Origin of the sequence: Pseudomonas sp. BN102, assembly GCF_029871245.1 — a bacterium.
Lineage (GTDB): Bacteria > Pseudomonadota > Gammaproteobacteria > Pseudomonadales > Pseudomonadaceae > Metapseudomonas.
Genome location: NZ_SSON01000010.1, coordinates 1 through 41,097 on the forward strand (window position 1 = coordinate 1; position 41,097 = coordinate 41,097).

The window sequence follows — 41,097 nt, forward strand, 5'->3', positions numbered from 1 at the left end:
CGCCGCGACCTCGGCCTTTGCCGCTGCATCCTCGCCGGAATAGAACAGCACGCGGCGTCCGCCCTCGGCTTGCGGGTCGCCAGCCAGCAGCGCCGGTGCCAGGTGGTTGAAGGCCTTAACCAGGCGAGCTCCCGGTAGCAGCTGCGCTACCACTTCGCTGGAACTCTGGGCGCCCAGGTCGAACGGCCGGAAGGTCGGCGCTTCGATAGGGTTGTTGGCATCCACCACGATGCGCCCGTTCCAGGGGCCGAGCCCGTCCAGCGCGGCGGGGATCTTCGACCAGTTCACCGCGAGGAAGACGATATCCGCCCGGGCGGCCTCCTCGCGGCTGACCGGCCTGACCTTCGGCCCCAGTTCATTGGCCAGCGCCTGCAGGCTCTCGGGCCCACGGCTATTGGCGATGACGACTTCGAGGCCCGCGTTGCTCAGGGCGCGGGCGATGGCGCTGCCGATGGCTCCGGCGCCGATGATGCCTATCTGCATGTCCCGTTCCTCCCTCAGGCGGTGAAGCCGCCATCGACCAGCAGTTCGGCACCGCTGACGAAGGCCGCCTCGGGGCTGGCCAGCCAGGCCACGGCGGCGGCAATGTCGCGAGCCTCGCCATAGCGGCCGACAGCGATGTTGGGGCGGACGAAGTCAGCCACCGGGCCGTCCGCCGGGTTCATGTCGCTGTCGGTCGGGCCGGGATGCACGGTGTTGACCGTGATGCCACGCGGGCCGAGGTCGCGCACCAGGCCACGGCTGAAGCCGGCTAGGGCGCCCTTGGTCAGGGTGTAGGCCGAGGCGGTGGCGAAGGCGGCGTACTGCACCATGGAGCTGCCGATGTGGATGATGCGACCGCCGCGGCCCATGTGCTTGAGCGCCTCCTGGGTGGCGACGAACACGCCGGTGACATTCACCGCGAGGATGCGCTGGAAGTCCTCGAAAGCGATCTCCTCCGGGGCGCCGAGCACGCTGATACCGGCATTGTTGACCAGGATATCCAGCCTGCCGAAGGTGCTGGCGACCTGTTGCACGGCGCTGCGTACCGCTTGCGGGTCGCCGGCATCGGCGGCGATGGCGATGGCCTTGCCGCCGGTCGCGACTATCTCGCCGACCAGCACGTCGGCCTTGTCCGGCGAGGCGTGGTAGGTGATGGCGACGCTGGCCCCGTCGGCAGCCAGGCGCTTGGCGATGGCGGCGCCGATGCTGCGCGAGCCGCCGGTGACCAGGGCGACCTGGCCGTTGAGGGGGAGAGTGGCGTTGTTCATGATGCAAACCTCGTGTGGGTGGTGGGTGTGCTCATGAAACGCCTTGGGCTTTCCCTGCAGTAGTGGGTAATGGCTAGAATCACCTTCAACTGATGATTGAAGGTGTCGCTATGGAAACCCTGGCCAATCTGGAATCCTTCGTGCGCAGTGCCGAGTGCGGCAGCTTCTCCGCCGCGGCACGGCGTCTGGGCCTGACCCCAGCGGCGATCAGCCGCAACGTCGCCCAGTTGGAGGCCAATCTCGGCGTGCGCCTGTTCCAGCGCAGCACCCGGCGGCTGACCCTGACCGAAGCCGGCGAGCGCTTTCTCGGCAACGTCGGCGGCGGGCTGGAAAGCATTCAGGCGGCCATCGCCGATCTCACCAGCAGTGCCGGCGCACCGGCTGGCGTGCTGCGCCTGTCGGCGGCCCCGGCCTTCGGCCGCGATTTCCTGTTGCCACTGATGCCCGGGTTTCTCGCCCGCTACCCGGCGGTAACACCGGAGTGGCACTTCGACAATCGCCAGGTGGAGCTGATTGCCGATGGCTTCGATGCCGCCATCGGCGGCGGTATCGAGCTGTCGCCTGGGGTGGTGGCGCGGGAACTGGCGCCGGCGCATCTGGTACTGGTGGCGGCGCCTGGTTATCTGGCTGGACGACCCGTGCCGAAGCGGCCGGAACAGTTGGCCGAGTTCGATCAGTTGGCCATGCGTTCGACCCAGAGCGGCAAGGTGCGCAGTTGGATGTTGCAGGGGCCGAAGGGCGAGCGTATGCCGCTGGAGCTGCGTCCGCGCATGCTGGTCAACGATCCCCAGGCGCTCTGTAGCAGCGCATTACTCGGTCTGGGTGTGGCGCTGCTGGCCGTGCCGGACGTGCTGGAGCATCTCGAGAGCGGCGCTCTGGTGCGACTGTTGCCGGACTGGCATGTGGATGCCGGCCCCATCTCGCTGTACTTCGCCAGCCAGAAGCTGCTGCCGGCGAAGACCCGCGCCTTCGTCAATCACCTGGTCGAGCACGCCCGCGAGCAGCAATGGCCGCGACGCTTCGATGCCAGGGGTAGAGGCTTGATTTAGCGAACGTCCGATTTCGGCCGATTCTGTTGAAAAACTCCCTTCGAGATTTCTGCCCACAAAAGTGCATTGCTTACGCTGAAATCTTAGCGATTTGCGGGGCAGAGAACTGCCTTGGATTTCACGTAGCAACGCTTCAGTCGGTCGTTTTTTCGGCTTTTTGCTAGCGAGCCGAGGCGGCTCTGCCGTTTTCAACAGAATCGGCCAATAGCAGTCGCTCGCCGAGGCCCGCTTCCGCCCTTTCCAGTTGCTCGAAGATGTCTACAAAGTCCGGGATAAGGGGTTCTCTAGTTGAAGGGACAACTTGAGCGTGTGCCTTATCTCACAAACGGGTTGGCGCAGATATTCCAGATTGCGCAGCAATAGCCAGCACGCCTGCTAGATGCCCCGTCGCGTCGGCCTGCGATGCCGGAGACGGTTGGCCGGACCTCACGAATCAAGCTGTAGGAATAGGTTGGCCTGATGAGTCAGCAGAATATCCAGTAGAGTTGCCGTCGCCGGCGACTTGTAACCCTCGGAGCGATAGCTCACCCCGATTACCCGCGTCATGGTGGTTTCCGCCAGAGGAATTTCCCGCAGACTGGCCTCCGCCTTTCCACCTAACAGGTGTTCACGGGCAATGAAACTGAGTAAGTCAGTACGGGCAATCAAACGTGGCATCAAGGAAATCGACGTGCTTTCCACCTGCACCATGGGCGTCGGCAGTTGCCGGCTGATGAAGGCATTGTCGATCCACTTGCGCGCACTGGCTGAGAGAGGTGGCAGCACCCAGCGGTAACGGCACAGATCGCGCTGGCTGATAGGCCCGCTGAAAAGCGGATGATCGCGGCGTGCCACAACCACGGCTTGGTCCTCCAGCAGAGCATGGGTTTCCAGTCCCTCTACCTTGTCGACGAAGGGGCTAATGACCAGGTCTAAATTTGCCTGTAACAGTCCCTCGCGAAGCACATCGTCCATCCCAACCGTAAGTGTCAATGTCACATTGGGAACGAGGCTCAGCAGTGTCGCTGTGAGCTGTGGCAGCAGGTATTCGGCCATAGAGACTGCACAGCCCAGTCGAATATTTCCTACCAAACCATTGGCGAAGTCGCGTACCTCACGGCGCGTCTCATCAACGCTGTGCCGTAGCTGACGGCTTCGCTCCAGGAGCAAATGCCCCGCTGGGGTCAGCTTGATGCGTCGGCCATCACGCTGGAACAAGCTGGCTCCAAGGGATTCCTCCAGGCGTTGAATGCTCTTGGTTAAAGCAGGTTGGCTACGACACAGGCGCTCCGCAGCGCGGCCTAGGTGGCCAAGCTCAGCAATGGTCTCGAAATAGGCAAGATCCCGCAGATCCATAATCGATAACTCTGAATTATCGGTTTATCACAATTAGAAAATAGACTTGATGAATCAGCACCAGAATACTGCCGATGCGCGTTGGACACACCCTGCCCCACAGCGCGCACGGAGAATCGCCTTGCCTACCCGTCCCTCTCTCGACTCCATTGCCCTCATGCGGCAGTGGCTGCTTCTGCTCGTTCTTGCGGTAATCGCTGGTCAAGTGCTGCGACTGATCGGAATGCCAGCTGCTGACTTCCTCGGCTCCATGCTGGTAGCCATTGGACTTGGCGTGCGGGGCGCGCGCATCCGCGTACCAGCGCTCGCATTCAAACTCGGTCAGGGTTGCATCGGCTTGCTGGTGGCTCATTCGCTTAGCGCCGAAACGCTTGCCAGCATTGCTCATGATTGGCCCGTCATGCTGCTGGCCACGGCGATAACGGTGGTTATGAGCTTGCTCGTCGCGCTTTTCCTCGTGCGCTACGGTGACCTACCGGGTAGCACCGCTGCCTGGGGCCTGTCTCCCGGGGCGGCGTCCGCTATGGTGGCTCTGGCCGAAGATCACGGAGCAGACTCCCGAGTGGTCGCCACGATGCAGTACGTGCGAGTGGTCTGCGTAGTGCTGATAGGTGCAGTTGTCAGCCACGCCCTAGGTAGTGAAGTTACTTCCCCCCAAATCCCGGCTGGCACAGCCCCCCTCGGCTTCACTGTGCCTGCCAATGGCATCCTCACCATCCTTGTTCTGATCGGCAGTGTGTTGATCGGTGCTCGCTTCCCGGCAGGTGCTCTGCTCGTGCCGCTACTGGCTGGGTCGGCGATGCAATTGGGCGGTGTATTCATCATCGACCTACCACAATGGCTGTTGTGCCTGGCCTACGGAGCCCTTGGTTGCTACGTGGGATTACGATTCGATCGAGAGACCTTCGACTTCGTCGTCCGTCGGCTGCCGTCCATGCTCCTCAGCGCACTTGCCCTGATTGCTCTTTGCGCCCTGTCCGCACTTTTCATTGCGAAACTGCTGGGCAAGGACTTCCTCTCCGTTTATCTCGCCACCAGCCCGGGAGGGCTGGATTCCATGGCAATCATTGCTCTGGATACCCAGGCGGATGTCGGCCTGGTACTGGCCATGCAGACCATGCGCCTGTTCGGCGTCATTCTGGTCGGCCCATACTTAGCGCGACAGATCATCCGCCTGTCTCGATGAACGCACCGTCAATTGCTTAGATTGATGGCGCCAGTGAGCAGGGCCAGAAGAGTCATCACCAAGGAAGTCAGCATTGCCCACTTCCAGGTGAACCTCTGGAAGTCGCCGATATCACGATCCAGCATCCCCACCAGCAACAGTGTCGAAGCTACCAGGGGGCTCATCAGGTGCATCGGCTGGCCGAGGATCGATGCGCGGGCGATTTCTACCGGATCGATGCCGTAGGCAGCTGCCGCCTGGGCGAGGATCGGCACCATCCCGAAGTAGTAAGCGTCGTTGGACAGCACGAACGTCAATGGCATGCTGGTAATTGCCACCACCAGCGGAAAGAAACGCCCCCAGGATGTCGGAATCATCTCCACCAGCGTATTAGCCAGGGAGTCCACCATCTTGGTGCCGGAGAAGATCCCAGCGAACACACCAGCGGCAAACACTAGTAGTACCACAGTCAGGGCATTGCCCGAATGGGCCAGGATGCGCTCCTTCTGCTCCTCCAGGCGCGGGTAGTTGATCATCAACGCCACCATGAAACCGAGCATGAACAGGACCGCCGCGTTCATCACGCCGATCACCAGCGCAGCCATCAACGCAATTACCAGGAGCAAGTTGAGCAACAGCAAGCGTGGCCGCTTGTGCGGACTGTCGGCCAGGATGGCCTTGATGTAGCAGTCATTTCCGCCGGTTTTAAGGTGAGTGTTGCCGATGCGTTTGAGCTCCTTGCGCCCGAGGATCCAGGCCGTGAACACCACCCACAGTGCGCCGCCGACCATGGTCGGCACCATGGGTATGAAGTACCCACTGGCGTCCAGCCGGAGCACCGCAATGGCGCGAGTCGCCGGACCACCCCAAGGGGTCATGCCGCTCATGACGCTGAGTGAAAGCATGGCGAGGCACGCGAGAATCAGCGGGTTCATGCCGATGCGCTTGTACAGCGGCCACATGGCGGCCACGGTGATCATGTAAGTGGTGGTGCCATCACCGTCCAGCGCCACCAGCAGTGACAGCACAGCCGTGCCCATGGCGATCTTCACCGGGTTACCGTTGACCGTCTGCAGAATGCGGCGGATCAGCGGGTCGAAAAGCCCGGAATCAATCATGATGCCGAAGAACAGAATGGCAAAGAGCAGCAATGCCGCCGATGGAGCCACGGTCTTGATGCCGTCCAGCATCAACTTGCCGAGGTCGGGGGCGAAGCCGCCCAATACGCCGAAGACGATGGGAACCACGGTCAGAGCCACTACCGGGGACAGGCGTTTAGTCATGATCAGGTAGGTGAACACGACCACCATGGACAAACCGAGCAGAGAAAGCATGGCGTTGGACTCTTGTAATTATGGGGTTCCCCCTCGCGAAACCGTCCGAGCTGAATGGCGGCAGGTGCAAGGGTGCTCATTCGCCAGGGCGCACGGACGCCCCGGTGGCCATACGTTGGATGGATGGCCGGTTCCGGTACTTCCTAGGTGATGGACCAGACCTCCATTGAGCTAAAACAGAGGTCTGGTGGATATGGACGAACTAGTCGCTGCCGAGATTGATTTTCTCTGGCTGGCGCTTTTCGATTGCGAACTTCAGCAGCGCAGCGCTGCGGAAAATCCCGTGAGCAAACTTGCCGTAAGGCAGCGTAAGGAAAAACGCCATTACAGTGCCTAAGTGGACGGCCAAGAGGATCGCCATTGCCGGGCTATCGCGACCAATCAACAGGGCCAGTCCGGTAAGACTCACAAGTAGGAGCAGCACGATGAAGCCACGATCCATCGGTTGCTGGGTAGCGTCTCCCTGGAGCGGATCACGGCGACAATTGAGCATCAGCAGGCCAACCGGCCCGACCACAAGGCCCACCCCTCCCAGCGTGCCGAGCATCACTGGCAGGCTCAACATCGGATAAGGGGCCATTTCGCCCAGCAGGTAGTGATAGCCCGTAGCGATGCCGGTAGAGGCGAAGCAGAACATGAAGCCGTAGAACGTTAGATGGTGGAAACGCCGGCGCCAGAGCGTATATCGATCGCTCTCGTTGTTGCAGCCCTGCCCATGCCCACCATCCAGGTATTTGAGGGTCAGCACGGCGGCTGAAGCTTCACGGACCGCACCTGGTTGAGTTTCCACTGGGTCGGATGCCGGCGACACATTACGCCAGAAGCGACGTACGGCAACCAACAGGGCCAAGACTGCTCCACCGAATACGCTACCGAACATCCACGCTAAGGTGTTATGGGGGAACACCGCATAGAACTCGCCTTTGAGACTGCCTGGAAACAACGTCCCCTTCATCATCAAAGTCAGTAGCAGAAACAGCGAGAGCCCAGCCGCCAGTGCAACGGCAAGGAATGTACCGTTATGCCGGTACAGGCGACCAAACAGGCTGGGCCACGCGTAATCACCGTATGTCTGCACGCGCACCTTGGCCATAGCCTGAGGCACATTGACGGCAAACTCGTGGGGTGCTGCGTACTGACAAGCGTGGAGACAGGCGCCACAGTTGTGGCAGAGGTTCGCCAGGTAGTGAATATCGGCCTTGGAGAAGTCCAACCGGCGCGTCATGGCCGGAAACACGGCGCAGAAGCCCTCGCAATAACGACAGGCGTTGCAGATTCGCATCTGTCGGTCCACTTCGCTCTCGTCAATGTTGAGCAGCGGAATTAGCTGGTGGCTTGCCTCTGCGGGATCGACTAATCGTGGTTCAGGCAATTGCGCAGTCATGTTCGTGTTCTCTGGAAGTAGTTCGATAGCCAGCAGCAATGGCTGCACTTGTACCCGCGATACGGCCGAATGCGGTTCCGATGGACATACCAACGCCCGCGGTATAGCCCTTGCCGAGGACGTTGCCGGCCATCATTTCTCCCGCTACGAAGAGATTCGGGCTTGGTTCGCCACCAAAGCGCACGGCGGCTGTCTCATCAGTGCGAAGGCCCAGGTAGGTGAAGGTCACCCCTGGCCGCAGCGGGTAGCCGTAAAACGGCGGAGTATCGAGAGGGCGCGCCCAATGGGTTTTGGCAGGTTCGATACCTTCGGTGTGGCAGTCATCCAGGCGGGTGTGGTCGAAGGTCCCGACCCGACAGGCCCGGTTGTAGGACTCTACGGTGGCGACGAAGGTAGCCTCGGGCAGTCCTAACTTGCGCGCCAGCTTACCCAGCGTATTGGCCGTGGTGCCGGGAAACACTGGCGGCATGAAGCGTCCCAACGCCTTCTGATCGATGATGGAAAAGCCCACCTGCCCCTCTTGCTGAGCGACCAGGCGCCCCCAAATGGCGTACCGCTTGGGCCAGAAGTCCTCGCCTTCGTCGTAGAAGCGCTCACCATTGCGGTTGACCACCACACCCAACGATACGCAATCAATGCGAGTGCAAATGCCACCGTCGTAGAGCGGCGCGCGGGCATCAATGGCTACCATGTGGGCTTGAGTTGGATCGCCAATGGTGTCGGCCCCCTGCTCCATCAGCTCACGCAGTAATACCCCGTTGTTGAATCGGGTACCCCGCACCAGGAAATTATCCGCTGGCCATTCACCACGCTCATTCTGGCCCCAGGCTTCGCGTAGCCATTCACGATTGGACTCGAAGCCACCGGCAGCGAGAACACAGGTCTTGGCCTCAATGCGCTCAGCAGGGAGACGTCGACCGTCTACCTCACGCTCGCCGATATGCGCGGCGATGAAGCGGCCATCATTAACTTCGACGCGAGCCACGGGCGAGTCGTAGCGAATCTGGACGCCCAGCTTTTCGGCGCTACGGTAGTAGGCGTTCACCAAGGCCTTGCCTCCTCCCATGAAGAAGGCGTTCGTGCGGGCCGTGTGCAGGGCACCGGACAGCGACGGCTGGAAGTGCACTCCATGACGACGCATCCAGCCTCGGCAGTTGGACGACGCACGAATCACCAAGCGCGCTAGCTTTTCATCGGTCAGGCCACCAGTGACCTTGAGCAGGTCCTGCCAGAACTCCTCTTCGGGATAGGCATCCACCAGCACGTCCTGCGGCGCGTCGTGCATGCAGCGCAGGTTGCGGGTGTGTTGCGAGTTACCGCCGCGCCAGGCGCGCGGTGCCGCCTCCAGCAGCAGTACGCTGGCGCCAGCTTCTCGAGCCATCAGCGCAGCACACAGAGCCGCGTTGCCGCCCCCTATAACGAGGACATCGATCATCATCCCTCCTCTGAGCGAGGAGACGGAAGTTAAGCTGCTCCCCGCGATGGAGAGGACTGTAGAGAGAGGGCGTTTGGTCCGAAACGCGCTACGACTAAGCAGGTATTTAGTTTTTCTAAAGACCGTCGATCACAGCAGCCGTGCGCCCGGCCACTGACCGCGCGTGACGAGGTCGCAAGCGACGTCCAGTAACACGATGCGGGTGGCCAAAGCCGCTGGCGACAGCTCATCGTCCGACAAGCTGGCCAACAGGTTGCGCCGCTCTGCTTCCGCGTCAGCAATCGGGAAGACCCTGAGCCCCGCCTGCAGCGAGCGCGCCACCGTTGCACCGGGCTGGATGGTCGCGGCGTGACCTGCGATCACCGCATCCATCAACAGTGTCAGACCATCAATCTCCATGACTACCCGCGGCTCATGGCCGATACGTTCGAATGCAGCGTTAAGCGTAGTGCGCAGGCCGTGCTGTTGGCTGGGCAATACCAACGGCAACTCATCGAGCTCAGCCAATGACAGTTCCTCCCCCCAATCGGGTCGAACCAGCGAGGGCGGCACGATGACGAACAGGCGCTCTTGCAGCAGTGGGCGAATACTGAGGCGAGGCCCCACTTCTGACTGAAACAAGACCGCCAGGTCCAGATGGCGCGCGTTCAACTGGCTGACCAAGTACCCGGATAACATCTCGACCAGATGCAGGCGCACCTGCGGATAGCGTTCACGCATGGCGGCAATCAGAGGCAACGCGAGGACCGAAGCCGTAGTCGGTGCCAGGCCGACACTGGTATAGCCGCTCATACGGCCACTCTGGGCGGCTAATACGGCGTTGTCTGCCTGACGCAAGGTAAGGCGTGCATGGTGTTCGAAGGCGAGGCCAGCCGCGGTTGGAGAGACACCTGTGGTGGTGCGGTTCAGCAGGCGAGTAGAGAGTTCGCTCTCCAACTTGCTGAGCTGCTGGCTCAGGGCCGAGGTGCCAATACCCAGCTCCAGGGCTGCACGGCCCAAACTGCCATGCTCCAGGACACTGAGGTAGTAACGCAGCTGACGCAGTTCCATACAGGACCTCGGCGATGAGTAGAGGCCAGGATGGTAGCCGGATTGCTAACGCTACCGCAGCCTGGATCCGACTCCATACCTGGCGAGCACCGAGATCCTGGAAATCAGCCGTTTAACTAATCAACCACTGCTGATGCACGCGTGCGCAGCAATAGACCTGTGCCCATCACCAGGGAAGCGCCACAGGCTGCAGCCAGGTGGTTGGACCAGGCCTCGATCGGAATCCAGCTCGCCACCGCGATGTCGGTTACAGCCATGCCCCCGGCAATCCAGCCCAGCAAGCCGCCCCCCAGCAGTACAACCTGCGGGTAACGATCCATCAGTCTGAGCACCAGCTGGCTACCCCAAACGATGATCGGGATGCTGATCAGCACGCCCAGGCTGACGAGGACCAGGTTGCCGCCGGCAGCCCCGGCCACCGCGAGCACGTTGTCCAGACTCATGACAGCGTCGGCGATGATGATCGTTTTGATTGCGGCGAAGAAGCTCGCGCCTGCCCTAACTTCGTGGCCCTGTTCGTCTTCGGGCAGCAGCAATTTCACGCCGATCCATAGCAACAGCGCCGCACCTACCAGTTTCAGATACGGCAAGGCCAGTAGCTGCATGGCAAAGAACAACAATGCGATGCGCAGTAGGATTGCCCCAGCTACTCCACCGACGATGGCTCGGCGTCGTTGTTCCTCCGGAAGATGCCGACACGCCAGTGCAATGACCACTGCGTTATCGCCGCCCAACAGGATGTCGATGGCGATAATCTGCATAAGTGCCATCCAGAAAACAGGGTCACTCAGCCACTCCATAAATCCATATCTCCGCTATCGATAAAAGAATCCGGGGGCAAAGCCCCCGGCTCCGGAACCTCCGCCGGCGCGACGGGTAGTCGAGACGGGTGGTCGGAAAAGCGTGGTTTGAGGATTAAGGGCCCGCGCGCCTTGTGGGCACACGGGCGCGGCGCCCGCTCTTCTAAGCGCCACTTCGGGCTGGTAAGCCCGCATTCGGGACCTACCAGAGCGCGATGTCGTAGGTGAAATACAGGCGATTGTTGTCGCGGCCCCTGCTGTAGCTGGAGCGATAGGCGATGTTGCGCAGCTTCACACCAAGCCCTTTGAGAGCCCCCTGCTGCATCACGTAGGCAAGGTCAATGTCCCGCTCCCACTCGTGGGCGTTCACCTCGTTGCCGCGCAGTTCGGTCGTGCCATCCCGGCCTTTGAAATAGCGAACGCCAGTTGTCAGTCCTGGCACTCCAATGGCTGCAAAGTCGTAGGCATAACCGAGCATCCAGGTGCGCTCGTCCTCCTCAATGAACTTGCCGACACCGGCATTGCTGAAGCTGTAGACCGTGGCGCCGTTGACGAATGGCAGCCCGCCTTCGCCATTCAGTTGCTGGTAGCCTGCGCTTAAGGCATGGCCCTTCAGGGTGTAGGTCAGCAGGCCGCTGTACATGTCGTTGTCCAGCTCGCCATTGCGTGCCTCTCCCGCATCCTGGCTGTGGAAGTAGCGCAGGTCGGTGGTGAGGCTGCCTGGCCCCAAGGGCAGGCTGTGGACCAGGCCGATGAAGTGCTGCTGGTAGAACTCTTCCAGCTCGCCATAGTAGTAACTCAGGGTCAGGGCCTTGCTGGGCTTGTAGTCGGCACCGGCGAACCAGAAGCCCTCACCGTCATCACCTGCGTATCCGTCGGCAGTGATCGAATGGTTGTCACTGGAGTCGCGCATGCGGAACTCGTCGAAGTAACCACCTGTGAGGCTTAGGTCGGCTATATCGGCGCTGGTGACCTGGGTGCCTTCGAAGGTTTGCGGCAACAAGCGCGCATCGTTGCGCACCAGAACCGGCAGCTTGGGCTGATGAGTGCCGTGCTTGAGCGTGGTACCGGCGAAGCGTGCCTTGGCGGTCAGGCCCAGGCTGGAAAATTCGTCCGCGGCCCGACCGTCATCGTGCAGGGGCAAAAGCCCGGTACCGGCGCGGCCGGCGCCGGAATCCAGCTTCACACCCAGCAGTCCCAGGGCGTCCAAACCGAAACCGAGGCGGCCTGGGGTGAACCCGGATTGCATATCCAGCAGGAAACCCTGGGCCCATTCTTCCTTCTTCGACTGTGCGTTGGCAGCGGACTTGGCGGTCATGCCCGTCTCGTCCTTGAAGTCATCGTTGAAGTAGATGTTGCGCAATTGCAAGTTGGCTTTGCTGTCTTCGATGAAGCCGGCGGCCCCTGCGGCAGGTGCCAGGCAGGCGACTAGGCACGCCAGGGTGGAAGGCAGGGGCTTGGCGTTGGTTTTCATGGTGTCTTCACCTTTTTGTTCTGGACGCACTCGGCCAGCGGGCGCGCAGGAACACACCACGGGGCCAGATCTCAGGGGGTTTGCCCGACTTCGCCGGGCGCGGAAACTCAGGCGAGCAGCGTGATGGCACCCGTCAGCAGGGCCAGCACGGTAATGACGAGCGAGGTGAGGATCGCCCACTTGTAGGTGAAGCGCTGGAAGTCGCCGATGTCACAATCGACCATGCCCACCAGCAGGAGTGTCGAGGCCACCAGCGGACTCATCAGGTGCACCGGCTGGCCGAGGATGGAAGCGCGTGCGATTTCCACCGGATCGATGCCATAGGCCGCAGCGGCCTGGGCGAGGATGGGCACCATGCCGAAGTAGTACGCGTCGTTGGAGAGCACGAAGGTCAGCGGCATGCTGGTGATGGCCACCACCAGCGGGAAGAAGCTGCCCCAGGAGGATGGGATCATCTCCACCAGGGAGTTGGCCAGGGAGTCCACCATCTTGGTGCCGGAGAATATGCCGGCGAATACCCCGGCGGCGAACACCAGCAGCACCACGGTCATGGCGTTACCCGAGTGGGCGAGGATGCGCTCCTTCTGCAGCTCCAGCTGCGGGTAGTTGATCATCAGCGCCACCACGAAGCCGAGCATGAACAGCACCGCCGCATTCATCAGCCCCGTCACCAACGCCACCATCACCGCGATCACCAGCAGCAGGTTGAGCCAGATGAGCTTCGGCCGCTTGTTCGGGTTATCGGCAAGAATCAGCTTGATGTAGCAATCGTCGCCACCGGTCTTCAGGTGGGTGTTGCCAATCCGCTTCAGCTCTTTGCGCCCGAGGATGTAGGCGGTGAACACCACCCAGAGGGCGCCGCCCGCCATGGTCGGCAGCATGGGAATGAAATACTCGCTGGCGTCCAGCCCGAGCACGGCGATTGCGCGAGTGGCCGGACCGCCCCAGGGGCTCATGCCACTCATGATGCTCAGTGACAGCATGGATACGCACGCGAGGATCAGCGGGTTCATACCGATGCGCTTGTATAGCGGCAGCATGGCGGCCACGGTGATCATGTAGGTGGTGGTGCCGTCACCATCCAGCGCCACCAGCAGCGACAGCACAGCGGTGCCCATGGCGATCTTCACCGGATTGCCGTTGACCGTCTGCAAGATGCGGCGAATCAGCGGATCGAACAGCCCGGAGTCGATCATGATTCCGAAAAACAGGATGGCGAAAAGCAATAGCGCTGCCGAGGGCGCCACCGTCTTCAGGCCGTCGAGCATCATCTTGCCGAGCTCGGGCGCGAAGCCGCCGGCCAATGCGAAGACGATGGGCACTACGGTCAAGGCCACGACCGGGGACAGGCGTTTGGTCATGATCAGGTAAGTGAACACGACCACCATGGACAAACCGAGCAGAGAAAGCATGGCGTTGGACTCTTGTAATTATGGGTTCCAGCTCCATTGGGCGTACGAGCCGCCGCACATGAAGCAGCTAATCGCCAGGGCGTGCAAGCGCCCCAGGCATCCTCACGATGAACGTGGATGACCGGTTGCAGCGCAGTTGTGATGTAAGCAGCGAGTGATGGAAGTCTTCATTTTTTGTTACCCGTCTTGTGATTGTTGTCTGGGCGCATCGAGACACGGGACAGCATTTGGAATCAGTGGATTGCATCCGGCATGCGGTAATAGAGACGACCATCCATGATCTTGCGGGCAGTACGGATCAGCGAGACTCGGGCGATATCCATCGGGTTGCCTTCACGCAACTCGACTCGCAGGTCCAGATGACCTGAGGGGTGCTCGATACGTATGGACGCGAGGGGTTTGCCAGCTTCTACGCGACTGGTTTCCAGGGCGAGGCGATGGGCCACGCTACCGGGAACATTCACTGCGGCGCCAAGAGCGATCGCGCCGGTTACGGCAAGCGCCTTGTGGCAGCGCTGTGGTACGAAGTAGCGCGCGCACAGCGTTCCGTCTTCGCCAACTGCCGGCGACAGCAGAATGGGTTTTGGCAGCACCGACTGGCTGACATCTCCCATGCCCATGCGGCGGCCCGCTTCACAGCGAATGCGCTCCAGACGCTCAAGCATTGCGCTGTTGGCATCCAGTGCAGCCGGATCGGCGTGACCATCCACACCCAGGTCGCTTGCACGAATCATCACCGTCGGGGTCGCGGCATCCAGGCAGGTGACGTCGACACCCTCAATCTGCTCGATAGCATGACCTGTAGGAAGCAGGGCCCCGGTCTTGGCACCAGCGACGTCCAGGAAGCTGAGACGAATACCCGCTGCAGAACCTGGAACGCCACTGATACTGGTATCGCCTTCGTATTCCACGCGACCACGCGGAGTAGGTACGAAACACTCAATGATGCGCTGAGTGTTGATGTTGAACACTCGCACTCGCGTCTCGCCGTAGGTGGGAGCCACAAGGCCAGTCTCGATCGCGAATGGGCCAACGGCCGAGAGCATGTTGCCGCAGTTGGGCGTGAAATCTACCCGGCGCTCGGTCACGTCCACTTGGGCGAACAGGTAGTCCACATCTGCGTCCGGGCGACTGGAGCGTCCAACGATGGCCACTTTGCTTGTAAGGGAGTTACCGCCGCCAATGCCGTCCACCTGAAGCGGATGGCCGGAGCCCATTAAATCGAGTAAGACCTGGGCACGCGCTTCCTGCGAATCAGGCAGATCGGTCATGTGGATGAAGGGGCCGCGTGAGGTGCCGCCACGCATAATCATGCAAGGGATGCTGTTCATCATCTTGGTTTAATCCGTGACCGTTCCAACGATGGCTACAGCTTGTCAGCGCCCTTTTGATGCTTCAAATGCAAAGATCAACAGCAACTGATAGGATATGCGCATTAATGCACAAAGCAGAACCATAGAGGTCCTTTCATGCATAGAATAGAATTCCTCGACCTCGCAGCTTTTGTGCGAGTGGCTGAATCACAGTCCTTTCAGGAAGCCGCCCAGGCACTCCATCTATCCCAGCCGGCGCTGTCTCGCCGCCTTCAGAAACTGGAAGAAACCCTTGGAGCCAAGCTGCTGGAGCGCACCACCCGGCGCACTTGGCTAACCGAAATAGGCAAGGAATACCTGCCCCGGGCTCGACGGATGCTGGAAGACTACGAGTCCTCGATACAGGGCATACGCGAGCTCAAGACACACCAAAAAGGTACCGTGACGATCGCGTGCATCCCGACCGCGGCGTTCTACTTCCTGCCCAGCGTGATACGGGTGTTCAACGAGGCCTACCCGGGCATACGCATCCGAATACTTGATGTCAGCGCCAACGAAGGTCTGGAGCGCGTGGTGAGCGGAGACGCTGACTTCGGCATCAACATGATCAGCGCCCAACATCCTGACGTTAGCTTCACACCGCTGCTTCGTGACCCATTCGTACTCGCAATGCGGAGCGACCATCCTTTGGCAGCGCTGTCTGAAGTGAACTGGCAAGATCTCCAGAACGTACGCCTGATCACTGTGAGTCGAGACAGCGGCAACCGCATGTTGCTGGACAGTGCCCTTTCAGGCCATGGAATCCGCCTCAACGGCTTTTACGAAGTGCAGCATCTATCCACCTCGCTGGGCCTGGTCGAATGCGGCCTTGGTGTAGCGATTTTGCCGCGGATGGCTATGCCTGATGCCGAACATGAAAACCTCTGTTCCAGGGAGTTACCTCCCCCTCATATCGAACGCACCATCGGGCTGGTGCGTCGAGACGGCGAGCCCCTATCGAGCACAGCAGAACTCTTCATTGAGATGCTGCTCAAGCGATGGCGTGAATAGGCCTTTAACGCGCCTACCTTGTATTTGTGGAAGGTAATTGTCCATACGGCCACTGCCTGGTCTGTCCACCAGTTCCGGGACAGACCAGCCGGCAAAACCTCAGATGAGGGGCCGGAAGTGCAAAGATCCGTTATAGCGGCTTGAGTCGTTCAATTACTCGGAGCGAGGGTTACATCTGGCATATTGCGGCCCTTATACAAGGCGCTACGCCAGAAATGCATGGACACTTCAGACCATCCCTAACTCAAATGCCCAGACAAGCTTCATCTAGACTTACTGAGCGGGACTGGAAGCTAAAGGCGAGTGGAGTGCTGGAAGGCAGATGTCCATGCCCTTGGTGACAACGGTCCGGCATCAAGGGTTGTGTCTTGTTCCATCAAGGCGGAATACGCGGTTCTCGGAGGGTCAACGATGCTCGACTACCTATGCCACCGGCTACCCAAGCCCTGGTGGCTAGGGGCGTTGCTGAGCGCGGCATCTTTCTCCACCCCGGCCGAAACTATTGTGACCTTGTTGGTCGACGAAAACTACCCGCCCTATGCCTACCGGGCAGCCGATGGAACGGCCACCGGTATATACCCGGACATCCTTCGTGCGGCTGAGACACAGCTGCGTGGTTACCGCTTGAGTCTGCAACCCACGCGATGGCGACGTGCGTTGGCCGAGGTCGAGGCTGGACGAGCACTGGCGGTGGTGCCACCCTTTTTCCGACCACAGGAGCGGCCGTTCATTGGCCGCTATTCGACACCACTTCTGGAAGAACAGGTGGCGGTGTTCTGCCGCCACTCGGTATTTGCTAAGCGCCCACGCCAGCTCTGGCCTGAGGATTTCCAGGGACTGCGCTTCGGCGTCAACTTAGGCTCGCTCTCAGCGGGCACAGCGTTCTGGCAGGCGAAGTCGAACAAGCTGATCAAAGTCGAGGAGGCTCCTGGAACACGCTCCAACTTACTCAAGATGCTGCGCGGACGGATCGACTGTTTCGCCTTTGACCGCATATCCACGCTCAGTGTGTTGGCCGAGCTTAAGCGCAGCGGAGATTACGACGAGGCCAGGGACGGGCGTATCGTAGAAGGACCGATTCTGAACAAGGACACCGCACACGTCGGCTACACCAACCGCGACCAAGGCCGCTTCCCTTTCAAGGAAGATTTCGCTACACAACTGGACACGGCACTCGACGCGATGCGGCGCGCTGGGGAGGTTGACCGAATCATCCAACGCTATACGGATTGAAGGATTCGTGCGAGCCGATGTCGGTCGATTACTGCTGGCTCAGCAGTTTGCGCAGCGGTACGCCATCCTTCAGCACTGGCGACTTGATGACGATATAGCTGAAGTACTTGGATATTCCGATGTTCTTGTCTAGCAAGCCCTCCATAACCTCCTGATAGTGCTGAATGCTGCGGGTCATGAAACGTGCCAGATAGTCGTAGCCTCCGCTAATCAAATGGCACTCCAATACCTCATCGACCAATCGAATGTTGGACTCGAATTTCGCAAAGTCTTCGCGCTTGTGGTCGCTCAAGGTTATCTCGGTGAACACCGTTACTGACTCGGTAATCTTGGCCAGATTGAGGTGGGCACTGTAGCCGGAGATATAACCTGCCGCCTCTAGCCGCTTGACCCGCTGCAAGCATGGGCTGGCTGAGAGTCCTACGGCATCGGCCAGGCTGACGTTGGTTATGCGGCCGTCTTTTTGCAACTCAACCAGGATGTTGATGTCGATCCGGTCCAGCTTGACTATACCTTCCATCGCCTACCTCTCGAGTAACCGATTCGATCTTTCTAACAAATTCAGCGACGCAATGACAGTTGATGTTGCGCCACCAAGTCGGCCATGCTGCTAGCGCAAAAGTCCGCATTCGCCGGTTGGGCATACTCAGTCTCGTCGCGACGGATAAGACAAAGGTCTACCGACGCTGGCGTGTTAGCTGACGGGGCGGAAACCAGCAGGATATCTTTGGGTTCCAAGTCATTGGCTGATAGCCAGGCGGGATCCAACAGCGGATTGACGGACCGAGACAAGAGATCTTCGGGAGGGATCCCCAGGCGCTCGCAGAGCGCATCGCGGTCGGCATTATCGCGATCGCCGTACACTAGCAGTCGATAGAACTTGCGCAGGTACAACATCGCGCCGGGCGCGTCCTCGAACAGCGACCAGTCGCCAGTCGAGCGAGCAAACGTCATGCCCTCCTCCCAGCTGCTTTCGAGCCCCAGGCGTTGCGCCAACTGACGGTGCGCGAAGCACAGCAGACCGCCGAAGCCGAGTTCGCCGAAGCGTGGATAAAGCGACTGGGCAACCTGCCTGAACTCGGCCAGTACCTCCTCCTTACTCAGTGAACCTGGGTGATTCTCGAGCAATGGCTGCAAGGCCACCCAGATACCGGAATCTCGATCGACCAGAACCTCGTCGCAGTCGACCAGCAATGCACGATAGTCAGTCAGTTCCATGGCCTTTCTAGGCTCCCTCGCTGCGTTTCATGAATATGAATCCCTGACAGCCTCGGCCGATGCCGCATGCCTGCATCGACCGAGGGCTGGGCTTAGTTCAGAACACGCTCCAGCGCTGCCTCGAGGATATCCAGCGCCTCATCGATTTGGGCCTCTTCGGTGACAAGCGGCGCGAGGAAACGCAGTACGTTACGGTGTACGCCGCACTTGATCACCAGCAGGCCGCCGTTACGGGCCTCATCGATGATTTTCTGATTGAGCTCGGGGTCGGGGCTGCGGGACGCGTCGTTCTTGACCATCTCGATTGCCAGCATGAAGCCGGTTCCGCGCACGTCGCCAATCTGCGGATAACGCGCCTGGAAGCGCAGCAGTCCCTGACGCAGGCGCTCGCCTAGCTGGTCGCCACGGGCCAGCAGTCGCTCGCGCTCGTAGGTCTCGATCACCGCCAAGGCCGCCGCGCAAGCCAGAGCATTGCCGCCGTAGGTGCCACCGAGGCCACCGGGGGTCGGCGCGTCCATGATCTCCGCCCTGCCGACCACACCCGAGATCGGCATACCGGCGGCCAGACTCTTGGCCACGGTGACCAAGTCAGGTTGGATGCCGGCATGCTGGAAACCGAACCATGTGCCGGTGCGGCCGAAGCCGGCCTGAACTTCGTCGAGGATCAGGACGATGCCGTGCTGCTCGGTCAGCGCCCGCAGCGCCTGGAGGAATTCCGGCGGCGCGGTGAGGAAACCGCCGTCGCCCTGTACCGGCTCGATGATGATGGCCGCGACGCGCTCCGGCGAGACTTGCGTGGCGAACAGATCGTTGAGGGCGTTCAGCGCCATCTCGCTGGTGAAGCCGCGATAGGCATTCGGGTAGGGGGTGTGGAAAACCTCAGGCGCCATGCCGAAGTTCTGCTTGTAGGGCAGGCTCATGCCGGTGAGGGTGGTTCCGAGCAGGGTGCGACCATGGAAGCCGCCACGGAAGGAGATCACCGCGGGGCGCTTGGTATGGGCGCGGGCGATCTTCACCGCGTTCTCCACGGCCTCCGCACCGGAGGTGAACAGCGCCGCCTTGTGCGCAATGCCGCTGGACCCGCCGACCAGCTCACACAGACGTTGTACCAGGTCGAGATAGGGCTGATAGGCCACCACCTGGAAGCAGGCATGGGTAATCTTCTCCAACTGCGTCTGTACCGCTGCGACCACTTGCGGATGGTTGTGACCGATATTCATCACACCGATGCCGCCGACGAAGTCGAGGTAGCGCTTGCCGTCGACATCCCACAACTCCGCACCCTGGGCTCGATCGATGACCAGCGGATGGGCGGTGACCAGGCCACGCGGCACGAACCGATCACGCTGTTGGAGCAGATAAGGGGTTTCTTCGCATTTGCTGTTCATGGCATCTCCCATAGTGAGCCGAGCAACCGGGAGGCGGCTGCGATGCTGATGAGGTTAAGCCTTCGCGGCAAAGTTCTAAGCCGAACTTGGCCGCCGAGAAATTCGGATCAACTGTTTTCCTCCCGGCAAACGGCAGAATCGGCCACGGCATGGAATCTGCCGGATTCGACCCGAGACAACTCGGCATGCTGCGTTCAGCGAGGCCATTTCGACATTTACTGCTCTGACGCTGCGGCACACTGGATGCCTTCGCATACAGGAGGAAATGCCCATGGCACTGCTCTACAAAGCCGACCCGGTGCGCGGCGAAAGATGGCAAGCGCTGTTCGCTGAACAGGCGCCGGATATTGAATGGCGTGCCTGGCCGGATATCGGCGACCCGCACGACGTCCGTTACCTCGCGGCCTGGCAGGCACCGGAAAATCTCGACTCATTGCTACCGAACCTGCAGGTGCTTTTCGCCCTATCGGCTGGTGTCGATCAGCTCGACCTGGGCCGCCTGCCACAGTCCTTGCCGGTGGTTCGTCTGCTCGATCCAGGCATCACCAAGGGCATGTGCGAATACGCCAGTTTCGCCGTGCTCGGGCTACACCGGGACATGCTGCGCTACCGTCAGCAGCAGGCCGAGAAATGCTGGCAGGCGCACCGGTTGGTGCCGGCACACCAGCGCCGGGTCGGGGTGCTGGGCCTTGGTCTGCAGGCGCGGCAGATACTCACCACCCTGCAGCCCTATGGATTCGCCCTGTCCGGTTGGGCTCGCAGCCTGCACCACATCCCCGGCGTCGACTGCTTCGCTGGCCCCGATCAACTGCCGGCCTTCCTCGGCCAGTGCGACATCCTGCTCTGCGCCCTGCCGCTGACCGAGCAGACCCAGGGGATTCTCGACCGCGAACTGTTCCAACAGCTGCCCAAAGGCGCCGCGCTGGTCAACATGGGGCGCGGTGGCCATCTGGTAGAGGAGGATCTGCTCGAAGCCCTGGATAACGGTCAACTCAGCGCCGCGGTGCTCGACGTACTGCAGCAGGAGCCTGCCGGGCCGGATCATCCGTTCTGGCAGCACCCGCAGATTCTGCTGACCCCGCATATCGCTGCGATGACCCAACCGGAAAGCGCCTTTTCTGTGCTGCTGGAGAATATCCGTCGCCATCAGCGCGGCGAACCCATGCTCGGGCAGATCGACCGCAAGCAGGGCTACTAGTTCCCTGCTTGAACAACTTGCCCCCGGGCGAGTGCATCCCGTTATGACGTATGCCGAGGCGGGCGACGCCTCGGCATACGTCATTGGGTGATTACAAAAGCCACGACGGTCGTACACCGCCAAACGCTTAGCAAACTCCACGCACCGGAGCGAACCTGACACGAGTTCGAACCCGTCTTCGCTCGCAGAAAACAATTCTGCTGAATCTACATCGCGCTACGGCGGCGTCCCCTTCTTCTTCTGAAGTAGAACAGCAGTAGATACGGGCCGGGCAAATCATAATAAATCAAATGCTAATGATTCGTATTGAATATAAAATTCAAATGAAATCAATGCCCTCCCTATCGAAGGACGCTACCCACAATGCGCCATACCACCCTCGGGCTCTTCCTCCTGCATACGCTCTCGCCTGTCGCATGGGCCGAAGACCCGCCCGTTGAACGGGCTCCCTCTGCGCTGCAACTCGAGTCGACGACCATCAGCTCCTCCGCCGACAATTCGGAGCGCGCCGACGGACCTGTGGACGGCTACCGGGCTACACGATCAGCCAGCGCGACGCGCACCGACGTCGCGCTCCACGACACGCCCCAATCGGTCAGTGTCGTTCCCCGGGATGCGATCGAGGACAGCGGCGCGACTCGCCTTCGTGATGCACTCGACTATGCCGGAGGGGTCGGCCGGGCCAACAATTTCGGCGGCCAGGGTCTGACGACCTTCACCGTGCGCGGCTTCACCACCGGCGAGTTCTATCGTAACGGCTTTCCCATAAATCGGGGTTACCCCAATGCTCCGGACGCCTACACCATCGAGCGCCTCGAGGTCTTGCGGGGCCCCGCCTCGACCCTCTATGGTCGAGGAGATCCGGGCGGAACCTTCAACGTAATCACCAAGCAGCCCCAGGCCGAATCACGAGTGACGCTCGGCAGCCAGATCGACGATCAAGGTCTGCACCGCGCAACGCTCGACGCCACCGGCGCCCTGGATGAACCAGGCGATCTGACCTACAGACTGAACCTGCTGGGCGAGGGTGGCGACAGCTTCCGCGACGGTGTCGAATCGGAGCGTTACGGCATTGCACCGGTATTAAGCTGGCAGCTCTCCAATGCGACACGGATCGTCCTGGAGGGCGACTTCATGCGCAACAACCATCCGCTGGATCGCGGCCTGACCCGTTTCCCCAACCAGATCGGCAACCCCTCACGCGATATCAATGCCTGGGAGAGAGGCAGCGATAACCTCCTGCACAATGACAATGCCATGGTGCAACTGCGCTTCGATCATTGGCTCAACGACAGCTGGATGCTTGCCGGCGGAGTTCAGCAGTTGAACGGGACGTTGCAAGGCAATGCGGTCGAAGCAAATGGCCTGCAGGCCGACGGTCGCACCATGGGACGCAACTTCAACTACCGCAAGCTGGAGTGGGATGACCGCGACGTGCAGTTGAACCTAACCGGATACTTCAACGCGCTGGGCCTTGAGCACACGCTACTAACCGGCGTGGAGTACGAGGACTTCCACTACAAATCGCTCATTCGGCGATCCAGCGGAGCCCTCGGTTCCTATCCGATCGACATCTTCGAACCGGTATCGGGCCAGCCGCGCCCTGCTCTGACCCGCACTACCACCCACGACAACGAAAAGCTGCAGACCTGGGCTCTTTTCGTGCAGGACCAGATAACCCTCACCGAGCGACTCAAGCTTCTCGCCGGCGTGCGGATCGAACGTTTCGAACATGACTATCGCAACTATTTGCCGGGAAGTCGCAGCTGGGAGAAGGCCGACAATGCCATAACGCCGCGGGCCGGGCTGATATACGACCTGACCGACAGCCTGGCCGTCTACGTCAATGCGGCGCGCTCCTACAAGCCTAACAGTGGCGCGAGTCGTCTCGGCGCAGGCTTCGACCCGGAGCAAGGCAAGTCCTACGAAGTAGGCGTGAAGTGGGAAGCACTCGACGGACAACTGAGCGTCGACGCCGCGGTTTACCACATCGTCAAGCAAAACGTCCTGACCCTGGACCCACTCGATCCGAGCTTCAGCGTCGCGGCCGGTGAGGTGCTCAGCCGTGGCTTCGACCTGAACCTGGCCGGCAACATCACGCCCGAGTGGCGCATGATTGGAGGCTACGCCTTCGTAGATGCCGAAGTCAGGAAAGACAACAACCTGCCATCTGGAACGCCTTTGGCCAACATTCCACGCAACAGTTTCAGCCTGCTGAACATGTACGAACTCCAAGACGGTGCCGCTAAAGGCCTGGGGCTGGGCGTGGCGGTGAAGTACGTCGACGAGCGCGTCGGACAGACAAGTGCGACCACCTACGACATGCAGGGCTATGGCGTGGTCGACCTGCTGAGCTTCTACAAGCTCAATGAAGATGTCCGACTGAACCTGGATGTGAAGAATCTGTTCAACGAGGAGTACGAGGAGGGGGCGTTCAACTTCTATGCGTACCCCGGCGCACCGCGCACCGTTCAGTTCGGCATCGCCTACACCTTCTGACCGACGCGTTCGGCTCGCTCAAGCACGGCCAGGCGCAGTTGCCTGGCCTCGGCGGCAGCACGAGTCATCCGAGCGCCCTCCGACTGGGCAGCTAAATGCCGGCAGCCTGCAGCTGAAGTGGATAGATCGCATCATAACCAGTCACGATGCGATAGATGACGCCCTCCCGCTCGAGATCGGTCAGGACGGCGTCGAGGCGCTTCTTGAAATCCTGCTTGTACGGATAGGCCTGCGGGTTGGTGCGGGTATAACCAAGATGCCCAGACTCGCCGGAAAGCCAAGGGCCTTCGATCACCCAGCCAAGACCGTACTGCCCGAAAACGCCGTCGCTGTGCATTTGCTCCAGCTCCCAGAGCACTGCACGGCGGTCGTTGATATACGCATCCAGGCGACCGCGATAAAGCATGGCCAGGCTTGTTCGGTTGTCCTTGACGTAGACCTGATGCAACTCGCCCCTGGCAAGCATGCGCTGGTAATCCCGATTGAGGACATTAATGAAGCCCCTGTTCTGGCCGATGCGCAGGCCGCCGTAGGCTTGCGGAAACTGCTCGTCGGGAAGTTTCCGGGCCGCCTCGGCGCGCAAGAAGACCACCAGCTTTTCCCGCAGTATGGGCCGCGAATAGTCCATCCACGGCCGCTCGCTGAGCCGGTAGTACGGCGGATACAGGGCAAAGGCCCGGCCCTTGGACAATTCCCTAAGGGCGCGCGCCCAGGGCAAGGGACGTATCTGTACGCGATACTCGGGCATGCGGGCGAAGGCCGCCCGCAGAATATCGTGGTAGAGCCCCTTGGCCTGGTAGCCCTCGGCATAGCTGTAAGGCGGATAGCCGGCGTCACAGAGAATGGTCACCTCGATGGGCGGGCTCGCCCAGCTACCGGCATTCAGCCCGCACGCCAGCATCCCAACCAACAACCTACGCATATCCAGTCCCTCGAACGGCACGGCCGCCGCCGAATCTCACGCAAAAAAAAGCCCGCAGTGTGAACGGGCTAAGAGGGTTACGAACCAGGTGATCAGACAAGGATTTCAGAGCGCCGATGCGATTGCGGCCCCGACATCCTGGGTCGAACCTTGACCGCCAAGATCGGGAGTGATCGGCCCCTCGGCGATGACCCGTTCGATAGCCCGGAGGATTCCATCGTGGGCAGCCCGGTAACGCTCGTCGCCATTCCCGAGGAAATCCAGCATCAGCGCGCCGGACCAGATCATCGCAATGGGGTTGGCGATGTTGCGTCCGTAGATGTCCGGCGCCGAACCGTGCACCGGCTCGAACAGCGAGGGGAAACGCCGTTCCGGATCCAGGTTCGCCGACGGCGCGATGCCTATGGTGCCGGCGCATGCCGGGCCCAGGTCCGAGAGAATGTCACCGAAAAGGTTCGAGGCTACCACCACGTCGAAGCGATCGGGCTGCAGCACGAAACGCGCGCAGAGAATGTCGATGTGCTGCTTGTCCCAACTCACTTCAGGGTACTGCTCGGCCATCCGCTCGGTGCGTTCATCCCAGTACGGCATGCTGATCGAGATACCGTTGGACTTGGTCGCCGCGGTCAAGCGCTTGCGCGGTCGAGTCTGCGCCAGGTCGAAGGCGAACTTGAGAATCCGGTCCACACCACGGCGCGTGAACACCGACTCCTGCAGCACGAACTCATGCTCGGTGCCCTCGAACATCTTGCCGCCCACCGAGGAATATTCACCCTCGGTATTCTCGCGGATCACCACGAAGTCGATGTCGCCCGCTTCGCGACCGGCCAGCGGACACGGCACACCTGGGAACAGGCGTACGGGACGGATGTTCACGTACTGGTCGAAGTCGCGGCGGAACTTGAGCAGCGAGCCCCACAGCGAAATGTGATCGGGCACCTTATCCGGCCAGCCCACGGCACCGAAGTAGATGGCGTCGAAGCCCTTGAGCTGTTCGAACCAGTCGTCGGGCATCATCTGCCCGTGCTCCAGGTAGTAATCGCAGTTAGCCCACTCGAGCACTTCGATGCTCAGATCCAGATCCCACTTACGAGTAGCCTGTTCGAGCACCCGCAGCCCTTCGGGCAGCACTTCCTTGCCGATGCCATCGCCGGCAATCGCAGCAATTCTGTATGTCTTGCTCATGCGTCAGTCCCCTAGAATTCGCCTCAAGCGCCCAGCAGCCCACCGATATGGAAAGCCTTGATTTCGAGATACTCGTCCAGCCCGTACTTGGAACCCTCGCGGCCCAGGCCGGACTGCTTGACGCCACCGAACGGCGCCACCTCCATCGAGATCAGTCCGGTATTGAGTCCGACCATGCCGAACTCCAGCGCCTCGCCGAAACGCCAGGATCGACGCAGATCCTGAGTGAAGAAGTAAGCGCCGAGGCCGTACGGGGTGGCGTTGGCCATGGCCAGGGCCTCTTCTTCAGTGCTGAAGCGCATCAGCGGCGCGACCGGCCCGAAGGTTTCCTCGTTGGCCAGCAACATGCCGGCATGGGCCTCGCCGAGCACCGTCGGTTTGACGAACTGGCTGTCGCCTTCTGGCGTACCCCCGCAGAGCAGGCGGGCCCCCTGGCTCAGGGCATCGTCGATGTGTCGGGCGACCTTGCTCACTGCCGCGGCATTGATCAGCGGACCGATGGTGACAGCGGACTCCATTCCATTGCCGACCCGGAGCTTGCCCACCTCCTCCACCAGGCGCGCAGCGAAGCGCTCGTAGATGCCGTCCTGCACCAGGATTCGATTGGCGCAGACGCAGGTTTGCCCGGCGTTGCGGAACTTACTCTGCATCACCCCGGCGACCGCCTGTTCGAGGTCGGCATCGTCGAACACGATGAAGGGCGCATTGCCGCCCAGCTCGAGGCTGAGGCGCTTGATCTGGTTGGCGCTCTGGCGCATCAGCAAGCTGCCCACGGCAGTCGAACCGGTGAAGGAAATCTTGCGCACGGTCGGATTGCTGGTCAGTTCCTCGCCGATGCCCGCCGGAATGCCGGTAATCACGTTGAATACCCCTGCCGGGATGCCAACGCGCTCGGCCAGCACTGCCAACGCCAACGCCGACAGCGGGGTCAGATCGGAGGGTTTGACCACGATCGGGCAGCCAGCCGCCAGAGCCGGTGCGCATTTGCGGGTAATCATCGCATTTGGGAAGTTCCAGGGCGTGATGGCCGCGCACACACCGACCGGCTGCTTCAGGGTAAGCAGGCGACGATCGCCGCTAGGCGCGGGAATGGTTTCGCCATACACCCGGCGAGCCTCCTCGGCGAACCATTTGACGAAACTGGCGCCGTAACGAATCTCGCCCTGGGCTTCAGCGAGCGGCTTGCCTTGCTCGCAGGTCATGATCAGTGCCAGATCGTCGAGATTGTCGAGCATGGCCTCATACCAGCGCTCGAGCAGGGCGGCACGCTGCGCGGCGGGCCGTGCTCGCCAGGCAGGCCAGGCACGTTCGGCCGCTTCGATGGCGCGGCGAGTTTCGCTGCCCTGCAGAGCTGGAACCCGGGCGAGACACTCGCCGTTGGCAGGGTTGACGACATCGAGAGTGGCGTCATTGTCGGCGCTCACCCACTGGCCATCGATATAGGCACGTTCCACCAACAGGCTGGGATCTTTCAGACGATTCTTCAACATGGTCGAGTCCTGTTCCGAGACAGACTTCAGTCTATTGAGCCGAGGCAGACGAGGATGCTGAAAGCGCCGCTAGAGCGGTGACGGATGCTGAAATTCATCCGCCAACGGCAGGCTCTGCCGATGCTCCGCAACAGACACGCCGGGCGTCGACTCAGATCACGAAGTGCCTGACCATATCGCTCATCTCCCCGGCGAGATCCGCGAGTTTGCGGCTGGACAGCTGAGTCCGATCGGCTCCACTGGAAGTCAGCGCGGCGACCTCGCGAATATTGAGCAGATTCCGATCCACCTCGCGTGCTACCTGGGATTGCTGCTCGGTGGCGCTGGCGATGCACAGGTTCCGTTCGTTGATTTCGGTGATGGCGCCGACAATGCGCTGCAGTGCCGCACCCGCGGCGCGGGCCACCTCCAGGGTCTCCCGGGTTCGCCCATCGCTGCTGCGCATGGCCCGCAACGCCTCCTGACTACCCTGCTGCACCGCGCCAATAATGGTTTCGATCTGCCGGGTAGAATCCTGGGTGCGCCGGGCCAATGCTCGTACCTCGTCGGCCACCACGGCAAAACCGCGGCCGCTTTCGCCGGCCCGCGCCGCTTCGATCGCCGCATTCAGGGCCAGCAGGTTGGTCTGCTCGGCGATCGCTCGAATCACGTCCAGCACCGAACCGATGTCGTCGATGCGACCGGCCAATGACTGCAATGCCTGCGCAGTGCATTCGATATCGCCGGCCAAGGCCTCGATGGCATCGACCGTGCGGATAACGCTGTCCTGCCCCTGACGCGAGCACTGGTCCGCCGACCGCGATACCTCGGAGGTGGACACCGCGTTGCGCGCCACCTCTTCGATGGCCGTGGTCAGCTGGGTCACGGCAGCGGCGGCCTGGTCGAGTTCCTCGCACTGGCGCTGCAAACCGCAGGAGGCCCCCTCGGTTACCGTGCTCAGCTCGCCCGAAGCCGTGGCCAACTGCTCTGAAGAACACACGATATGCCTGACCGTGACGCGCAGATCGGTTTGCATACGGTGTAATGCCTGCAGCAGGCGAGCCGCTTCGTCGCGGCCGTTACTTTCCAGCGGCTGGCTCAGGTCGCCCTTGGCGATACGCTCGGCGGCAGCCATGGCCTCTCTCAGCTGAGCGAGCAAACGCATAACGATCAATGCGGCGACTGAGCCGCCAATCAGCAACAGTGTCAGCAGAGCGACGGACATGAGCTGGGTGTGGCGGCGGTGTTCATCACGCCGCTCGCCCAGCCTCTTCTCAAGCTCCATCAACGCCGAGTCACCAATCGCCTGCAAGCCGTCGATCGACCGAGCATAAGCGGCCAGGTAATCCGCCACCGGGTACGTCAGCTTCAAGCCGGCACCACCGCCAGCAAAATCCAGTTCTATGGCCGAGATCAATTCTTTGTCGGTCAATGCCAAGGCTTTCTGGATCTGCGGACGCAGCGAAGCCAGCGGTGCCTCCAGCATGGCCGCGAGCGCCGGATCGGCGGCAGCAGCCTTGGCGAACGCGCGGCTCATCCTCTCGGCGCTGGCCAGCGCCTGGGCACTCAGCCCCATTAGGGCGCCCTGCTGCTCCGGCAGAATGTGACCCTGGGCCAGATACTGGGCGCCGTAGCCACGCAGCTGGCCGAACAGCTCGGCGGTCTGCGGCATCTCAATCAGCGCTGCGTTGATCAGCGAAGCGGTGTCCAGAAGCGGATCCAGCGCCAGCTCAAAGTGATCGAGCAAGGCATCCTCGATCAGCAGGCTGGACGCGATCATCTGAGCATGCTCTTGCAGGCTCTGCCTGGCGCCAAGGTCACCTTGGCCGATCCTCTCGGAAAGGGCGCGCCATTGCTCACGCACCTGCTGCCAGGCGGCCAGCAGATCCGCTTCGACATCAGCTGCGTGCAGTGCCCGCTCGCTCGCCTCGAAGGCACGTTGCAACTCGGCCTGTTTATCCTGGCGGGCCTGCCGCAGGCTGCTGTCGCCGCCAAGCATGCTGGCGGTGAGATCGCGATGCTGCTGGGTCAGCGCGACCAGCTGCAGCAGCGTCCGCACCGGCACGACGCCACGCAATTCACGCTCGGCTTGATTGCCGCTTTTCAGCGTGCCTACCAAGTACAGAGTGGTAGGCACCAGGACAAGGGTGAGGGTCAATGCACCGAGCAAGACGAACTTGGCGGAGAAGGAGAAGCATTCCATGGCTTTCATGGCAGGGGTTCCAGCAGCGCTCGGGACCACGAGGAGTCTCAACAGTCCCGCTTTATGGTTATGGTTCTTTATCGCCTGCGTAGCCGCGTGGCCCGGCTGCGGGCGCCATGCGGCCGTAGCAGAGCGGCGACGCTACACCTTCAGCGAGCCCAGCAGCCCATCGAGAAAACGCTCGCCGGCGTCCATCTGGGTCAACTCGACGAATTCGTCGGGCTTGTGCGCCTGCTCGATGGAACCGGGACCGCAGACCACTACCGGCACATCCAGGCGCTGGTTGAACAGTCCTCCCTCGGTGCCGAAGGAGACCTTGGCGGTGCCGGTATCCGCCGGGGCGAAGTTCTTCAGAAAGCGCACGGCCTCGACACTGGGGTGGGTATCGAGGCCGGGATAGACGTTCAGCGTCTCGATCTCGATGGCCGCGACGCTGGACAGGCGCCTGGCCTCAGCGACTATCGCCTCTGCGTTCTCGCGCATCTGCTCGATGAACTGGTCGAGGTCGTCGGCCGGCAGGTTGCGCACCTCGAAGTCCAGGGTGCACAGGTTCGGCACGATGTTCAGCGCTTTGCCGCCTGCGATCTGCCCGACGTGCACGGTGCTGTAAGGCACATCGTAGGCCGCATCATGAGCGCCCTGCTGTTGCAGGCGGTGTTGCCCCTCGCGCAGCGCGGCGATGAAGTCGCACGCCAGGTGAATGGCATTGGCCGAGCGCGGCGCCAGGGACGAATGCGCCTCCTGGCCACGGCACAGGGTGCGGTAGGAACCCTTGCCCTTGTGGCCGAGAACGAACTGCATCTCGGTGGGCTCGCCGACGATACACAGCATCGGCCGCACAGGCGCCAGATGCAGCACATCGAGCAGGCGCCGCACACCCACGCAGCCGATCTCCTCGTCATGCGAAAGGGCCAGTTGCAGGGGCCGGGTCAACGGCGCTTCAGTCGCGCTGAGCATGGCGTCGACGGCCAGGGCGATGAAGCCCTTCATGTCGCAGCTGCCACGGCCGTAGATGCGCCCATCGCGCACCGTCGCCTGGAACGCCGGCACCGTCCAGGCCTGACCGGCGGCCGGCACTACGTCGGTATGCCCGGACAGCAGGATGCCTGGCACATCGCGCGGGCCGACGCTCGCGAACAGGTTGGCCTTGCGCCCGCTCTCGTCCTTGACGATCAGCGACTCGATGCCCTTGCTCGCCAGCAGCTCGCGGACGTAGTCAATCAGCGCCAAGTTCGACTCCGAGGAGACGGTCTCGAAGGCGATCAGTCGTTTGAGGATGTCCAGCGCCCGCGCTCTCACGATGCCTTGCTCCGCGGCTCGGCCGTGCTAGCGAAGCGACTGACGTGGAAGGCCGTGATATGGGTACAGGTACTACCGGTACTGATCAGCTCGGCCATCACGTCGCCTACGCCAGGGCCGAGCTGGAAGCCGTGGCCGCTGAAGCCGAAGGCGTAATAGAGGCCGTCGACCTGGCCGCTCGGGCCCATCACCGGCAGGGAGTCCGCAACGTAGCCCTCGATACCGCTCCAGGTACGGATGATGTTCAGCTTGGTCATCTGCGGCGCGAGCCGGCACATCTGCTGCATCTGCTTGAGCAGGCTCTGTGGATCGAAGTGGGCGCGGCGGTTGAGCATGTCCGGCTTGGTGTGGTTACAGCCGCCGATGATGATGTTGCCGCGGGGGATCTGGCGGAAGTACAGCACTTCCTCGGGGTGCTTGGTGTACACGCCGATCACCGTTTTCAGCGCGTAGGGCACCGGCTCGGTGACCGACATTTGCGGCCCCTTGGCGATCAGCGGGACCGGCTCGCCGAACTGCGCGGAAAGCTTCTCGCCCCAGGCGCCGGCGGTGATCAGCACCTGCTCGGCGCGGTACTCGCGGCCGTCGCTGGTGGTCACCCGGAACTGCCCGCCGAACTTCGCTACGCTGGTCACCTCACAGCGCTCCTCGATACGCGCGCCTGCGCGCCGAGCGGCGCGGGCGAAGGCCGGTGCGGCGAGGCGTGGGTTGGCGTGGCCGTCGTGCGGCGCATAGGAGCCACCCTTGACCTCCGGCCCGAGGAACGGGAAGCGCTCATGCAGCTCTCGACCGCGATAGATTTTCAGATCCAGTTCCCGAGCTTCGGGGGCAGCCGCATAGGCCTCCAGCTCGGCGATCTGCTCCTCGCGGTAGCAAACACGCATCTGACCGCTGGCGACGAATTCCAAGTCGTCGTCAATCAACTGCGGCAGGCGCTTCCATAGGGCGAAGGAGCGGTTGGCCAGCTCCAGCTGACCGAGGAAACGCCCCTGACGGCGCACGTTGCCGAAATTCACCCCGCTGGCATATTGGCCGATCATGTCCCGTTCCAGAAGCACCACCGAGCGCCCGCGCTGACGCAGGAAGAATGCCGAGGCCGCGCCCATCAGGCCACCACCCACGATCAGTACATCGGTTTGTTCAACGCTCACGGCGACACCTCATCGACTAGCTTGATTTCCTCGGTCAGCATCGACAGCGGCTTGACCGGCGCCTGACCGCGCTGACGGCCGACCAACTCGACCGCGACGCCAGCCGCCGCGGCGATCACCTCGGCGCCGGCCTGCGAGCAGTAGCGGCCCTGGCAGCGGCCCATACCGACCCGGCTGAAGGCCTTGGCACGATTGACCTCGCAGGCGCCCTTCGCGCGCACCGCGTCGCGCAACTCGCCGGCGGTGATCATTTCGCAGCGGCAGACGATCGCCTCGTCCGGCAGCGCCTCGGCTTGCGCCGTGGGCCAGGGAAAGGCCTGGTACAGGCCCCGGCTGAACTGTTCCATCACCGCCAAGGAGCGGCGCTGCTGGGCCAGCGACTCGCTGTTCACGGGTTGCCGCAGATCCTGCAGCAACGCCATGGCGGCCAGCCGTCCGGCGTGCTCGGCGGCGTCGGCGCCGCGGATTCGCGTACCGTCGCCGGCGGCATACACGCCCTCGACCGAGCTGCGGCCCTCTTCGTCGGTATCCAGCACCCACTGTTGCGAGGGCTCATGAAAACGCATGCGGCAACCGGCGAGGTCGGCCAACTGGGTTTCCGGGCGCAGGTGATAGCCGAGGGCGACCGCGTCGCAGTCGATCTGCAGGCTGTCGCCCTGTGCGGTGCGCACACGCACGCCACTGACGCCTGTACTCGCATCGCCCACTAGCCACAGCGGCTCGACCCCCAGATGCACCGGGATACCCGCCAGATAGAGCTTGGCCAGCAGCTTCATCCCGGTGAACAGCACCCCGGGGCGGGCGAGCAATTTGGGCAGGGCCGCGACGCGCTTGCGCAGCGGCGAGGTATCGAGCACCGCGGCCACCTCGGCGCCGGCTTTGAGGTACTGGCTGGCGACCAGGTACAGCAGCGGTCCGCTGCCCATGAATACCACCCGGCGACCGATGGCCACCGCCTGCGCCTTCAGGGCGATCTGCGCGCCGCCCAGGCTGTAGGTGCCGGCCAGCTGCCAACCCTCGATCGGCATCAGCCGGTCGGTGGCACCGGTGCAGAGAATCAGCGCGTCGTAATCGACGGTCGTGTGCTTGCCCTGGCTGACGCAGCACAGCTGGCCCGGCGTCAGACTCCAGACCAGAGTGTCGGGCCGGTAATCGATCTGCCCGCGCAGGCGGTCGAAGCTATCGTGCAAAGCTTTGGCCTTGTCCGCCTCGCTGCCGTACAGGGTGGCGTAATCGCGGCGGAAACCCTCGGGCTGCCGGCGATAGATCTGCCCGCCGTCGCGGCGGTTCTCGTCCAGCACGATCGGCCGGATGCCGGCGGCCACCAGGGTCTCGGCACAGCGGGTGCCGGCCGGGCCGGCACCGACTATCACCACGCGCACATCGTCTTTATCGACGTTTTTCAACCACGCAGCGGCCATATTGCCTCCGGTTGTTTGGTCACGATATCCAGCCCTTCGCGGACTTCGTTGGAGCAGGCGCGCAGGCGCTCGCCACTGCGGGTCCAGACCCAGCAGTCCTGGCACGCGCCCATCAGGCAGAAGCCGGCGCGGCGGCCCGGGTCGAACTCCGACTGGCGTAGCGCCGACACCCGGGTCAGCAGCGCAACCATCAGGGTGTCGCCCTGCAAGGCCTCGATGGGCTCGCCATCGACCATCAGCCTCACCTTTGCCCGTTGATGCTCGGCCAAGCGTACGAAACGCGCGTTCATGCGTAGGTCCCCACTAGCTTCATGCTGTTCATGCCCTGCTGCGCCTTGAGCAGCTCGCCGCTGCTGCGATGGCAGAGCACCTCGCTGCCGCCGGCGATGCCGCTGCGCGGCGGCATGCTGCGATTGCACAGACCGTCGACCCGCACCGGGCAACGGTTGAGGAAGGGGCAGAGCTTCACCCCGGCGGCCGGCTCGCCGATTCGCGGCAGCGCGCCGTAGTTGGCGCCGCAGTTTTCCAGCCAGCCCTGGCGCAGCTCCGGCACCGAATTGATCAGCAGGTCGGTGTAGGGATGGAAAGGCACCTGGGCGAAGGACTGCTGGTTGCCCGCCTCCACCTTGTGGCCGCTGTACATCACCACAATGTCGTCGCACAACGCACGCACGGTGGATATGTCATGACTGATGAACAGATAGGAAACCCCGAGTTCGCGACGCAGATCGCGCAGCAGCTCGAGGATCGCGGCCCCAACCACAGTGTCCAGCGCAGAGGTCACCTCATCACAGAGGATCAGGTCCGGCTCGGCCGCCAACGCCCGCGCCAGGTTGATGCGCTGCTTCTGGCCACCGGAAAGCTCACCCGGCCGGCGCTGCGCGATGCTCGCCGGCAGCTGCACCAGCTCCAGCAGCTCGGCCATCCGCCGTTGCTGCTGCGCCCCTTTCATGCCGTGGTAGAAGCGCAGCGGACGACCGAGGATGTCTTCGATGCTGTGCTTCGGATTGAGTGCGGTATCGGCGTTCTGGAACACGTACTGCACACGACGGAACTGATCGCGAGTGCGCCCGGCCAGCGAACGGCTGAGCGGCTGTCCGTCCAGCAGGATCCGCCCGGCCGACGGTTCGGCCAGGCCGGCGATGGCCTGCGCCAGGGTGGTCTTGCCCGACCCCGACTCGCCGATCACGCCCACCGCTTCACCGCGGCGGATCTTCAGATCGACGTCGTGCAGCACCTTCTTCGTGCCGTAGCAGATCTCCAGGCCGCGCACCTCGAGCAACAGACCCTCCTCCGCGGGAGCGATCTCCTGCTCACCCACATTGTTCGCCGCCGGCTTCATCGCCTCCAGCAGGCTGCGGGTATAGGGGTGCTCCGGCTCTTCGAGGATCTGCCCGGTGCTGCTGTTTTCTTGAATCTGGCCGTCGCGCAGAACGATGATGCGGTCGGCCATCTGCGCCACGACTGCGAGGTCGTGGGACACGTAGATCGCCGTGGTATCGCGCTCACGCACCACCTGTTTGAAGGCGCGCAGCACTTCGATCTGGGTGGTGACGTCCAGCGCCGTGGTCGGCTCGTCGAGAATCACCAGCGCCGGATCGGTGATCAGCGCCATCGCCGCCATCAGACGCTGCAGCTGCCCGCCCGAGACCTGGTGCGGATAGCGCGAGCCGATGCGCTCGGGTTCCGGCAGCGCCAGCGCGCGGAACAGCTCGACGGCCTTGGCCTGCGCTTGCTGCCGCGTCAGCACGCCATGGATCAGCGCGCTTTCGATCACCTGCTCCATGATGCTTTTCGACGGGTTGAACGCCGCGGCCGCGCTCTGTGCGATATAGGCCACGGTGCGGCCGCGCAGCTTGGCCAGCTCGGCGTTCGACAGCTTGAGCACGTCGACGTCGCCGATGCGCACCGAGCCGCCGACGATGCGGCAACCGGCGCGCGCATAGCCCATCAGAGACAGCGCGATCGTACTCTTGCCCGAGCCGGATTCGCCGATCAGCGCCAGCACCTCGCCCTTGTTCAGGCTGAAATCGGCACCGTGCACGATCGGTACGTCGACGCCCTCTTCGTTGCGTGCGGCCACACGCAGACCGCTTACCCTGACGATTTCGTTCATCTCACTTCTCCGTCTCGCGCTTGGACCGCCCGCCGAAGCTGTCGATGAGCAGGTTGACCCCCATGGTCAGGGTGGCGATGGCCACCGCCGGCGCCAGCACGGCCGGTGCGCCCTGGCCCAGGCCATCGATGTTCTCGCGCACCAGCGAGCCCCAGTCGGCGTCCGGCGGCTGTATGCCCAGGCCGAGGAAACTCATCGCGCTAAGCAACAGCACCACGTACACGAAGCGCAGGCCGAAATCGGTCAGCACCGGGCGCAGCATGTTCGGCAGCACCTCGACGAAGATGATGTAGGGCATGGCTTCACCTCGCGTGCGGGCGACCCGGACGAAGTCCATGGTCATCACGTTCACCGCCACGGCCCGGGCGATGCGGAACGAACCCGGCATGTAGGCGAAGGCGGCCATCACCAGCAGCAGCGGCACTGAGGAGCCGAACGAGGCGACCATGAGCAGGGCGAAGATCTTGTTGGGGATGGCGATCAGCGCATCCTGGGTACGGCTGATCAGCGCGTCGACCCAGCCACCGGAGGCGGCCGCCACCAGCCCCAGCACCACGCCGGCGGTGCAGGCCAGCAGGGTGGCCACCAGGGCCAGGCCGATGGTGTAGGGCGCGCCGTACAGCAGCCGGCTCAAGATATCGCGGCCCAGGTAATCGGTGCCCAGCGGGAACTCCCAGCTGAGTGGGCCGAAGAAGTCATCGCCGATCAGGGCGTTGGCGTCGTACGGCGCGATCAGCGGGCCGATAAAGGCCATCAGGGCCCAGAACAGTACGAGCAGCAGGCCGATGGCGCCGCCAACGGATAGCGAGAAGCGACGTTTGCGGTGCTTAACGGCAGAGGCCTGATCCTTCATCGGTCCTTCCGTAGGCAATGCGTTATCGCCATCACGCGTTCCGTTTGGTTTCGGTGTATTGCGGTTCGCTTTCATTTACGCAGCCTCGGGTTGGAAAGAATTGCACAGAGGTCAGCCAGCAGCACCAGCACCAGAAAGCCAAGGCAGAACATCATCACGCATGTCTGTACCAGCGGCATGTCTCGAGTAATCACACCGTTCACCATCAACGTCGCGATGCCCGGATAGTTGAAGATCGACTCAACAATCACCACGCCACCCAACAGATATGAAAGGCTCAGCGCCACGGCATTGGCGATCGGTCCGATGGCGTTAGGCAATGCATGACGCAGCACCACGCGGATCGGCCGCGCCCCTTTGAGCACCGCCATTTCGACATAGGGGGCGCCGAGCTGATCAATTACCGCGGCCCGAGTCATGCGCGCCATTTGCGCCGTCAGCACGCAGCACAGGGTCAACACCGGCATGGCGTACACGCGGACCAGCTCACCGAACGTGTGGACATCGACGTTGCGCGACAGCGCCGACAGCCAGCCCAGCTTCACCGCGAAGATCAGCACGGCGACGGTGGCGATCAGAAATTCCGGCACGGAGACGGCGAACACCGCCAGCATGTTGCTGTAGCGGTCGAAGATCGAGCCGCGGTACATCGCCGAGAGGATGCCGATGGTCAGCGCCAGAGGCACCGAGACCAGCGCGGTGATCGCTGCCAGTCTCAAGGTATTGGGCAGCCGGCTGGCGATCATCTCGTCGACCGCCATGCCGTTGACCAGGGAGATACCGGGATTGCCGGTGACCAGTCCGCCCAGCCAGTAGAGGTAACGCAGGTACACCGGCTGGTCCAGGCCGAGCTGCGCACGCAGGGCCGCCACCGCCTCCGGGGTCGCCTCCTGGCCGAGCTGCTCCTGGACCGCATCGCCGGGAAGCAAGCTGGTGAGGAAGTAGACCACCAGCGACACAATAAGCAACGTCAGCACGCCGACAGCCAGCCGACCAATCACAAGGCGCGCAATGGTGCTGTTCATAACTGAACCCTTTTATTCTATGGCGCCGCCTGCACTGCCCTGCAGACGGAGCCTTGGTTATCGAACCAGCGTTCAGGCATCCAGCCAGACGTGTTCGGCGAACATGTAGCCCATCAACCCACCGAGCGGATGGGGAGAAAGGCCTTTCAGCTTGGCGTTGTGGCCGTCGAGGCTGCTGTTGAACTGCGGAATACCGATGCCGCCGTGCTCATGCACCAGCACCTGCATGTCGGCGTACATCTGTTTCCGCTTGGCCTCGTCGGTCTCGCCGCGGGCGGCACGCAATAGTTGGTCAAACTGCTCATTCTTCCAGCCCGACTCGTTCATGCTGGCGTCGGACTGGAAGAACAGACTGAACAGCAGATCCGCGGTCGGCCGTGTACCGACGTTGCCGAAGCCCAGCGGGTGCTTCATCCAGTGGCTGGACCAGTAGCCGTCTGCCGGTACCCGTTTGATATCGAGCTTGAGCCCGATCTGCTGGCCCGACAGCTGCAGCAACTGGGCGATGTCCAGCGAACCGGTAGCGGCTTCGGAGGCCACCAGAGGAATGGAGCGCCCGGTCATGCCAGACTTCTGCAGGTGAAACTTGGCCTTCTCCGGGTCGAACTCACGCTGCGGAAGACCAGCGAAGTAGTAGCGGTTGCTCGGGGCGATCGGTTGATCGTTGGCGATGGTGCCGTAGCCACGGTAGGCGACCCGGTTGATCTGCTTGCGATCGAGCAGGTGCTTCATGGCCAGGACGAAGTCCGGATTCTGCACCGGGCCCAGCTCGTCGCGCATCACTAGGTCGGTATAGCCACCGGTCTTGGTTTCCATCAAGGCGACCTTGGGGCTGTCAAGAAGGCGCGAAACCGAGCGCGGGTTGACCGGATTGATCAGGTCCACGTCGCCGGCCAGCAGGGCACTGATACGAGCCGCCTCGTCCGGGATGGAGAAGAACTCGATCTCGTCGAGGTAAGGCAGGCCCGGCTTCCAGTAGCTGTCGTTGCGCTTGCCGATAGAACGCACGCCCGGCTGGAACTCGACGCATTTGAATGGCCCGGTGCCATTGGCAATGCTGAAGTCGGTAGTGCCGTCTCGCACAATGAGGAAGTGTGTAGTGCCGAGGATAGCCGGCAGGTCCGCGTTCGGGCTGCCCAGGATGATCTGAATCTCGTGGGGACCAACAGCCTTCACTTCACTGAACTGTTTGGCGATGGCAAGTGCCTTGGAACCTACTTCGGGCACTTTATGGCGGTTAAGCGAATAAACCACATCCGCCGAGGTGAACGGCTTGCCATCGTGGAACACTACGTCCTTGCGCAACTTGACGGTCCAGGAGATCGCGTCACTGGTATCGAACGACTCCGCCAGGGCCATGCGCGGCACCAATTGCTCATCCAACGTGGTCAGGCCGTTGTAGAACATGTTGTGACGACAGTAGTCGGTGTAGTTCCCGCCCTTAGCCGGATCCAGGGTGTCGGCGGTCGAACTGGTCGCACTGGCTACCTTGATGCGGCCACCACGCTTGCCTTTACCGGTGCCAGTCTCGGTGCCGGTAGAGGTCGAGGCGAACACCTGACCGGCTGAGCCGAACAGACTGCCGGCGCCCGCGACAGCCACTCCCGCCAGTCCAAGCATTCGCAGCGCATCACGGCGCGACATGCCGCGATTGAGTCCCTCAAAAATACGTTGGCTTTCCGAGCCACTGATCAGCTGGGATTCGGTTTTATTCTTGTTGTCAGTCATATCGTTCTACCTGTCGATAATGAGAAGGCTCTAATGCCCGCATGAGCGGAGCCACCTGGTAACGCAAACGACGGTGAATCAACAGTTTCGCTAGTGTGGATACACTCTCCTTAACCACGTACGGGCTTAGTGCAAGTAGTCCTGAACCCGGTAATAGGCACCCACCAGCGGCAGGAACCACGGTTTGCCGAAATGACCAGGAATCGCCGGCCAGTTCAGCTCACCCCAGGGATTGGCCTCAGCCTTGCCATCCATTACGTCGGCCATCACCTGCCCCATGTGCACCGACATCTGCACGCCATGGCCGCTGTAGCCCATGGAGTGGTACACGCCGCCGTGCTGGCCGGCACGCGGCAGACGGTCGGAGGTCATATCCACCAACCCGCCCCAGCAGTAGTCGACTTTCACCTGGGCCAACTGCGGAAACATCTGCGCCATCGCCGCCTGCAGGATCTTGCCGCTCTTCGCGTCGGAGCTTCCTCCGGACATGGCGAAGCGGGCCCGACCGCCGAACAGCAGACGGTTGTCCGGGGTAACCCGGAAGTAGTTGCCGATCATGCGGCTGGTGACGTACGAACGCTGTTGCGGCAACAGGCGGCCGAGCAGCGTCTCGGGCAGCACTTCGGTGGCCACGATGAAACTGCCCACCGGCACTATCCGACGCCGGTACCAACCCAGGCCGCCGTGCTGACAGGCCCCGGTCGCTAGAAGGACTTGCCCCGCCTGCAGGCTGCCGCGACTGGTATCGACCCGATAGCCACCGGCCTCGGCCTTCCAGCCCTGCACGGTGGTCTGCTGGTAAATCAGCGCACCATGCCGCGCCGCCACTTCGGCCAGGCCAACACCGAAGCGCCCGATATGCATCTGCACGCCGTTGCGCTGCAAAAGACCACCATGGAACTGGGCCGAGTCGACTTCGGCGCGGGCTTGTTCGGCGGACAGCAGCTCGACCTCAGCATCGACTTCTCGACGGATCAGCTCGCAAGTCCGCGCAAGCCCCTCGTAATGCTGGGGCTTGGCGGCCAGCTTGAGCTTACCGCTGCGCCGGAGATCACAAGCGATCCCCTCCTCTTCCACCAGCGTGACCACACTCTTTACCGCGCTTTCATAGGCACGGTAATAGGCGCGGGCCCGATCGGCGCCGAGGCTGGCGACGAGGCTGCCATAGTCCTGGGCAACCCCGGTATTGCAATGCCCACCGTTACGCCCGGAGGCCTCGCCGACCACCCGGCCGGCCTCCAGTACCGCCACGCTCGCCCCCTTCAGAGCCAGCGCACGGGCCGCCGACAGACCGGTGAAACCGCCCCCGACTACGACAATATCGACTCGCGCCGGCAGCGCGCCGGTCTGAGCGCCGGTGAACGCCGGTGCGGTATCGAGCCAGTAGGACTCATTGCGCATGGCTAACCCCTTATCAAGTTGAGAAGTGACGGTTGCGACTCAGAGGCCGACCAGACCAGGCAGACCGCCGATATCGGTGATCTGGCGGTAGTTGTAGCAAGCGTTACCCGGCTGCTCATGGCCACGGGCGACGAAGGCCTTGTTCTTGATCTTCATGTCTTCGGCCGGCATCAGGTCGTAGCGGAAGCTGGAAGAAACGTGCAGCACGTCTTCCGGACCGCAACCGAGGTTGTCGAGCATGTATTCGAAGGCTTGCAGACGCGGCTTGTAGGCCTGGGCCTGTTGGGCGGTGAAAACCTTGTGGAAAGGCACGCCCAGCTTGTCGACGTTGGACATGATCTGTTCGTTCATGGCGTTGGAGAAGATCACCAGCGGGATCTTGTCGGCGATCTTCGCCAGGCCGGCCGTCACGTCGGGATGCGGGCCCCAGGTCGGCACGGCGTTGTAGTAAAGCTGGCCTTCGCCGCGATATTCGATGCCCCAGCGCTTGCACAGGCGCGACATGGCGGTATCGAGAATTTCATCATATGGCCGCCAGTCACCCATCACCTGATCCAGGCGATAAGCGGTGAAATCCTTGACGAACTGGTCCATCTGCTCAGGGGCAACGCGATCGGCGAACAGCTCGCGGGTCAGCGGCCCCATCTGGAAGTTGGTCAGCGTGCCGTAGCAGTCGAAGGTGATGTACTTGGGGCGCATGAAGCTCATATGGGCAGTCCTGAAAGTTCGTTGATAAA

At 62.1% G+C, this 41,097-nt stretch carries 34 protein-coding genes; 6 read left to right on the forward strand and 28 right to left on the reverse strand.

Annotated elements, in window-relative coordinates:
* The coding region (locus E8F12_RS00405) for an NAD(P)-binding domain-containing protein (protein ID WP_280323305.1) at window positions 1-483 on the reverse strand (483 nt) is incomplete at its 3' end.
* 14 nt (window positions 484-497) lie between these two features.
* Window positions 498-1,250, reverse strand: coding sequence for a 3-oxoacyl-ACP reductase family protein (locus tag E8F12_RS00410; protein ID WP_280323306.1), 753 nt, complete (start codon window positions 1,248-1,250; stop codon window positions 498-500).
* 110 nt (window positions 1,251-1,360) lie between these two features.
* On the opposite strand from E8F12_RS00410, the gene E8F12_RS00415 reads away from it, so the two are divergent.
* A complete protein-coding gene (locus E8F12_RS00415) occupies window positions 1,361-2,299 on the forward strand; it encodes a LysR family transcriptional regulator (protein ID WP_280323307.1) in 939 nt (312 codons plus the stop codon).
* A 426-nt stretch (window positions 2,300-2,725) separates the two neighbouring features.
* On the opposite strand, the gene E8F12_RS00420 is transcribed toward E8F12_RS00415, so the two are convergent.
* Window positions 2,726-3,634 carry a LysR family transcriptional regulator gene (locus E8F12_RS00420; protein WP_280323308.1) on the reverse strand — a complete coding sequence of 303 codons (909 nt, stop codon included), beginning with the start codon at window positions 3,632-3,634 and terminating at the stop codon, window positions 2,726-2,728.
* 115 nt (window positions 3,635-3,749) lie between these two features.
* Between E8F12_RS00420 and E8F12_RS00425 the strand changes: the two genes are divergently transcribed.
* Window positions 3,750-4,820 (forward strand): AbrB family transcriptional regulator, encoded by a 1,071-nt coding sequence (locus E8F12_RS00425; RefSeq protein ID WP_280323336.1) that lies wholly within the window; start codon window positions 3,750-3,752, stop codon window positions 4,818-4,820.
* An 8-nt stretch (window positions 4,821-4,828) separates the two neighbouring features.
* Here the strand turns inward: E8F12_RS00425 and E8F12_RS00430 are convergent, their stop codons facing one another.
* From E8F12_RS00430 to E8F12_RS00465, 8 genes are all read right to left on the reverse strand, one after another.
* The gene (locus E8F12_RS00430) at window positions 4,829-6,133 is read right to left on the reverse strand and encodes a citrate:proton symporter (protein WP_280323309.1); all 1,305 of its coding nucleotides are present in this window, start codon (window positions 6,131-6,133) and stop codon (window positions 4,829-4,831) included.
* Window positions 6,134-6,335: 202 nt separating this feature from the next.
* Window positions 6,336-7,517 carry a tricarballylate utilization 4Fe-4S protein TcuB gene (gene tcuB / locus E8F12_RS00435; RefSeq protein ID WP_280323310.1) on the reverse strand — a complete coding sequence of 394 codons (1,182 nt, stop codon included), beginning with the start codon at window positions 7,515-7,517 and terminating at the stop codon, window positions 6,336-6,338.
* Window positions 7,498-8,952, reverse strand: a complete 1,455-nt coding sequence (gene tcuA, locus E8F12_RS00440; RefSeq protein WP_280323312.1) for an FAD-dependent tricarballylate dehydrogenase TcuA — start codon at window positions 8,950-8,952, stop codon at window positions 7,498-7,500. Before tcuA ends, tcuB begins: the two co-directional genes overlap by 20 nt.
* A 129-nt stretch (window positions 8,953-9,081) precedes the next feature.
* The gene (locus E8F12_RS00445) at window positions 9,082-10,002 is read right to left on the reverse strand and encodes a LysR substrate-binding domain-containing protein (RefSeq protein WP_280323313.1); all 921 of its coding nucleotides are present in this window, start codon (window positions 10,000-10,002) and stop codon (window positions 9,082-9,084) included.
* 116 nt (window positions 10,003-10,118) lie between these two features.
* Window positions 10,119-10,802, reverse strand: coding sequence for a TerC family protein (locus E8F12_RS00450; protein WP_280323314.1), 684 nt, complete (start codon window positions 10,800-10,802; stop codon window positions 10,119-10,121).
* 202 nt (window positions 10,803-11,004) lie between these two features.
* Window positions 11,005-12,276 carry an OprD family porin gene (locus E8F12_RS00455; RefSeq protein WP_280323315.1) on the reverse strand — a complete coding sequence of 424 codons (1,272 nt, stop codon included), beginning with the start codon at window positions 12,274-12,276 and terminating at the stop codon, window positions 11,005-11,007.
* A 107-nt stretch (window positions 12,277-12,383) separates the two neighbouring features.
* Window positions 12,384-13,688: a citrate:proton symporter gene (locus E8F12_RS00460; protein ID WP_280323317.1), complete on the reverse strand. Its 1,305-nt coding sequence runs from the start codon at window positions 13,686-13,688 to the stop codon at window positions 12,384-12,386.
* A 233-nt stretch (window positions 13,689-13,921) separates the two neighbouring features.
* Window positions 13,922-15,019 (reverse strand): 4-oxalomesaconate tautomerase, encoded by a 1,098-nt coding sequence (locus E8F12_RS00465; RefSeq protein WP_280323337.1) that lies wholly within the window; start codon window positions 15,017-15,019, stop codon window positions 13,922-13,924.
* 138 nt (window positions 15,020-15,157) lie between these two features.
* Between E8F12_RS00465 and E8F12_RS00470 the strand changes: the two genes are divergently transcribed.
* Both E8F12_RS00470 and E8F12_RS00475 read left to right on the forward strand, forming a co-directional pair.
* Window positions 15,158-16,051, forward strand: coding sequence for a LysR family transcriptional regulator (locus E8F12_RS00470; RefSeq protein WP_044874439.1), 894 nt, complete (start codon window positions 15,158-15,160; stop codon window positions 16,049-16,051).
* Between the two features lie 411 nt (window positions 16,052-16,462).
* Entirely contained in the window at window positions 16,463-17,284 is an 822-nt protein-coding gene (locus E8F12_RS00475) for a transporter substrate-binding domain-containing protein (protein ID WP_280323318.1), read from the forward strand.
* Between the two features lie 28 nt (window positions 17,285-17,312).
* Here E8F12_RS00475 and E8F12_RS00480 read toward each other — a convergent pair whose 3' ends face one another.
* The 3 genes from E8F12_RS00480 to gabT form a co-directional block, all read right to left on the reverse strand.
* The gene (locus E8F12_RS00480; RefSeq protein WP_151135773.1) at window positions 17,313-17,804 is read right to left on the reverse strand and encodes a winged helix-turn-helix transcriptional regulator; all 492 of its coding nucleotides are present in this window, start codon (window positions 17,802-17,804) and stop codon (window positions 17,313-17,315) included.
* A 41-nt stretch (window positions 17,805-17,845) separates the two neighbouring features.
* The gene (locus E8F12_RS00485) at window positions 17,846-18,502 is read right to left on the reverse strand and encodes a 2-haloalkanoic acid dehalogenase (protein WP_280291405.1); all 657 of its coding nucleotides are present in this window, start codon (window positions 18,500-18,502) and stop codon (window positions 17,846-17,848) included.
* A gap of 92 nt (window positions 18,503-18,594) precedes the next feature.
* Window positions 18,595-19,890, reverse strand: coding sequence for a 4-aminobutyrate--2-oxoglutarate transaminase (gene gabT, locus E8F12_RS00490; RefSeq protein WP_280323319.1), 1,296 nt, complete (start codon window positions 19,888-19,890; stop codon window positions 18,595-18,597).
* A 271-nt stretch (window positions 19,891-20,161) separates the two neighbouring features.
* Between gabT and E8F12_RS00495 the strand changes: the two genes are divergently transcribed.
* Both E8F12_RS00495 and E8F12_RS00500 read left to right on the forward strand, forming a co-directional pair.
* Window positions 20,162-21,088, forward strand: a complete 927-nt coding sequence (locus E8F12_RS00495; RefSeq protein WP_280323320.1) for a glyoxylate/hydroxypyruvate reductase A — start codon at window positions 20,162-20,164, stop codon at window positions 21,086-21,088.
* 363 nt (window positions 21,089-21,451) lie between these two features.
* Complete coding sequence (locus E8F12_RS00500; protein WP_280291402.1) at window positions 21,452-23,587, forward strand: TonB-dependent siderophore receptor; 2,136 nt, start codon at window positions 21,452-21,454, stop codon at window positions 23,585-23,587.
* Window positions 23,588-23,678: 91 nt separating this feature from the next.
* Here the strand turns inward: E8F12_RS00500 and E8F12_RS00505 are convergent, their stop codons facing one another.
* From E8F12_RS00505 to E8F12_RS00570, 14 genes are all read right to left on the reverse strand, one after another.
* A complete protein-coding gene (locus E8F12_RS00505) occupies window positions 23,679-24,509 on the reverse strand; it encodes a transporter substrate-binding domain-containing protein (RefSeq protein ID WP_280323321.1) in 831 nt (276 codons plus the stop codon).
* 105 nt (window positions 24,510-24,614) lie between these two features.
* On the reverse strand, window positions 24,615-25,694 hold the full coding sequence (locus tag E8F12_RS00510) for a tartrate dehydrogenase (protein WP_280323322.1): 1,080 nt from the start codon (window positions 25,692-25,694) through the stop codon (window positions 24,615-24,617).
* A gap of 23 nt (window positions 25,695-25,717) precedes the next feature.
* A complete protein-coding gene (locus E8F12_RS00515) occupies window positions 25,718-27,184 on the reverse strand; it encodes an NAD-dependent succinate-semialdehyde dehydrogenase (protein ID WP_280323323.1) in 1,467 nt (488 codons plus the stop codon).
* A 151-nt stretch (window positions 27,185-27,335) separates the two neighbouring features.
* On the reverse strand, window positions 27,336-29,375 hold the full coding sequence (locus E8F12_RS00520) for a methyl-accepting chemotaxis protein (protein WP_280323324.1): 2,040 nt from the start codon (window positions 29,373-29,375) through the stop codon (window positions 27,336-27,338).
* 132 nt (window positions 29,376-29,507) lie between these two features.
* Window positions 29,508-30,665 carry an acetylornithine deacetylase gene (argE, locus tag E8F12_RS00525; RefSeq protein ID WP_280323325.1) on the reverse strand — a complete coding sequence of 386 codons (1,158 nt, stop codon included), beginning with the start codon at window positions 30,663-30,665 and terminating at the stop codon, window positions 29,508-29,510.
* Window positions 30,662-31,816 carry an FAD-binding oxidoreductase gene (locus tag E8F12_RS00530; protein WP_280323327.1) on the reverse strand — a complete coding sequence of 385 codons (1,155 nt, stop codon included), beginning with the start codon at window positions 31,814-31,816 and terminating at the stop codon, window positions 30,662-30,664. The genes argE and E8F12_RS00530 overlap by 4 nt, the downstream gene beginning before the upstream one ends.
* A complete protein-coding gene (locus E8F12_RS00535) occupies window positions 31,813-33,237 on the reverse strand; it encodes an FAD-dependent oxidoreductase (RefSeq protein ID WP_280323328.1) in 1,425 nt (474 codons plus the stop codon). The genes E8F12_RS00530 and E8F12_RS00535 overlap by 4 nt, the downstream gene beginning before the upstream one ends.
* Complete coding sequence (locus E8F12_RS00540; protein WP_280323329.1) at window positions 33,219-33,527, reverse strand: (2Fe-2S)-binding protein; 309 nt, start codon at window positions 33,525-33,527, stop codon at window positions 33,219-33,221. The genes E8F12_RS00535 and E8F12_RS00540 overlap by 19 nt, the downstream gene beginning before the upstream one ends.
* Entirely contained in the window at window positions 33,524-35,353 is a 1,830-nt protein-coding gene (locus E8F12_RS00545; RefSeq protein WP_280323330.1) for an ABC transporter ATP-binding protein, read from the reverse strand. Before E8F12_RS00545 ends, E8F12_RS00540 begins: the two co-directional genes overlap by 4 nt.
* A gap of 1 nt (window position 35,354) precedes the next feature.
* Window positions 35,355-36,206: an ABC transporter permease gene (locus E8F12_RS00550; RefSeq protein ID WP_280323331.1), complete on the reverse strand. Its 852-nt coding sequence runs from the start codon at window positions 36,204-36,206 to the stop codon at window positions 35,355-35,357.
* A gap of 71 nt (window positions 36,207-36,277) precedes the next feature.
* The gene (locus E8F12_RS00555) at window positions 36,278-37,231 is read right to left on the reverse strand and encodes an ABC transporter permease (protein ID WP_280323332.1); all 954 of its coding nucleotides are present in this window, start codon (window positions 37,229-37,231) and stop codon (window positions 36,278-36,280) included.
* Between the two features lie 72 nt (window positions 37,232-37,303).
* Window positions 37,304-38,959 (reverse strand): ABC transporter substrate-binding protein, encoded by a 1,656-nt coding sequence (locus E8F12_RS00560; RefSeq protein WP_280323334.1) that lies wholly within the window; start codon window positions 38,957-38,959, stop codon window positions 37,304-37,306.
* 126 nt (window positions 38,960-39,085) lie between these two features.
* On the reverse strand, window positions 39,086-40,360 hold the full coding sequence (locus E8F12_RS00565) for an FAD-binding oxidoreductase (RefSeq protein ID WP_280323335.1): 1,275 nt from the start codon (window positions 40,358-40,360) through the stop codon (window positions 39,086-39,088).
* Between the two features lie 39 nt (window positions 40,361-40,399).
* Window positions 40,400-41,068, reverse strand: a complete 669-nt coding sequence (locus E8F12_RS00570) for a haloacid dehalogenase type II (RefSeq protein WP_280323338.1) — start codon at window positions 41,066-41,068, stop codon at window positions 40,400-40,402.
* Window positions 41,069-41,097 lie beyond the last annotated feature (29 nt).

Coding starts and splice junctions, on each gene's coding strand:
- tcuB (WP_280323310.1), bottom strand. CDS start 7,517: ATGACTGCGCAATTGCCTGAACCACGATTAGTCGATCCCGCAGAGGCA.
- E8F12_RS00570 (WP_280323338.1), bottom strand. CDS start 41,068: ATGAGCTTCATGCGCCCCAAGTACATCACCTTCGACTGCTACGGCACG.
- E8F12_RS00420 (WP_280323308.1), bottom strand. CDS start 3,634: ATGGATCTGCGGGATCTTGCCTATTTCGAGACCATTGCTGAGCTTGGC.
- E8F12_RS00560 (WP_280323334.1), bottom strand. CDS start 38,959: ATGACTGACAACAAGAATAAAACCGAATCCCAGCTGATCAGTGGCTCG.
- E8F12_RS00520 (WP_280323324.1), bottom strand. CDS start 29,375: ATGAAAGCCATGGAATGCTTCTCCTTCTCCGCCAAGTTCGTCTTGCTC.
- E8F12_RS00500 (WP_280291402.1), top strand. CDS start 21,452: ATGCGCCATACCACCCTCGGGCTCTTCCTCCTGCATACGCTCTCGCCT.
- E8F12_RS00545 (WP_280323330.1), bottom strand. CDS start 35,353: ATGAACGAAATCGTCAGGGTAAGCGGTCTGCGTGTGGCCGCACGCAAC.
- E8F12_RS00430 (WP_280323309.1), bottom strand. CDS start 6,133: ATGCTTTCTCTGCTCGGTTTGTCCATGGTGGTCGTGTTCACCTACCTG.
- E8F12_RS00540 (WP_280323329.1), bottom strand. CDS start 33,527: ATGAACGCGCGTTTCGTACGCTTGGCCGAGCATCAACGGGCAAAGGTG.
- E8F12_RS00415 (WP_280323307.1), top strand. CDS start 1,361: ATGGAAACCCTGGCCAATCTGGAATCCTTCGTGCGCAGTGCCGAGTGC.
- E8F12_RS00495 (WP_280323320.1), top strand. CDS start 20,162: ATGGCACTGCTCTACAAAGCCGACCCGGTGCGCGGCGAAAGATGGCAA.
- E8F12_RS00510 (WP_280323322.1), bottom strand. CDS start 25,694: ATGAGCAAGACATACAGAATTGCTGCGATTGCCGGCGATGGCATCGGC.
- E8F12_RS00455 (WP_280323315.1), bottom strand. CDS start 12,276: ATGAAAACCAACGCCAAGCCCCTGCCTTCCACCCTGGCGTGCCTAGTC.
- E8F12_RS00555 (WP_280323332.1), bottom strand. CDS start 37,231: ATGAACAGCACCATTGCGCGCCTTGTGATTGGTCGGCTGGCTGTCGGC.
- E8F12_RS00475 (WP_280323318.1), top strand. CDS start 16,463: ATGCTCGACTACCTATGCCACCGGCTACCCAAGCCCTGGTGGCTAGGG.
- E8F12_RS00410 (WP_280323306.1), bottom strand. CDS start 1,250: ATGAACAACGCCACTCTCCCCCTCAACGGCCAGGTCGCCCTGGTCACC.
- E8F12_RS00505 (WP_280323321.1), bottom strand. CDS start 24,509: ATGCGTAGGTTGTTGGTTGGGATGCTGGCGTGCGGGCTGAATGCCGGT.
- E8F12_RS00480 (WP_151135773.1), bottom strand. CDS start 17,804: ATGGAAGGTATAGTCAAGCTGGACCGGATCGACATCAACATCCTGGTT.
- E8F12_RS00485 (WP_280291405.1), bottom strand. CDS start 18,502: ATGGAACTGACTGACTATCGTGCATTGCTGGTCGACTGCGACGAGGTT.
- E8F12_RS00515 (WP_280323323.1), bottom strand. CDS start 27,184: ATGTTGAAGAATCGTCTGAAAGATCCCAGCCTGTTGGTGGAACGTGCC.
- E8F12_RS00565 (WP_280323335.1), bottom strand. CDS start 40,360: ATGCGCAATGAGTCCTACTGGCTCGATACCGCACCGGCGTTCACCGGC.
- E8F12_RS00465 (WP_280323337.1), bottom strand. CDS start 15,019: ATGAACAGCATCCCTTGCATGATTATGCGTGGCGGCACCTCACGCGGC.
- E8F12_RS00470 (WP_044874439.1), top strand. CDS start 15,158: ATGCATAGAATAGAATTCCTCGACCTCGCAGCTTTTGTGCGAGTGGCT.
- tcuA (WP_280323312.1), bottom strand. CDS start 8,952: ATGATCGATGTCCTCGTTATAGGGGGCGGCAACGCGGCTCTGTGTGCT.
- E8F12_RS00535 (WP_280323328.1), bottom strand. CDS start 33,237: ATGGCCGCTGCGTGGTTGAAAAACGTCGATAAAGACGATGTGCGCGTG.
- gabT (WP_280323319.1), bottom strand. CDS start 19,890: ATGAACAGCAAATGCGAAGAAACCCCTTATCTGCTCCAACAGCGTGAT.
- E8F12_RS00550 (WP_280323331.1), bottom strand. CDS start 36,206: ATGAAGGATCAGGCCTCTGCCGTTAAGCACCGCAAACGTCGCTTCTCG.
- E8F12_RS00445 (WP_280323313.1), bottom strand. CDS start 10,002: ATGGAACTGCGTCAGCTGCGTTACTACCTCAGTGTCCTGGAGCATGGC.
- E8F12_RS00450 (WP_280323314.1), bottom strand. CDS start 10,802: ATGGAGTGGCTGAGTGACCCTGTTTTCTGGATGGCACTTATGCAGATT.
- E8F12_RS00460 (WP_280323317.1), bottom strand. CDS start 13,688: ATGCTTTCTCTGCTCGGTTTGTCCATGGTGGTCGTGTTCACTTACCTG.